Raw genomic sequence first — 51941 nt, forward strand, 5'->3', positions numbered from 1 at the left:
GAGCGACGCCAGCTTTTCGTTGCGCACGATCTGGGATTGCGCCTCTTTCAGGGCCTGGTGGCTGTCTTCCAGTTCGGCGTAGGCCTGGCGCAACTCCGTCAACGGGCGCGCCAATAGGACGAAACCGTTGACGCGCCCCGCTTCGGTCATGCGCGGAAAGATCGCCACGTCAAAAGGGGCTGCGCCGTCGATCCCAGCCATCTGGCCCTCGAACCGCACTGTGGTCCGCGTTAGCCGTGCCTCTTCCAGGGCGGCGTCGGCGGCGGCCCGGTCTTCGGACACGAACAGATCGCAGGCCGCCCGTCCGGCGAGTGTGTCCGGTGACACGCCAAGCAGGTCCGCCGTGGATTGGCTCGCTTGCCGACAGGCGCCGTGGCGATCCAAGACCGCCATGACGTCGCCAATCGACGCTAGGATCGACGCAAGCAGGCGGCGGTGGCTGTCGAGTTCGGCGTTCTGCGCCTCCAGCCGTTCCTGGTAGCCGGTCAATTCGGAATAGGTCTGATCGACGGCGGCCAGAACCTCCGCCCAGGCTTGGGGCGGCATCGCATCGGTGGAGAAGAGCGAGGTCGACATGGGGACAGCCTACGCGACCAAGCGCCGCACGCCAACCGATGCTAAAGGCGCAAGACCGATCACGGTCCCGTGCCCGGGCCTATCGCCCCTGCGCGGGCCTGGATAGACCGAAGCCGATGACCAACGACCGAGGCTTAGCCCCATGCGCGCCGACACTCCGCTCACCCAAGACCTGCTTTTGATTGGTGGAGGGCATGCCCATGCGTTGGTCCTTCGTCGGTGGGGGATGGACCCGCTGCCTGGGGTGCGGCTCACGGTCATAAACCCGGGCGCGACGGCCCCCTATAGCGGGATGCTGCCGGGCCATGTGGCGGGGCACTACAGCCGCGCGGCCTTGGACATCGACCTCGTGAGGTTGGCCCGATTTGCGGGCGCTGCGGTCATCGACGGATACGCCCAGGGGATCGACCCCGAAGCCCGCCTGGTCCATGTGCCGGGACGTGCGCCGATTGCCTATGACGTGGCTTCGCTGGATGTGGGGATCCACGCGGAGATGCCAGAGGTCCCGGGCTTTGCCGACCATGGGACGGCGGCTAAACCGCTGGGACACTTCGCCGACCGCTGGCGCGACTTCCTCGCCCGCGCCTGTGCCGGGGCCGTCGCGCCCGAGGTTGCGGTGATTGGTGGCGGCGTTGCGGGCATTGAACTGGCGCTGGCCATGGCCCATGCGTTGCGCCAAGGCGGGTGTAAGCCCGAGGTCACCGTCGTGGAGGCCGCCGAGGCTCTAACCGGCGTTGGCGACGCCGCCGCAGCGCGTCTGCGGGCCGCGATGGCCAGCTATGGTGTGACCCTTCGCGCGGGTGTTCGCGTGATGCAAGTGGAGGCCGATCACCTGCGCCTGGACGACGGCAGTAGCTTACCCGCACGGTTCACCACAGGGGCGGCGGGTGCGCGGCCCCATGGCTGGCTAGCAGCCTCGGGCTTGCCACAAACCGATGGCTTCGTGCGCGTCGACAGCCGCTTGCGGGTCGAGGGGTTCGATGACCTCTTTGCCGTCGGCGATTGCGCCCATATGACCCATGCCCCGCGCCCCAAGGCGGGGGTCTTTGCCGTGCGCCAAGCGCCCGTCTTGCACGGGAACCTGCGCGCCGCGTTGCGCGGCATGGGCGGGCTGACGCCCTTCGTGCCCCAAAAGCGATATCTGAAACTCATTTCGCTGGGCGGGCAGGAGGCTTTGGCGGAGCGGGGCGGGCTGACCCTGTCGGGACCCTGGCTCTGGCGAGTGAAGGACCGCATCGACCGGGCCTTCATGGATAGCCTCAACGACTTGCGGCCCATGGCGCCTGACCCCCTCCCGCAGGAAAGGGCCCGCGGGGTGCGGGAGTTGTCAGCGCCCCTGTGTTCAGGCTGCGGGGCTAAGGTCGGAGGCCATGCCTTGTCGGATGCTTTGGCCGGGCTGGCGGGCCCCCAGCGTGATGACGTTCTGGCTGGACCGGGCGATGATGCCGCCGTGCTGCGCCATGGAACTGGGCAGCAGGTCCTGACGGTCGACCATCTCAGAGCGACAACCGGCGACATGGATCTGTTTGCCCGAATCGCGACCGTCCATGCCCTGGGCGACGTCTGGGCCATGGGCGCGGCGCCCCAGGCGGCCCTGGCCAGCGTGACCCTGCCGCGCATGTCCGAGCCCCTGCAACGGCGCAGCCTGGACCAGATCCTGACCGCCGTATCGGAGGTCTTGCGCGCAGAAGGGGCCGACCTTGTCGGGGGGCATTCCACCATGGGCGCCGAGATGACCTTGGGCTTGAGCCTGACGGGTTTGACCGAGGGCGAAGGTATCGGGCAGGGGGGCGCCCGACCGGGGGATGCCCTGATCCTCACACGGCCCCTGGGGGCGGGGACGCTTCTGGTGGCGGAAATGGCCGGGCGGGCCTCTGGTGATGATATTCTGTCGATGCTGCATCGGATGGCGCAGCCCCAGGGCGCGGCGGCGCGTCTGTTGGTCGGCGCAGGAGTTCGGGCCATGACCGATGTCACAGGCTTTGGGCTTGCCGGACACCTCATGTCCATGTGCCAAGCCAGCGGCGTTGCTGCCCATGTGGATCTGGCGGCTCTGCCTATCTACGCCGGGGCGGAAGTTGCGCTTGCCGCCGGGCACCTCTCGACCCTCCATGGACCGAACGCGCGTCATGTGCCTTTGGCCACGGAGACCCCAAGGGCCGCGCTGCTACACGACCCACAAACAGCGGGTGGTCTGTTGGCGGCGGTGCCCCAAGCGGCGGTCGCGGACGCTTGTGCGGCCCTGGTGGACGCGGGCCACACGGGCGCGGTTATCGGTGAGATTGTGGCTGGGGCGCCTCGGATCACCCTGTCTTAACGGGACGCCTCTGACGGTCCGGAGGCCTGCAACGCAGTGCTATCCGTGGCGAGGCTCAGGGCTTGATCAGCGGCGCGGGCCAGGTCCTCTGGTCCGAGATCGCCAAGCTGAAGCGTCCCAAGCACGCGCCGATCCGCGCCGGAGGGGCGGGCATAGCGGGGATCATAGTGGTCACGGATCAGCGCCTCGGCCAGGGTGGTGAGCGTACCCGTGCGCGCAAGGTCGTGCCACTCTTCAATTCGGTCTCGCGGATGATAGGGGCGTAGCCTGTCGATCCGGTCGGCCAAAAGCGCCGCATCGGCGGTGAGGTCCGGGTAGGTCGTCAGCAGAAAACGCGCGCGCGCCGCCGCAGGCGCCTTGACCTGGATCACCGGAGCCTCGGACATCGCGCGCCACACCGATGGCGGTACTTTCAGCCGCCCGATGGCGTTGCTCTCGGCCTCCAAAAACACGGGGCGGTCGGGGGACAGATCATGGAGAACGCGGGCCAATCGGCTTTCGAACATCTTTTGGGCAGGCTGCTCTTCGGCCAGCCCCCCGAAATTGGAGCCCCGGTGCCGGGCCAGGTCCTCCAAGTCGACAACCTGACCGCCCGCCTTGGCGATGGCTTGCAAAAGCTGCGTCTTGCCCGTCCCGGTTCCGCCGTCGACCACGATCAGCCGGTGCGGCAGAGCGGCCTCATAGAGCTGGGCATGGACCAAGTGGCGATAGCTGCGGTAGCCCCCCTCAACCACCCGCACCCGCCAGCCAATCTGAGCGAGGATGGTGGCGAAGGACCCAGACCTTTGCCCGCCGCGCCAGCAATAGGCCAGCGGGCGCCAGCCGCCGTCCCGGTCCGCCAGAGCGCCTTCGATATGGTTGGCCGCGTTCCGCGCCACCAGAGCGGCCCCGATCTTGCGGGCCAGGAAACGGCTTTCGCGCACGTAGATCGTGCCGACCCGCGCCCGCTCCGCATCGGATAAGACGGGCAGGTTTATCGCGCCTGGAATGTGATCGACGGCGAACTCCGATGGCGCCCGGACGTCGATGATATCGTCGAAGGGCAAGGTGGCGTCGGGCAACGCGGTGAGGCTGTGGCGCATGGGGTCTCCTCCGAAGCGTGAGGGAACAGGTCAGGCCCTTGGCGTCAACCGATTTGGACCTGTGGGGCCGTCGTGGGCGTGGGAGCATCTCGGTCAGGTACGGAGGCAATGGCCTGTGGAGGATGATCGCTGCGCCGGTGAGGCCACGGTTCGAGAGAGCGGCAATGGACCAACGGGGCGGGTGCGGTTTGGTTTCAGCTATAATCCGGCACAACGTGCGCAAGCGCTGCGGCGAAGCGCGTTCTCGGACAATTCGATCAGTTCTCTGGCGCCTCTGGTCTCGCTGAATTGGTCACTGGGCGTTTTCAACGGCGCATGCTTTGTTGGTGCCAAACAGGCATCGCCGCGCGGAGTGGGCCAATCCTAGCCGACGTCGCGACGTCACTCGGCAAAGTGCCTTTTCGGGCTGCATTTGTATGTAGGAGTAACGGGCCAGGCATCGCTCAACTGGCAGACATCCCATGCGCCGACGCCTAAGCATATCCCAACAGGGTCATTGGTCAGCCATTCTCTGCATCGGGTGCGTGTTAAAGACGGTCCGGTTCCTCTTCGCCTAGTGCTCCAGCACCGGCTATCGGTTGCTTTGCGCGCAAAGCCCGCATCACCCGACTCAGTTCAACGGAGTGGCGCCGATCTAAGGCGCATCCAAGCGCAGCGTTAACCCAATGTCCGAGGCGACCGTTTGGATGGTCCAACCATGGGTCGATAGAAGGGCCCGCACGATGGACAGGCCCATGCCAGTCCCGCCCGCCTCCCGCCGCGTCGTGAAAAAACTATCGAACAGACGGGCCGCATTGCCGGCGCTGACACCCGGACCCGTATCGCTGACCGTGATGCCCTGGGGATCTGCCGAAACCGTGACCGTGGCTGCGCCGGCCTCCGCTGCGTTCGTCAGCAGGTGCCCGAGAACAACCCGAAGCCCGGAGGCGGCGAGCGGCAGCGGCACCTCCACCCCATCAAAGACCGCACCAGGGTGGAGCGCCGCCAAATCGTCCGCGACCTCCGCTAAGCAGGACGACCCGGCGTGCCCGGGCTCCTGCGCGGCGGACATCTGGCGTAACGCTGCCAACTGGGCCTCCATCTGTGTGGTCGCGCCGGTAATCTGTTGTAGGAGCAAGGGGTCCCGGTGCCCCCCGTCCTCCAAAAGCTCTGCCGCGGCGCGGATTGCGGTCACAGGGGTCTTCAGCTCATGGGTGACGTGATCGGTATAGGTTCGGATCGCGGCTTCGCGCCCCTGCAAGGCACGCCCCATCTCAACCACGGACATGGCGAGATCCCGCAACTCTCGGGTGCCGAAATGGCGCGGCGACTGCGCCACCCCGCCTGTGCGCATGGCGCGGGCCTGTTGGGCCAGGGCGTCCACAGGGCGCAGCAGCAGTCTGACCAGCAGCCATCCCAGCAGCGCCGTACAGCCCGTGATCGCCAGGGCGAGCAGGACGGCGGCTTGGCGAAACCCAATCTCCGGCCCCAAATAGCGGAGGGCGACCAAGCCCAGGAACGACACCAGCAGCGTGCCGCCCAGGCCGCCAAAGACCACAAACCAGAGCGACGGGCGCCACTTGCTCATGTGGAGCAGGGGCCGAGGCGGAGGCCGACGCCATGGACCGTCTCGATAGCGTCGTGGCATCCGGCTGTGGCCAGCTTTGCGCGCAGATTGCGCACATGGCTGTCCAGCGTGCGGTCAGAGACCGGGCTGCCCCGACCAAAGACCGCATCCACCAGCGCTGGGCGGGCTTGAACATGGTCGGGGCGCGTCGCCAGTTGCAGCAGGATCGCCATCTCCGTTGCGGTCAACGCCACCGGTGCCCCGTTTAGGGTACAGCCGTGGCGCGCGGGGTCGAGGACCAGGGCCCCCTGCGTGAGGCGGCGTGGCGTGGACGGGCGGCTTCGTTTCAGGATCGCTGCGACGCGAGCGACCAACTCGCGGGGGCTGAAGGGTTTTGTGACATAGTCGTCGGCGCCAAGTTCTAGCCCCACCACGCGGTCGATTTCGTCGTCACGGGCGGTCAGGAACAGGACGGGGACTTCATCCCCTCGGGCGCGGAGCCTGCGACAGACTTCAAAGCCGTCATGTTCCGGCAACCCCACGTCCAGCACGATCAAGTCGGGTGTGTCGCGCGCCGCCCGGTCCAAAGCTTGCTGCCCGTCCGAGGCTGTCACCGTCTGGTGCCCAGCGCGGTCCAAGGCGATGCGCACCAGATCGCGCAGGCGTGGGTCATCATCCACGATCAAGATCTTCATGGCAGTGCGCTTTCCATGCGGTCCAACTTGGCGCGGACGGCGGCTTTGTGAAAGCCCCAGTCGCGCCAGCCTACGATCTCTGGCCCAGGTGTCGGGCAAAGCCCTGGGCTGTCGGCGGCAATGACAGCATGGGCCGTGGGGGGCAGGCCGCAAAGGTAGGCTAGGTCGAGTGGCCCATCGCGGGCCAGGCTATGGCTGGCGATGAACGCGGCCATGTTGATGAGGCTCACCCCATAGAGCGTGGCCACCGCTAAGGCGGCCCCCCGCGCCAACAGCCATCGGGTCGACCGCCGCCGTGCGACTTGCCACAGGGCCAGCAGCAGGCCGCAGGCCACCAATGCCATCCAAACGGCCGCATGGAACCTCAGATAGGTCAGGCCATAGGCCTCGACATAAATCCACAGCCGCAGGACGGAGGAGGCCGTCAGTCCGAGGTTTTGGACAATCCATACGGCCAGCAACCACCGCAAGGTTCGGGCGCTGTCGGTAAAGGGCCGTGCCACCAGCGAAAAAGCGATGGCCAAGAGCGCCGTCGCCAGCAGGGGATAGGCCCCCCGGTGGGCATAGCTGGCATAGGTCATCCCCTCAGGCAGGGCCGCACCGCCCCAAAGGTACGCCAGATCGGTGACGGTTTGCAGAGCCATGACGCCGTTGAACACCACGAGCGCCCGCGCCACGGAGGCCGCGTTAATCCCGGCTGTCGGGTGCGCGGCAGGCTGTTGCTTGCGGTCAGCTAAGGGCACACCGCGCAGTAGGGGCCAGATCATCGTCGCGACGCCGATCCAAAATAGCGCCCGCCAGGCCAGAGTCGCGCTGTCCACCTCCACCCGTGTCGCCAGAATCACCCAATCCCTTAGGACGGGGTTCGCATCCGCCAGGAGGCTCACGAGAACCAGGGCCCCTCCGATTGGAAGCGTCCAGGTGCCGAACCAGGCCGAGGCGGTCCATCCGGTCATCGGACGGCGCAGTCGCGCGCTTGCGGTCACGGCATCCTGAGGAGCGAGGATCAGCATCATGAGCAGCGGACGCAGCCAGGTCTCGGGCCGCCCATGGACCCAGGCGAGCGTAAACAGCAGAGCGGCGCCCAGCAGCGCGAGCGACAGGACTTGGGGGTGGATCACGACTGGCAAACAGCCAACAGCGAGGAGAAGGGCAGGCCCCAGAACTTGGCGCAGAGGACGTGGACGACACCAGAGCGCCGCGGCAAAGATCCCCAGGGCCAGGGGCACGGCGGCCACCCCGAAGGAGTGGTCGAAGAGCAGCCAATCCGCGACTGGCAGCAGCACGACCAGGGCCAGTCCGGCCCGCGTCGCATGCTCTGGAAGGGGTGGGCGAGTGGGGCACTGGTGTCCGTCGGGTGTGGCGTGCATGGGACCTCCGATATCTGATGGACATCGGGTTAGGCCCAGGGCGGCTACGAAAGCCGCCGGACGCTCATGCAGATTATGTGCAGGGTGCCTGCCAGCGTCAGAGGCGGGCTATGGCGCGGGCGTTACAGCCGCGCCGCAAGCCAGCGAAGGGCTGCGAAGTATCCCTCGATCCCGAGGCCCGCGATCACGGCCTCGGCCCGGCCACTGACGTAGGAGTGGTGGCGAAAGGCTTCGCGCTTGTGGATGTTGGAGATGTGCACCTCCACCACGGGACCCTCAAAGGCCGACAATGCGTCCAGGATCGCCACCGAGGTGTGGGAATAGGCGCCCGGGTTGATGATAATGCCGTCCTGCGTGCCCCGTGCCGCCTGGATCCAATCGACCAACTGGCCTTCATGGTTCGATTGCTGAAACGTCAGGTCGGCCAAATCCAAGGCCCGGGCCTGGGCCTCCACATCAGCCAGGGTATCGGCGCCGTAGATATGCGGCTCCCGCTGTCCCAAGAGGTTCAGGTTGGGGCCGTTCAGGATCAAGATTTTGGCCATGGTGCCTCCGCGCATTCTGAGGCGGGGCTATCCCATGGGCGGCGCCGCGCCTAGGGGGCATCGCTGGACTTAAGGATCTGGGAAATGCTTAGGGCCAGAATGCCACATGGCTTGATTGGTCGGGAAGAGTGAGACCATGGTTCTCGATCAGGAGAAGTTCGTGACACCGCAGAGCGCCCATCTTTGCAAGCGACGTGTGCCGACCGCCGACAGCGGGCGGATCGGGGTTCCCGTCTCCGTCGCGCTCATGTGGGCGATGAAGGCACCGCCAGACAGACCGCGTTTCGAGTGTTGACCCGCGGGGGGCTCCCCCGCTTCCAGCCATTGCCCGATCTGGGCTGATGCAAGGCCATCAAACATGACATTTCCCGAAAAGGCCCGAGTGGTCATCATCGGTGGGGGCGCGGTGGGCGTGTCCTCGCTCTATCACCTTGCGCTGGAGGGCTGGACCGACTGCGTCCTGCTGGAGCGTAATGAGTTGACCGCTGGGTCGACGTGGCACGCGGCGGGCAACTGCCCGAACTTCGCGGGCTCCTGGGCGGTGATGAATATCCAGCGCTATTCCATGGCGCTCTACCGCGAGTTGGCGGAGCGCGTGGACTACCCGATGAACTACCACGTCTCGGGGACGATCCGGTATGCCCACAGCCAGGAGCGGATGGAGGAGTTCGAGCACGTCCGCGCCATGGGCGACATCCAGGGGCTCAAGATGACCCGGATGACCCTGGACGAGATGAAGGAAAAGTATCCAATCGGCGAGACCCATGACCTCGTCGGTGGTCTCTGGGATCCGGAAGACGGCGATATCGACCCCGCGCAGTTGACCCAGGCCCTGGCCAAGGGCGCCCGTGATCTGGGGGCGCGCATCATCCGGCATTGCCCGGTGACCGGCGTCACGCGGGACGGCGAGGGCTGGATCGTCCACTCTGAGCAGGGCGACATCGCCTGTGACTATGTTGTGAACGCCGCAGGCTATTACGCTGCGCGCGTGGCCGAGTGGTTCGAACCCTACGGCCGCCCGCCGCTGCCCATGGTCGTCATGTCCCACCAGTACCTGCTGACCGAGCCGATCCCGGAGATTGAGGCCTGGTCCAAGGAACATGGCGGCAAGCTGCCGATGGTGCGGGACCCCGACATTTCCTATTACCTGCGGCAGGAGAAGACGGGTCTGAACCTCGGCCCCTATGAGAGGAACTGTCAGTCGGTCTGGACCAACGGCGACATGCCCGAAGACTTCAGCTTCCAGCTTTGGCAGGAAGACCTGGACCGGATTGAGGATTACATCGCCGACGCCATGGAGCGTGTGCCGTCCCTCGCCACCGCGGGCGTCAGCAGCGTCATCAACGGACCGATCCCCTATTCGCCGGACGGCCTGCCGCTGATCGGGCCGATGCCCGGGGTGAAGAACGCCTTCGACGCCAACGTCTTTACCTTTGGCATCGCCCAGGGCGGCGGCGCGGGGAAGGTGCTGGCCGACTGGATCGTCAAGGGCGCGCCCGACTGGGATTGCTTCGACGTGGACCCGCGTCGCTTCGCGGCCTGGTGCTCGGACCCCGCCTTTTGCAAGGCAAAGGCCGAGGAAGTCTACGGCCACGAATACGGGATGCACTTCCCGCACATGCGCTGGCCCGCAGGCAAAGACATGCTGACCTCGCCCAACCACGAGGCGCTCCAGGCGCAGGGTGCCCAGATGGCCCCCTATGGCGGTTGGGAACGGGCGACGTGGTTCGCCAAGGAGGGCGACGACACCTCGTTCGAGAGCACCCAAACTTGGAAGCGCGAAGGCCCCTGGCACAAGCGGGTCGCCGAAGAGGTGGCCGCCGTGCGCGACGGCACCGGCGTTCTGGATCTGTCGGGCTTCTCCCGTTTCGAACTGTCGGGTGAGGGCGCGGCCGAGTGGCTGTCCGGTCAAATCGCGGGGCGCCTGCCCAAGGTTGGCCGTATGACCCTATGCTATTTCAACGGACCGACGGGCAAGTTCGCGACCGAAATGTCGGTCAGCCGTTGGGACGAGGATCGCTTCACCCTCATCACCGCCGCCGCTGCGCGGGCCCATGACCACGATCTGCTGGCCCATCCTTTGGCCGAGGGGCTGACACTGACCGACACGTCGGAAAGCATGTCTTGCCTGCTGGTCACAGGTCCCACGTCGCGCGACATCCTTGCGCCGCTGACCGAGGGCGATCTGTCGGCCTCCTGGTTGTCGGTCCAGGAAACCACGGTCTGCGGCAAGGAGGTGCGCCTGCAACGGGTCAGCTTTGCCGGGGAACTGGGCTGGGAAGTCCACGGCGCCCGCGACGACATGCCCGCGATCTATGCCGCGCTGATGGAGACGGAGGCGGTGCCCTTCGGGATGTTCGCGCTGGACACGATGCGCATCGAAAAGGGCTATCGTGCCTGGGGGTCGGATCTGTCGCCGGGCTACACGCTCCGCGAGGTTGGGGCCGACCGCTTTATCCGGAAGGACGAGCGGGGCGAAGACCCGGCGCGGTGTCTGCATGTGCTGACGCTGGACGATATGGGATATGACCCGCTGCCCATGTCGCCGATCCGCCAAGATGGCGAGATCGTGGGCGAGATTACCTCGGCGGCCTTTGGGCACCGGGTGGGCAAACCCATCGCCATGGCCATGCTGCCCCGGGGCAGCGAAGGCCAAACCGTCGAAGTCGAAGTCTTCGGCCACAAAGTGACTGCGGCCGTCCATGCGGACGGTGCCCTCTGGGACTCTGAAAACGAACGGATCCGCGCATGACCAAATCCATTCCTCAATCGGCCCGCGTCGTCATCATCGGCGGCGGGGTCATCGGGTGTTCCGTCGCCTATCACCTCACGAAACTCGGCTGGACCGATGTCGTGTTGTTGGAGCGGAAGAAGCTAACCTCTGGCACCACATGGCACGCCGCGGGTCTGATCGCCCAGCTGCGCTCGACCATGGCGGCGACGCGTCTGTCGAAATACTCCGCTGATCTCTATGCCAAGCTTGAGGCGGAGACCGGCGTGTCGACGGGTCTGGCGCAATACGGCTCCGTCTCGGTTGCTTTGACGGAAGCCCGGCAGGAGGAGTTGCTGCGCAACGCTTCCATGGCCCGTGCCTTTGGCGTCGAGGTCGAAGAGCTTTCTCCCAAAGAGGTGAAAGAGAAGTACGAGCACATCAACCTAGATGGCGTCCACGGTGGCGTTTGGCTGCCCGGCGACGGGCAGGGCGATCCGGCGAATATCGCCCTGGCCCTGGCCAAGGGCGCGCGCCAGAACGGCGCCAAGATCATCGAGGGTGCGCGTGTGACGGGCATCGACGTGGATCACCGCACCGCGCGGGGCGTTCGTTGGGAGGCCGACGGCGAGGAAGGTGTGATCACAACCGACCATGTCGTCAATTGCGGCGGCATGTGGGCCCATGAAGTCGGGCAGATGGCGGGTGTCAACGTGCCCCTGCACGCTTGCGAACACTTCTACATTGTCACGGAAAACATCGCGGGGCTGAAGCATATGCCCGTGCTGCGCGTGCCGGACGAATGCGCCTACTACAAGGAAGACGCGGGCAAGATCCTGCTGGGCGCCTTTGAGCCGAAGGCGAAGCCCTGGGCCATGGATGGCATCCCGAAGGACTTCGAATTCGACGAACTGCCGCCCGACTTCGACCATTTCGAGCCGATCTTGGAGCAGGCCATCGAACGGGTGCCCATGCTGGCGGAGGCGGGCATCCACACGTTCTTCAACGGCCCCGAGAGCTTCACGCCAGACGACGCCTATCACCTTGGGCCATCGCCGGAGGTGCCGAACCTGTGGGTGGCCGCTGGATTCAACTCCATCGGCATTCAGTCCGCTGGCGGCGCTGGCATGGCCTTGGCGCAGTGGATGCAGGACGGCGAGATGCCTTTCGACCTGGTCGACGTGGATATTGCCCGCAACCAGACGTTCCAGCGCAATCGTCGCTACCTGAAGGAACGTGCGACCGAGAGCTTGGGCCTGTTGTACCAGGACCACTGGCCCTTCCGTCAGAAGGAAACGGCGCGGGGCATCCGCCGCTCGCCCTTCCACGCGCAGTTGGGCGAATTGGGCGCGGTCTTCGGCGAATTCGCCGGATGGGAGCGGGCCAATTGGTTCGCGTGGCCGGGCGAGCCACGGGAATACCAGTATTCCTGGGGACCCCAGAATTGGTTCGCGAACGCGGCTCATGAGCACACGCGCATCCGCGAAGGCTGCGGCTTCTATGACATGTCGTCCTTCGGCAAGATCAAGATCGACGGGGTCCATGCCGAGGCGTTCCTGAACCGCGTCTGCGGCGGCGACATGGCCGTGCCGCCGGGCAAGATCGTCTATACGCAGATGCTCAACTCGCGCGGCGGGGTAGAGGCGGATGTCACCGTCACGCGCCTGTCGGAGTTCAGCTACCTGATGGTTACGCCGGCTGCGACCTTGGTCAAAGACATGGCCTGGCTGCGCCGCCATGAGGACCCCGAGGATGCGATCTTCATCACCGACATCACGGCGGGCGAGGCGGTTCTGGCCGTCATGGGCCCAAAGGCGCGGGACGTGTTGCAGGCGATCAGCCCGGCGGACTTCTCGAACGAGGCGTTCCCGTTTGGTACGGCCAAGGACATCGATATCGGTCTGGGTTTGGCCCGGGCGCACCGCGTGTCCTACGTCGGCGAGCTCGGGTGGGAGGTCTACATCCCGTCGGACATGGCGGCCCACGTCATGGAGACTCTGATCGAAGCCGAGACCGAAGCGCGGCCCGTGGGTCTCCATACGATGGACAACTGCCGGATCGAGCGCGCCTTCCGCCATATGGGGCACGACATCACGCCAGAGGATCACGTGGTCGAGGCGGGCCTTGGCTTTGCGGTCAAGACCAAGAAGAACGGCGACTTCATTGGGCGAGACGCCGTCCTGCGCAAGCGTGAGGAAGGGCTGCAACGCCGGATGCTTCAGTTCAAGCTGAGCGATCCGGCAGCGATGCTCTACCACAATGAGCCGATCGTCCGCGACGGCAAGATCGTGGGGCACATCGCGTCCGGCGCCTACGGGCATACGCTCGGCGGGGCCATCGGTCTGGGCTATGTGCCCTGCGTTGGTGAAAGCATCGACGACAGCCTGTCCTCGACCTACGAGATCGAGGTGGCCGGTCGCCGGATCGGGGCTGAGGCCTCGTTCAAGCCGATGTACGACCCGAAGGGCGAACGTCTGAAGATGTAAGACAATGGCAGGGGCGCGCAGGACGTGCCCCTGATCTGCGCTGCCGGATAGGACTGGCGGCGCGGTCTACCGGATTTCTACGTGGCGTCTGGACTCTAAGACGACTGAACCGGATGCGCATAATTGTGAGCCTGCGTAGGAGCTTCCGCCATCGGCCATGCTCGCAACCGAGCCGCCGTTCCCGAAAGTAGGTTCGAGAACGACCGAGCCGAAAACTCTTATTCGACTGTAATCGTAATGACCTCGGACATGACTGGGTCGGCATGCACGATATGGTTCAGGTCGCCCAGCACCATCTGCAGCGTGTGCTCGCCGGGTTCGAGGTCAATTGTCGTCTCCGTCTGACCGCCACCAAAGTGGATGTGCTGCTCATCGGCTGGAATACCGAACTCCAGCTCCTCCGCATCCTCGGAGCCGAAAGCCGGGCGGTTCACCAAAAGGTGGTGATGGCCGGTGTTCTCTTTCTCGACGCCCGCCGGGGCGACGCCCATGCCCTTTAGGCCGAACTTGACCAACACCGGCGACGTGACCGTGTCACCGTCCGACAGGTTGATGAAATAGACCTCTGCATCTGCCGGAGCAGGCGTGTCTTGGGCCAGCGCCGGAAGGGCAAAGGAAGCCGCCGCGAGGGTCATCACGAGGAAGTGGTTTTTCATGGAACGTCTCCGTGTCAGAAAGATTACGCCGGTTCTCTTGCCGCCGCATGGGCAGACAACACCGGAGGGGGGACAATTATTCGACATCGCGAACAAGAAAAGTCCCGGGCCGCTGTGCGGGCGGGGCTGCCTGCGGCATATCCACGGCTTTGGCGCTTTGCCCTGTCGTTGACGGGGACGCGGGACGTGGCTGCGGATCTGGCCCAAGCCACGTGCCTCCGTGCCTTGGATAAGGCGGATCGCTTTACGCCAGGGACGCGGCTGGATTCTTGGCTCTACAAAATTGCGCAGCGGATCTGGTTGAACGAGATGCGGTCCAAGGCCGTGCGCGTGGGCGGTGGCCTCGTGCCCGTCGAAGAGATCGAGATTCCGGCCCCGGGTCTGGAGACGGAAACGAATATTCTGGCGCGTGAAGTGTTATCCTTAGTGAACGCCTTGCCCGAAGGTCAGCGGATCGCGGTTCTGCTCGTCTATGTGGAAGGCTTCAGCTATGCCGAGGCGGCGGAGATCCTCGAGATCCCCGTCGGGACCATCATGAGCCGTCTTTCCACAGCCCGCCGAAAGGTCGGGGATGCTGTGGCGGACACAGAAGTGGATCGCACGCGATGACAGCCCACGGGCCATTCAGCGATGAGGATTTGACCCGTTTCCTGGATGGCGAGGCCTCACCCGAGGATATCGCCGCAATCGTCGTGGCGCAGGACACGGACCTGGACCTACGTCGCCGCTTGGATCGTCTGCGGGTCTTGGGTGATATGGCTGCCATGGCGTCTGCGCCGGTCCTTGCATCCGCGCCGTCTGTGCCTGCGGACTTGGTCCAGGGCCGATCTAAGCGGTCCCCTTGGCCGGTGCGGTTGGGTTTGGCCGCCTCCCTTGTTTTGGGCGTTTTGATCGGAGCGTTTGGCGGTGCGCGCCAAGGCCCTGACGATTGGATGGCCTATGTCGCGGCCTACCAAGCGCTCTATACGGAGGAGACTCTGTCGTCCTTGCCTGCCGCCCAGACGGTCACGGACGCGGGCTTGGCCCAGGCGTTGGGGCGTGACCTGCCACCAGTGGATGTGGAGGGCCTCAGCTTTCGTCGGGCGCAACTCCTTGGGTATGAGGGGCAACCCCTAGTTCAGATGGCGTTCCTTACCGAGGGCGGAGCGCCCGTTGCCTTGTGCATTATCGCCTTGCCCAGACAGGACGACAGCCCCCTGCGGATGACGCAACTGGAGGGGATGCAGGCCGCCCATTGGACCGATGGGGGCTATGGCTATCTGCTGATCGGCGGGGATGAGCAGGCAGTGATCCGCACCGCCGCGCTGGATGTGCTGGACGATCTGTAGAGGGCGCGGCTTGCTCGGTTAGCTCTGTCGGCGTGGCCCCGTGGGATGAGGAACGGCGGTGAAGGCGACGCTCAGCGCCGCCGGGTCTTTGTGGCCTAGTCGCTGCGTAGGCCATTGGCGCCGCAAACGCGGGGCCTCTGCCCAAGCTGCCCTGGAATGATCTGCCCGCTGCTTGCGTGTCAGACGTCTTTGGTCGTCGGAGAGACTGACGCCTATGCCGTATGTGGTTCGTCAATGAAGCGACTGACGCCTTGATCGTGGATCACCCTAGAGACTGATGCGCCCACGGCTCGGATGCCCCGGGATGACGATGGGATGCAGCGGGCCGTTCGCACCTTGCGAGACCAGGTGACCGCCTTTGCCTGGGTGATGGGGATCTTCCTAGAGATTGTACCTCTCTCCCATCCCCGGAACAGACTGAGGCTCACCCGACTGCTATTGAACCGACGGCTGGTCGCTTCGATCTATCTGCTTTGGCACCACGGACTGATCCCAATCAAAAAGGGCGCCCCATGGGACGCCCTCCGTTGTCTTGTCGTTGGGGCGGGGATCCCCCGCCACGGCCTTAGCAGCTGTAGTACAGCTGGTACTCGACCGGGTGCGGCGTGTGCTCGTAGGAGTAAACTTCCTCCCACTTGAGCGCCATGTAGCCCTCGATCTGGTCTTTGGTGAACACGTCGCCGGCCAGCAGGAACTCGTGATCCTTCTCCAACTCGTCCAGAGCTTCGCGCAGCGACGCACAGACGGTCGGGATCGCGGCCAGTTCTTCGGCGGGCAGGTCGTAGAGATCCTTGTCCGACGGCTCGCCGGGGTGGATCTTGTTCTTGATGCCGTCGAGGCCAGCCATCAGCAGGGCCGCGAAGCAGAGGTAGGGGTTCGCCGACGGATCGGGGAAGCGGGCCTCGACACGCTTGGCCTTGGGGCTCTCGGTCCACGGAATACGGACACACCCCGAACGGTTGCGGGCCGAGTAAGCGCGCAGAACCGGGGCTTCGAAGCCAGGGATCAGACGCTTGTAGGAGTTGGTCGAGGGGTTCGTGAAGGCGTTCAGGGCCTTCGCGTGCTTCAGGACACCACCGATGAAGTACAGGGCTTCGTCGGACAGATCGGCATACTTGTCCCCGGCGAACAGCGGCTTGCCGTCCTTCCAGATGGACATGTTGACATGCATCCCGGTGCCGTTGTCGCCTGCGATGGGCTTGGGCATGAAGGTCGCCGACTTGCCGTAGGCATGGGCCACGTTGTGGATCACGTACTTGTACTTCTGAAGCTCATCGGCCTGCTTGGTCAGGCTGTCGAAGATCAGGCCCAACTCGTGCTGGCAGGACGCCACCTCGTGGTGGTGCTTGTCGACCTTCATGCCGATGCGCTTCATCGTCGAGAGCATCTCGGAACGCAGGTCTTGGGCCGCGTCGGTCGGGTTCACGGGGAAGTAGCCGCCCTTGACGCCGGGACGGTGGCCCATGTTGCCCATTTCGTAGTCAGCGTCGGTGTTCCAAGCGGCGTCGACGGCGTCGACTTCGTAGCTGACCTTGTTCATCGAGTTCGAGAACTTGACGTCATCGAACAGGAAGAATTCGGCTTCGGGGCCGCAGAAGAACTTGTCACCAATACCCGACGAAATCAGGTAGGCTTCGGCCTTTTCGGCGGTGCCGCGGGGGTCACGCTCGTAGGCTTCGCCCGTGTCGGGTTCCACGATAGAGCAGTGCACGCAGAGGGTCTTTTCGGCGTAGAACGGGTCGATATACGCGCTGTCGGTGTCGGGCATCAGCTTCATGTCGGAGGCTTCGATGCCTTTCCAACCGGCGATGGACGAGCCGTCGAACATGAAGCCTTCCTCCAGGAAGTCTTCGTCAACTTGGTCGGACATCACGGTCACGTGCTGCAACTTGCCGCGCGGGTCGGTGAAGCGGATATCGACGTATTCGATTTCCTCGTCCTTGATCTGCTTGAGGACTGCGTCCTTGCTCATGGGGTTCCCCTCTCTGTGTAAAAAGGCAGGTCGTTGTGGGTGTGGGCGGGTCAGATCGCGTCGTCGCCGGATTCACCGGTCCGAATGCGGATCGCCTGTTCGACGGGGCTGACAAAAATCTTCCCGTCTCCGATTTTGTCAGTTTTCGCAGCGCCAACAATGGCATCGACGGCAGCATCCACCATGTCGTCGGCCAGGACGACCTCGATCTTCACCTTGGGCAGAAAGTCGACCACGTATTCCGCGCCGCGGTATAGTTCGGTGTGGCCCTTCTGGCGCCCGAAGCCTTTGACTTCCGTGACCGAGAGGCCTTGGATGCCAATCTCTTGGAGGGCTTCCTTCACCTCATCGAGCTTGAACGGCTTGATGATGGCTTCAACCTTCTTCATGTTCGGCGTCCTCCCGTAACGTTGCCAGGGGTTCACCATGGGCTGCGCAGGGGGACAATCGCATAGCGGACGGAGGCCCGGTCAGCGCCTGTCCCCGGAGGTGCAGCGGCTAAAATATGATCGACGTGCCAAAAATAAGTGCAGTTCATGAATGGATGCCCGATGACGTGATCTCGCCGTCCCAAATGCGGGCCGTGGAGGCGCAGGCTATCGAGTCGGGGCAGGTGACCGGACTCGGCCTGATGGAAATCGCAGGGCAGGGCGTGGTCGCGGCATGTTGTCACCGCTGGCCTAACTTGGCCGCGCATCCCGCCACCGCCGTGGTCCTATGCGGACCTGGGAACAATGGGGGCGACGGCTTCGTCGTGGCCCGGATCCTGCGAGAACGCGGCTGGTCCGTTGTTGTCGTCCCTGTGGGATGGGATGCGCTGTTGTCCATGGGCGGGCCCCAAGACCTTGGGCACTCCGACGCAGCCGTGAATGCCCGCAGGTGGCGCGACAGTGGCGGGGTTAGTTGTCCGGTTGCCGACGTCTCATTGAGCACCACTGGCGGCCCAGTGCTGTTGGTGGATGCCCTGTTGGGCCTTGGGCAGAACCGACCGGCCGATGCTATCCTCGGCGGCTACAGCGATCTTTGGCGGCGCTACCATGCCGAAGGCTCATGCAACCCCGTTTTGTCCGTGAGCATAGATCAACCGACCGGCTATGACCCGGCGACCGGTGCGGCCTTGGGCACGCTCCGTTTCCAGGCGGATCTTGCGGTGACGTTTCATAGGCCGAAGCCCGTGCATCTGACACTCGCGGCGGATGGCATGCCGGTGCGCGTCGTGGATCTGGGCCTATGACGGCGTGGCGTCCCCCGGCGGAGGCTTTGGCCAAGGGTGCGAGCCAACACAAATACGACCATGGGCACGCGCTTGTTGTGAGCGGACCCTTCGCCCAGACCGGGGCGGCCCGGCTGGCAGCACGCGCAGCGCTTCGGGTGGGCGCCGGGCTGGTGACGCTGGCTGCGCCGGGCGGGGCGATGATGGAATGCGCGACACAACTCACGGCGATCATGTTGCGGCGGTGCGACGACCGTTTGGGCTTAGAGACCCTGTTACAGGATCGGCGGATCAACGCGCTCTGTCTTGGGCCCGCCCTTGGTCTTGATACCAGGGGCGAGGACATCTTGGCCGGGGCTGTGGCCGCCGGTCGGCCCTGTGTTCTGGATGCGGACGCGCTGACGCTTCTGTCCCGGCGCGCCGACCTCTGGCCAGATCTGGGCGCGAAGACGGTGCTCACGCCCCACCACGGGGAGTTCAAGCGCCTGTTCCCCGATTTGTCCGAGGATCTTGAGGCGGACGAAAGCCGGGCGCACGCGACGCAGCGCGCGGCGGAGCGGATGGGGTGTACCGTCCTTTTGAAAGGGTCCCGGACGATTATCGCGAGCCCCGGAAGCGCGCCTCTGGTTCAGTCTGCCGAAGGGGAGACCGCCGCGCCGTGGCTGGCGACAGCGGGCAGTGGAGACGTCCTGGCCGGTCTGATTGCCGGTTTGCTGGCCCGAGGGCAAACGGCGCGCCAGTCTGCGCGGATCGGGGTGTGGCTCCATCAGGCCGCTGGTCATGTGCTCGGACCCGGTCTCATCGCCGAAGACCTGCCGGAGGCGATCCCTGGTGTCCTACGGAGGCTGTTGGAAAAGGGGTAAGCGACCAAGGCCTGCGCAACGGAAGCGCGGAGGTCTGTGCCATATCCGCACCTGTTGTCTCGATATGGTCTAATCCGACCTAACCTCGGTCAATACGCCAAGGTGGTTTTCTCGACCCCACAATAGGCAGACGGCCAATGTCATTCGCTTGCGGAGCACGTAGGTCGGGTCAAAGGCCGGCGGAGACAACCTCCATCCCTTCCACATAGAAAACCACGGGCTGATCGAGGACCAAAGACACGACGCGGCCCCCGGTGCTTGGCGCCAAGCGCGCCACACGTCCGTCTACAAGGCGACCGACTGCGACTCGCGCTTCTCGCGCGCCGAAAAGCTGCTCCGCGCGCCACCCGCGAAGGACGACAGGTTGATCCGGTGGCAGGTCCAAGGGAACACCCGGCTTCTGATCTCCGAAGACACCGATTGGTAAGTGAACCATGGCCGCCCCGGGTCGTATGTCCCCATGCAGGACGCGGCGTACAACCATCATGCCTCGGTCGCGTGTAATGAGCCGAGTCCCGGCCTGAATCGCGCGCAAAGGAACAGCGCCGGAAGCGGTCAGCGTCGTAAATCGGGCGGGTATCGCATGGCGCAGCGTGGCGCCGTCCAGGATAGGGACGCCAACGGCCCCCGGGTCATCGTTCGCGGCGCGCAGTGTGCGATCATCGTCTGGCATGGTCCCTCGCGTGTGTCGGCGAAAGACCTAGCGCCTACGATTTGCAATTCCGTTAATCGTGAAGTGGGCGCATGCCTGCGCTCAGTCTCATCAGATTTCGTCGTCGAGATTGACGACGCCCGTTTCCGTGCGCCCGGTTGGCACATCCATCCCATTCGCCACGATGGTCAGAGGGGCGCCCAGATCGAGGCGCACCACGTCGCAGGTGCCCGTCCGCGCGATTTGTGTCCCGTCCGTCAGACGGTCGGCGGGAACGAGCGCCATGCCCGCATCAAACAGGGCGGCGGCGCGCCAGTCGCGCAGGGTGACGTGTTGGTCGGTGGCCACCGAGATATCCCGGGCCGGTTGTGCGACCCCGAGGCTGTCGGTGCGGATGGTGCAGATCGTCGATTGCTCCATGGTGACAGAGCGAAGCGGCCAAGCGCCCCGTTCGCGCGTCAGGATGCGATCACCGGGTTGAAGGGCCTCGACCGCCATCGGCCCCATGGCCGTTTCAACGATCGTCCCAAGGGCAAGGCCGCCGGTTACCCGATCGTGGGAGGCCGGCGTTACCGCCTGTGCGCCGGTTACGATCAGGTCTTGGGCATTCATGCGAAGCTGGACAGTCATTGCGGCATCCCCTGTGATCTCAGATCCATTCCATTAAGGATGGTTTGATCCCAGAATTGGGCTGAAACGGGGCGTAACCGAGAAACATCCGCGGCCCTTTTCGTTCATTTCGACCGGTGCTAAGGGGAACGCAGTGCGGGTGTGGCGGAATTGGTAGACGCACCAGATTTAGGTTCTGGCGCCGCGAGGCGTGGGGGTTCGAGTCCCTTCACCCGCACCAAAATACCAGATACTCGGCCTTGGGATACTTTGGGAGGTCGGGATGGCGGTGCGAGACACTTTAGTTGATATCTTCATGGCTGGGGTGCGCCGGGCCGATCCTGGGGCCGCCGTAGATCTGGCCCTGCAGGATGCGGCAGCGCCCGACCTGATCGTGTCGCTGGGGAAGGCCTCCGTTGCCATGGCCCGACCCGCAGTGGCGCGGTTTGGCGATGTGCCCTGTCTCGTCGTCACCAATCCCGAAAACGCTGAAGGCGCCGAGGAGGTGTTGCCGGGCGCACGGGTGCTCATTGGCGATCATCCGGTTCCGTCCGAGCGGTCCGCCGCAGCCGGGGCAGCCGTTTTGGATGCGGCAGAGGGGCTGTCTGCCGGTCAGCGGGCGCTTGTACTGGTCTCCGGCGGAGCGTCTGCCTTGGTTGTGGCGCCGGTCGAGGGGGTCAGCACTTCTGACAAGGCGGAGGTGTCGCGGCTGCTTCTGGGGGCCGGTTTGGACATCCAGGCGATGAACCTCGTGCGACAGTCGCTGTCGCGCATCAAAGGCGGCGGTTTGGCCCGCGCGCTGGCACCGGCGTCGGCCGAAGCGCTGATCTTGTCCGATGTGGTGGGAGACGACCTGTCCGCCATTGCTTCGGGTCCTATGGTGCCGCCCTTGGGGTCTCGGTCTGATGCGGTGGCGCTTTTGAAGACGTCGGGTCTATGGGACCAGATCCCCGCATCTTGCCGGGCCGCCTTGGCACAGAATGACCCCGGACCCGTCCCACAGGTGGAAACCCGCTTGGTGGGATCGAATCGTCTGTCGGCCGAGGCGATGCTGGCCGCCGCGCCAGGGGCGGTGCTTGACCCGGTGCCCTTGGAGGGCGACGTGGCCGACGCGGCGCGACATGTGGCCAAAGCGGCTATGGCGGGCCCTGGACTGCACCTTTGGGGTGGTGAGACCACGGTTGTCCTGAAAGGCGAGGGGCGCGGGGGGCGGAACCAGGAACTGGCCCTGCGCGTCGCCTTGGCGCTGTCCGATCTGGACGTGCCCTGGGCCTTTCTGTCCGGTGGCACAGATGGGCGCGATGGCCCGACGGACGCGGCGGGCGCCATCGTTGACCAAGGCACGCTTGGGCGCATCGCAGCGGCTGGGCTGGATGTGCACGATCTGCTTGCTTGCAACGACAGCTATCCAGCCTTGGAGGCCGCTGGCGACCTCTTGAAGATTGGCGGGACGGGCACAAATGTGGCGGACTTGCAGATCTTACAGGTGGGGGACTAAGGCCCTAGCCAAATCGGAGGGGCCATGGTCTTGCGCGGTATTCTTCTTGCGGCCCTGGGGCTTGGCGTGGCCGGGGCCGCCTATGTGCGACTGGCCCCGCTAGACGCGGATGTTTGGCATGTGGCGCCCGATGCCGCTGACCGGAGTGGGAAGCCCAACGATTACCTCGTGGCGCCTGACGGGGATCGTCCCGCGATCTCTGTGGCAGAGGCGCCCGACGCGCTGCTCGCGCGGATCGAAGCGGATCTTATGGCGCAGCCCGGTGTCTCGCGGCTGGCGGAGACGCCGGAACAAGGTCTGAGGACCTATGTCCAACGCACGCGACTGATGGGCTATCCCGATATCATCAACCTGCGCGCCGTGGCCGAGGGCGCTGGCACGCAACTGACGATCTGGAGCCGGTCCCGGTTCGGTTATGCCGATATGGGGGTCAATCGCGCCCGGGTCGAGGCGATGTTGGATCGCCTCGATATCGCTCAGCAATAGACCCGCCGCGCGCTTAGTACGGCATCGGGTGCGCTTTGTGGGCGCCTGCGATTTCGGCCAAGACCTCGTCCGAGAGCGTCATGTCCTGCGCCTTCAACCCATGCTCCAACTGCGCAACGGTGGTTGCACCCAGAATGGCGGAACAGGCAAAGGGGCGGCTTTGCAGCCATGCCAGGGACATATGCACCGGGTCCAACCCATGGCGCGTCGCGATATCCAAATACGCGGTCACCGCCGGATCGACGCGGTCAGACCAACGACCGCCCAGACCGTCGTTGAGGGATTTGCGCGACCCCTCCGGCACGGCGCCGTTCAGATACTTGCCCGTTAGGATCCCCGTGGCCAGCGGCGAAAAGGCGAGCATCGTCACCTGTTCGTGGCACATCATCTCTGTCAGGTCGGTGTCGGCGATCCGGCACATGAGGGAATACTCATTCTGGATGGCGACCGCCCTGGGGCCGTGGCCAGCCTCGGAGAGCCGCAGCCAATGGTCCATGCCCCAAGTGGATTCGTTAGACAGCCCAAAGGCCCGGATCGTCCCCCGTTTCACTTCTTGCTCCAGAGCCTCCAGGCAGGCGGCCATGTTGTCGAGCACTTCGGCCCGGTCCCCGCGCGGCGCGTAGTCCCAATACTGCCGGAATTGAAAGCTGCCCCGGTTTGGCCAATGGAATTGGTAGAGGTCGATGGTCTCCGACTGCAGGCGTTTGAGGCTGCCTTCGATGGCCTGGGGGATGGTCTCGGCGGTGATGGGGGCGCCATCGCGGGCATGGGCGCCTTCGCCGGAATGCTTGGTGGCAATGCGGATCCGCCCGGCGTTTCCTTGGGCGACCCAGCGGCCAATGATCTGCTCGGTCAAGCCGACCGTCTCGGCTCGGACGGGGTTCACGGGGTACATCTCAGCCGTATCCAGCCAGGTCACGCCGGCATCGACTGCCATATCTATTTGCGTGTGGGCGTCGGCCTCAGATGTCTGCGTGCCGAAGGTCATGGTGCCCAGCATGATCTCGGAAATGGTGTCGTCGCGGCCCAAGGGAATGCTGCGCATGGTGGTGTCCTCAGTTGGAAGTCCGCAGGACCGTGCCGCCGTCCACGGGCGGTGTCCAGGCCCTGGGCGGGGGCGTCACAGATCGAGTGTCAGCCAGACGGGCACGTGGTCCGAGGGCTTTTCCCGCCCGCGCATGTCGGCCTGGATCGAGCAATCGGTCATGCAGTCCGCAATGGCCGGAGACAGCAGGAAATGGTCGATCCGAATGCCGTCGTTCCGGTCCCAAGCACCCGCCTGATAGTCCCAAAAGCTGTAGTGCCCCGGTGCGGCTGTCCGGGTGCGAAAGGCCTCGGTCAAGCCGAGGGTCAGCAGACGTCGAAAGGCCGCTCGGGTCTGGGGCAACCCCAGGGCGTCTTTGGTCCATGCCTCGGGCCGCTTGGCGTCGCGCGCATCGGGGATGACGTTAAAGTCCCCGGTCAAAAGGAAGGGCGTTTCCTCGGCCAAGAGAGCGCGGGCCCGGGCCTCCAGCCGGGCCATCCAGGCAAGTTTGTAGTCGTACTTCGGGCCTGGCGCGGGGTTGCCGTTCGGAAGGTACAACCCGCACACGCGCACCGACCCGGTGTCGCCGATGACCGTGCCCTCGATGTAGCGGGCCTGTTCGTCGTCCGCATCGCCCGGAAGACCGATGGTCACATCCTCAAGCGGGCGTTTTGACAGGAGCGCGACGCCGTTGAAGCCCTTTTGCCCGTGGGTATGGAGCGTGTAGCCGGTGCCATCCACAATATCGCGCGGAAAGGCGTCATCGGTCGACTTGATCTCTTGAAGGACGGCCACGTCCGGGGCGTCCTCGGCGCGGAGCCAGTCGTGCACCGTTTGATACCGGGCTTTGATACCGTTGATGTTCCATGTGACGATCTTCATGGGCCCCTCCCGTCTGCCGTGCAGACCTAGGGGAGGAGGCTTGGCTTGTCACCCCGGCAGGGTGGTCTCAGCGGTTGGGTTTGTGGCCTTCGCTGCGGGTACCTGTGGGCGGGACGGGTTCGGGTGGTGGTTCGGCCAGACTCGGCGATGATCTTGGGGTTTGCTGGGGTGTCAGCATATTTTTTGGAACATCGAAGGAGGGCGCGTTAACCTTAATGGGAGATGAACGGTCCGGTGGACGGCTGCCTATCTGGCGTTGATTTGTTTGTCCCGCGGGGATGGCGAGATGTGGCCGCGACGTCCCTTTCCGGTTTGTTGGGGTTGGCTCCGATAATGTTGCGGATCGACGGCTCGTGTTCGAGGGAGCAGCGCCGACTTGTGATGGGAGTTGGTGCAGCGCCCTGTGACGTGTCGGCGGATGTCGGTCACTCAGCGCGCAGACGGTCCGCTCGTTTGCGCACAAGGACCTCACGCAGGTCGTGCATCGCCAGCAGCAGGTCATTGGTGACGGCGTCCAGGTCTTCGTCCGTCGCGCGGGATTGCGCCCAATGGGCCGTTAAGTTGAGGTGATCGACCGCGCGCTGGATGTCGTCGAGCGTCCGGCGGGCAAGGTCGGCGCGGCGTTTCTCCATCCAACGGGCGATGGCGGCCTCGTCGTCGGACGTCAGGGTGCGGTCGCCCTGTGGTTTGACTTGGCCGTTGTTTACATTGACGGTCGCGATCTGCTCCAGGGTGAGGCGTCGCTGGCGATTGGCCGTGTCGACCCGGAAGACGAGCGCGCCGTTGTCTTTGACCCGGAAGAAATAGGGGGGCAGGGCCGCGCTCATGACGGGCAGGCCCCATGGGCTGGCGTCGGGTGTATCCTGCGGGTCATTCGATGATCGCTTCGCCCTGGGCGCGCAGGTGGTCCTCAAACTCGGTGCAGAAGGTCACCGTGCGATCAACTGGATCGTAGAACGCGTTGGCCTCGCCACAGGCCGTGAGGCGCACGGTCAGACTGTCCGAGAGGGTCAGCATGTCGTTGAGCGCGGCGACCTCGTCCGACAGGACTGTTCCCGCCAGCCCGTCGCTTGGGCCTTCGTAGCGCAGACTGCCCCCCGGACCCCGGTCCATCACGGTGTCGAGCACGCCCCCCCAGGCCTCCCACGCCTGATCGAATTCTTCTGGGCAGTACTCTGCCCGTTCAGCAGGCAGGCCCATGTCGTCCGCATAGGTGGTGCGATTGTCGGGGTCGGCCCCGTAGTAGAGGCAAACGGTGTTGTAGAACCGTTGCTCATCGGGGCCGTGGACGTCCCACCACGCCACGTCGTCGCCATCGTCAGCGCGGTCCTGTGCCTCGGCATCGAAGCCCAGGGCGTGGTCATAGGCCAGTTGCAAGGCGTAGTCCGGCTCCCACAGGGCTTCGGTCAAGACGACCGAGAAGACGTCGGCGGCATCCTCTTCCTGGCCGAAGATCGGGATCTCTTCGATATGGATCAGGGCATGGCCCATCTCGTGGTAGAAAATGCCCAGGACATTGCCTTCGACAAAGGCGTCGATGCTTTCGTCGCGAGATTGGGCGGCGACCGGGGAGGCCAGGGACAGTGCGAGAACCGTTGCTGTGAGGAGGCGCGACGGAGTGCCCAGATGGATATTTGGCACGTGCGCGCGCCTGCCCGGTGCCATGACCGGTTTTCGCGGGCAGGAGGTTAAGCGGTTGTCGTTGGCCACTGTGGGGTCAACATAGGCCGACCTGGAAGGCGCCATACGCAGGACGATGCCCTTACGGACAGTGGCAGTTTTCGCGCCCGAAACCTCTTCCGAAATCCGCCGCGCGTGGTGTGTTGCAACATAGGACGTGGCGGCAGCGCAGCCCCCCGGTGCCGGGGCACGCTGGGAGGTCTGCGCCGCGCGCCTCAAGACAGGCCCTCGCAGAACCGCTTGATGCGGGCACAGGCCTCGGTCAACGCTTCGTCCGATGTCGCATAGGATACCCGGAAGTGGGGCGACAGGCCGAAGGCGGCACCGAAGACGACGGCGACGCCCTCTTCCTCCAGCAGCGCGGAGGCGAAAGCTTCGTCGTCGGTGATCTCCGCCCCGCCCTTGGAGGTTTTACCGATGCAGCCCGCGACCGATGGGTAGACGTAAAAGGCTCCCTCGGGCGTGGGGCAGGTGATGCCGGGGCAAGCGTTCAGCCCTTCGACGACCAAGTCACGCCGCCCTTTGAACAGCGCTTGGTTGGGGCGAATGAAGTTCTGTGTGCCCTCCAGGGCTTCGACCGCGGCCCATTGGGAGATGGAGCACGGGTTTGACGTGGACTGTGACTGCACCTTGCGCATGGCCGCGATGAGGTGTTCGGGCCCCGCTGCATATCCGATGCGCCAGCCGGTCATGGAGTAGGCCTTGGAGACACCGTTCATCGTCAGGGTCCGGTCGTAGAGTTCCGGCTCTACCTGAGCAGGTGTGGCAAAGACGAAGTTGTCGAACACCAGGTGCTCATACATGTCGTCGGTCAGGATCCAGACATGGGGATGGCGCAGCAGGACGTCCGTGAGGCCCTTCAGTTCATCCGCCGAATAGGCCGCGCCTGTTGGGTTGGACGGCGAGTTGAAGATCAGCCACTTGGTCTTGGGCGTGATGGCCGCTTCGAGGGCCTCGGGCGTCATTTTGAAGTTGGTTTCGATCCCGGCTTCGACGGTCACAGGCTCTCCACCTGCCAGCAGGACCATGTCGGGGTAGCTGACCCAATAGGGGGCCGGGATGATGACCTCATCACCAGGGTTCAGGGTGGCCACGAAGGCATTGTAGAGGACTTGCTTGCCGCCACCCGAGACGGTGACCTGGGCGGGCGTGTAGTCCAGCCCGTTGTCGCGCTTGAACTTGGCACAGATGGCTTGCTTCAACTCGGGGATGCCGTCGACGGCTGTGTACTTGGTCTTGCCCTCGGCAATGGCACGGGCGCCGGCCTCTTTGATGTTCTCGGGCGTGTCGAAGTCAGGCTCCCCCGCGCCGAGGCCGATGACATCGCGTCCTTCGGCCTTCAACTCGCGCGCCTTGTTGGTCACCGCGATGGTTGGCGACGGTTTGACGCGGGCAAGGGTGTCGGACAGGAAGGCCATTGGGTCGTCTCCGGTTTGCAGCGGCGGTCGCCCCGTCCTAAGTTGCCTGCGACCTGCAAGCAAGGAGGGGACCGCATGGCGGAGGATCTCGACAGCACCGATTGGTATGATCCGGCGGCGACAACCTTCGGTGATCGATTGACCGGCGCGCGCGAGGCGGCGGGTCTGGGGCAGCCCGAGTTGGCGCGGCGCCTGGGTGTGAAAGTCAAGACGCTCCGCGCGTGGGAAGGGGACCAGTCGGAGCCGCGGGCCAACCGTCTGTCCATTCTCTGCGGGATTTTGAACGTGTCATTGGTGTGGTTGCTGACGGGGCAGGGCGCCGGGTCTGTCGATCCGGTGGAAGACGCCGATGGCGATCTCTTGGCGGAGGTCGAAGCGCTGCGACGGGCAACGACGGAGTTGAGCGACCGCCTCGGCATACTGGAAGGACGCCTGCGGGCGCGATTGGAGAGCATGTGATGATCGACCCAACTGACGCGCGGCGTAAGCGGCTGGCTATTCGCGCCTGGCGGCGCGGCATCAAGGAAATGGACCTGATCTTGGGCGGCTATGCCGACAGCGAGCTGGCGACCATGGATGAGGAGCAATTGGCCCTGTTTGAGGCCGTTCTGGGCGAGAACGACCACGATCTCTTCCAGTGGGTGACGGGGCAATCGGAAGCACCGCCGCGCTTCGCGCCCCTCATGGCAGAACTGTCGCGCCGCGCAGCCGTGGCCCGTTAGGCGGCACCGCGTCTGGGACTGGATATTGTGTAAAGGTCGTCGGACCTTAACGATATATTCGGATTTTCGGGTCAAAAGCGTCTCAACCGAGAGCTAATGACCCAGGACGCCGCCCATGAGCCGCCTTGAAAAGTTTCAGCCGCGCCAAATGCCGGATTTCATGTCTGGCTACCTTGATGCCTTAACGCTTGTGGAGCGATTGCACCGTCTCTTGCTCGACGTCATCAAGGACGAGTTCGAGCGGCTCAACATTCTTGAGATCAACGCGGTGCAGGGCCTGCTGCTGTTTAACATCGGCGACAACGAGGTCACCGCAGGGGAATTGAAAACCCGCGGATACTATCAGGGCTCCAACGTCAGCTATAATCTCAAGAAGCTGGTCGAAATGGGGTACATGCACCACCAGCGGTGTGAGATTGACCGCCGCGCTGTCCGTGTGCGCCTGACGGAGAAGGGGCGGGTGGTGCGCGATGCGGTCGAAAGCCTGTTTGCGCGACATGCCGATGGCATTCGACACACGGGCGTCTTGTCGGACTCGGGCCTGATCGAGATCGTAAGTACACTGCGGCGCGTCGAGCGGTATTGGGCAGATCAAATCCGGTACATCTACTAACGGATGCAGCGCGGCCTTGTGCGGCCGCACCCTGTAGGACTGATGTGGAGAGACGCCGGAGCTTGCTGTCCAGGGGTCTCCATGGCATGAGCCGATTGCCGACGGTCGCCCGCGCAAGGGCAAAGCGCATTCCCATTATTGATCTGGTCCATCGCAGCCCCGTGCTCTGTCCGAAAGGCCCGTGAGTCTCCCCCTTCTGCGTCGCGCTCTCGACCAATGCGGCCTTGACCCGCAGAGATGCTTGAATCCGCTTGCACCGCCTCGGCCCCCTCCCTAGACAGACGCCGACTGAACACCCGCCGATTTCCGGCGGGATTTTTGCATATGGGATCCTCTGCTGGGTCCCGGCACACGACGAAGGACAAGACAGATGCAGGTGACCGAGACCCTGAACGACGGCCTCAAGCGCGGCTATACCATCACGGTCCCCGCCGCCGAGCTGGACGCCAAAGTCAACGAGAAGCTGGCCGAGGCCCAGCCCGAAGTCGAGATGAAGGGCTTCCGTAAGGGCAAGGTGCCGATGGCGCTTCTCAAGAAGCAGTTTGGTCAGCGCTTGATGGGCGAAGCGATGCAAGAGGCTATCGACGGCGCCATGTCCAAGCACTTTGAGGACTCGGGCGATCGCCCCGCGTTGCAGCCCAAGGTCGAGATGACCAATGAGGACTGGAAAGAGGGCGACGATATCGAAGTCGCCATGTCCTACGAAGCGCTGCCCACTGTCCCGGACGTAGACTTCTCCGGCGTGAAGATCGAGCGCCCGACGGTTGAGCCCGCCGAAGCGGATATCACCGAGGCGCTGGAGAGCCTGGCGAAGAACGCCCAAACCTTCGCGGCGAAGGACGGTGCAGCCGAGGACGGTGACCAGGTGGTCATCGATTTCTTGGGTAAAGTCGACGGCGAAGCCTTCGAGGGCGGCGCAGCCGAGGATTACCCGCTGGTCCTGGGCTCCAACAGCTTCATCCCCGGGTTCGAAGAGCAATTGGTCGGCACGTCCGCCGGTGACGAGAAGAACGTCGAGGTCTCCTTCCCGGAGGAATACCAGGCCGAGCACTTGGCCGGTAAGGCCGCCGTATTCGAGTGCAAGATCAAAGAGGTGAAGGCCCCCGCCGCCGCCCAGATCGACGATGAGATGGCCAAGCAATTCGGGGCCGAAAGCCTGGATGCGCTGAAGACCCAGATCACCGACCGTTTGGGCGCCGAGTACCAGGGTGCCGCCCGTCAGATCATCAAGCGGCAGCTGTTGGATCAACTGGATGAGTTGGTCTCTTTCGATCTGCCGCCCAGCTTGGTCGATGCCGAGGCCCAGCAGATCGCACACCAGTTGTGGCACGAGGAAAACCCCGACGTCAAAGGCCACGACCACCCCGAGATCACGCCGACGGACGAACACACGACGCTGGCCACCCGCCGCGTCCGCCTGGGCCTTTTGCTGGCCGAACTGGGCCAAAAGGAAGAGGTCGAGGTGACCGACGCCGAGATGACCCAGGCGATCATGAACCAAGCGCGCCAGTACCCGGGCCAAGAGCGGGAGTTCTTCCAGTTCATCCAGCAGAACCAGCAAGCTCAGCAGCAGCTGCGCGCGCCTCTGTTCGAGGACAAGGTGATCGACGTCATCCTGGAAAAGGCCGAAGTGACCGACAAGCCGATCACCAAGGAAGAGCTTCAGGCGGAGATCGAGAAGCTCGAAGACATGTGAGGTCAGCCAAAGGTTGATCTAAAGGGGGCGCCTGTTCGGGCGCCCTTTTCTATGGGGAACCGAGGTAAGCCCGGTCCGCGTTTGTTGCCCAAAGGCCATAGCACGGGCATTTTACAGGCTCAGACCTCCCCGGACGGGCATCGGCTTCTCATGTATTGGGCATGATTACAGATCTGTTTTCGTTGGACTTCGCGCCATTTTCGGTGGCGCTGGTCATTTTGTTCGGCCTTTTGGCGCTGGAACTGGTCGCGCTGGTTTTCGGGGGATCCCTGGTGACGGACATGGACGGGCCGGAGATCGGCCTGGACATCCCGGACCTGGAGTTGCCCGAGATCGAAGCGCTGGACGCGGGCGCCCTGGATGTTGCCAGTCTTGAGGTGCCTGATGTTGAGGCCACTGCGCCCGTGCCCCTCGGCCTGACCGGTTTGGGGCGTGTGCCCTTTCTGATCTGGTTCGTCGCGGCTTTGATGGGGTTTGGCGCCACGGGGCTGTTGGTGCAAACGCTCGGTCCTTTGCCCCTTGTGCTTGCGGTGCCCTTGGCCGGTGCCGCTGGGCTTGGCACGGCGCGGGGCCTGTCCGGCGTGTTTGTTCGGCTGCTGCCGCAGGTCGAAACCTCGGTTCAGTCCGTGCGGCAATTGGCGCGACGCCGGGGCGTGGTTACGCAAGGGACCGCGCGCCGCGGGCGTCCGACGGAAATCCGCGTGACGGATCGCTTTGGCAACACTCACTATATCCGGGCGGAGCCGTTTCGCGATGAAGATCACATCAAACGGGGACAAACCGTTCTAACCATTTGGGACCGTCGCGCGGGTGAGTTGCGGGTCGTAGCCCTCGATTAAGGGAGAGATTATATGGAAACCATTCTCATACCGGCTGTTGCTGTTCTTCTTGGCCTCATCGTTATCGGTCTGGTCATCGCGCGGCTCTACCGTCGGACGAGCCGAGAGGTGAGCCTTGTGCGCACCGGTGCCGGTGGCAAACTGGTCGTGGTCGACGGCGGCTGCATCGTGCTGCCGTTGTTCCACGAGATCGCCAAGGTCAACATGAAGACCCTGCGTCTGGAGGTCAGCCGGACGGGCGAAGGGGCATTGATCACCAAAGACCGGATGCGTGTGGATGTGGGCGTGGAGTTCTATGTCTCCGTCGCACCAACCGAAGAGGGCATTAGCCGCGCGGCGCAAACCCTGGGCGACCGGACGTTCTATGTGGATCAGTTGCGCGACATGATCGAGGGCAAGCTGATCGACGGTCTGCGCGCCGTGGCCGCCCAGATGACAATGGATGAGCTGCACGAGAACCGCTCGGACTTTGTTCAGGAGGTTCAGAACGCCGTGACCGAGGACTTGCTGAAGAACGGTCTGGGGTTGGAATCGGTATCGCTGACCGCGCTGGACCAAACGCCGTTCGAGGCCTTGGATGAGAACAACGCCTTCAACGCGGTGGGTATGCGCAAGCTGGCCGAGGTGATCGCGACGTCCAAAAAGGACCGCGCCAAGATTGACGCCGAAGCCGAAGTTTCGGTCAAGCAATCGGCCTTGGAGGCCGCCAAGCGGAGCCTTGAGATCGAGCGCGACGAGAAGGCCGCCCAAATCGCTCAGGTGCAGGAGTTGCAAACATTGGAGGCCGCCCAGGAGGCCGAATTGGCGCGGCGTCGCGAAGACTCCATGCGCGAAAAGGAAGCCGCGCGGGTTGTGCGGGAACAGGCCATCCGCGCCGCTGAGATTGACCGGGACCGGGCCTTGGAAGTGGCGGAGCAAGAGCGGCAGATCACCGTGAACCAGAAGTCCGAAGAAGAGAGCCGCGCCAGGGCCTCGGCGGATGCGGCACGGGCCGAGGCGGAGAAGGCCCGCGAACAGATTGAAACGGCGCGTGCGACAGAACAGGCGGAACGCCAAAAGCGGATCGCCATTATCGAAGCGCAGCGGGAGGCCGAGCGCGAAGCGGTCCGCGTCAAACTGGCCGCCACTGCCGAGAAAGAGGCCGCTGAGGATCGGGCCGAAGCCCGCCGCGAGGCCGCGCGCGGGGCCGCCGATGCGCTGCGTGAAGAGGCCCGGGCCGAGGCGGATGCCGTCGTCTCCCGTGCGGAAGCCAAGCGGGCAGATATGTTGGCCGAAGCCGAAGGTCGCGAAAAGATCGTCGCCGCCGAAAACGCCTTGTCCGATGCCCTGATCGAAATGAAGCTGCAGATCGCGCGCCTCGAAGCGATGCCCGGCATTGTCGAACAGATGGTGAAACCGGCGGAGAAAATCGACTCGATCCGCATTCACCAGGTCGGTGGCTTGGGCCAGGGCAATCCCGGCGCCACCGCGACGTCGGCGGATGGCAAGCCTGTGGTCAATCAAGCGATGGACTCAATCCTTGGCATGGCGGTTCAGATGCCTGCGCTCAAGAAGCTGGGCGAAGAGTTGGGTCTGTCCATGGAAAAGGGCCTTGGGGGCTTGGATCTGGACGGCAAGGTGACGGAAGCCGCCGTGGAGAGCGACGCACCGCCTAAGCCTTCGAAGCCTTTGGATGCTGCCGAATAGGGACGCGGCGAGTATTCGAAACGAAGCGCCCCGGTGTCATGCTGGGGCGCTTTGCGTATCGGGTCGGGTTGCTTGCGGATTTTGCATCCGCGCGGGGCCTCTTATTCAGCGTCACTCATCCGGTGAAATGCGCCAGACGCCGCCATCGGAAAAGTCTGTCAGGACGAGAAAGCTGCCGTCTGGTTGCACCTCGACGTCCCGGATACGACCGAGGTCCATCAGCATCCGTTCCTCCTCGACCACGAGACCGTCGCGCAAGGACAGGCGCACAACCCCGCCAGGGTTGAGCGATCCAATCAGCAGGTCGCCGTTCCAGTCGCCGAAGGTCTCGCCCGAGTGGAACGCCATACCGCCTGGCGCGATCACCGGGTCCCAGAAGTAGACCGGCTGTTCCATGCCCGGGGCCGCCGCACGCTGACTGATTGCGGTTCCGTTGTAGTTCTCCCCATAGGAGATGACGGGCCAGCCATAGTTCAACCCCGCTTCTGGCCGGTTGAGTTCATCGCCCCCGCGCGGCCCGTGTTCGATGGTCCATAGGGTCCCGTCCGGGCCGACCGTGGCGCCCTGAATGTTGCGGTGACCATAGGACCAGATCGTGTCCACAGCTTCCGCGTCGCCAAGAAAGGGATTGTCCTCGGGCACGGCGCCCTGATCCGTGACGCGGATGACTTTGCCGTAGGTTTTGTCGAGGTCTTGGGCAAAGACCCGTTCGGATCTGGAGGAATGCTCACCGGTCGTGATTGCCACCGTACCATCGGGTAGAAAGACAATCCGACTTCCGAAATGCATGGGGGTAGGAGACGGGGGATCTTGCACGAAGATGTCCGTCACGGCGCTGACGGAGGTCATGTCGTTGGCTAGGACCATGCGCGCCGCCGCTGTGGCGCTTTGGTTTCCGATGGGCTTTGCGTAGGTGACGTAGATCACGCGGCTATCTGCGAAATCAGGCGCCAGGGCCACGTCCAGCAGACCCCCTTGGCGGGCGGCCACGACCTCCGGCACGCCAGCGATAGGGGCCGACAGCGTACCGTCCGGCGCCAAATGGCGCAGCCGTCCCGGCCGTTCGGTCACCAGCCAGCCACCACTGGGCAGCGTGGCAATGCCCCAAGGGTGCTCCAGCCCAGTCGCCAACGGTTCCGCAGCCAGGGCAGGGGCCGTCTCGATCAGGGGCGCGCGGAACTGTTCCGGGAAGGCGGGCGGAAAGTCCGTATTCCGTCTGCCCCATTCGAAAGACTGAGCGGTTACGGGCAGGGGCAAGGTCGTGGCGACCACTAGGGCGCAGAAAAGCGGGGTGCGCATCGGGCAGGCTCCGTCTGTGGCAAACGTATCCATCAGGTAGGAGGCTTGGCGCCGATGTCATCTCACCCTGCGGTGAGGCGGCGCCTTTACCTCTGGCATCGGCTGCCGCACAACGTGGCCAACCCATTGGGTGCGCAGGAGGCTCCATGTCCAACCCTCTCTTTGATGGCCTGTTTGGGCGCCATGCGGAAAACGACGCGCCGTTTCTGATCACGTCCTCGGCCCAGACCCTAAGCTATCGCGCCTTCGTCGCCCGCTCCGCACGGTTTGCCCATGCATTGAAAGGCCTCGGCGTGACACCTGGCGACCGGGTTGCTGCGCAGATAGAGAAATCGCCCGACGCGCTCGTCCTCTACGCGGCTTGCGCGCGGCTGGGGGCCGTCTTCCTGCCACTGAATACGGCTTACACAGCGGCAGAGGTTGCCTACTTCGTCGAGGATTCAGGGGCGCGAGTATTCGTGTGCGATCCGGCCAAGGTGGAGGCTCTGCAACCGGTGGCGGACCAGGCCGGGGCGCAGCTGGCCACGCTGGGTGCGGGCGGCGATGGAACATTGGCCGATCTGGCAGAGGCAGCCAGTGAGACCTTTGAAACCGTGCCGAGGCGGGGTGAGGATTTGGCGGCGTTCCTCTATACCTCCGGCACGACGGGGCGGTCCAAGGGGGCGATGCTGACCCAGGACAACCTGTTGTCGAACGCGAAGACCTTGGCCGAGGCCTGGCGGTTTACGGCGGAGGACGTCCTGCTGCATGCGCTGCCGATCTTTCACACGCACGGGCTGTTCGTGGCCACCAACGTCGTCTTGCTGACGGGTGGGGCCATGCTGTTCCTGCCGAAATTCGACTTGGAGGACGTTCTGACGGGGCTGCCCCAGGCCACCACCATGATGGGGGTGCCCACGTTCTACACGCGCCTCCTGGATGACGACCGTTTCACGGGTGACCGGGTTGCCCATATGCGCCTGTTCACGTCCGGCTCCGCCCCCATGCTCGCGGACACCCATCGGGCCTTTACCGCGCGCACGGGACACCGGATCCTAGAACGCTACGGGATGACCGAGACGAATATGACCACGTCGAACCCTTATGAGGGGGATCGGCGTCCGGGCACGGTGGGGCTGCCTTTGCCCGGCGTCGAGGTCCGTATCCTGGCGGACGGGGCGGAGGTTTCGCCTGGCGAGACGGGCATGATCGAAGTGCGCGGACCAAATGTCTTCCAGGGATATTGGAACATGCCAGAGAAAACCGCCGAAGAGTTGCGCCCGGACGGATGGTTCATCACCGGCGATTTGGGCACATGGTCGGATGATGGCTATGTGACGATCGTCGGGCGGGCCAAGGACCTGATCATATCGGGCGGGTTCAACATCTACCCAAAAGAGTTGGAACAGGTTTTGGACGCCCAGCCGGGCGTTTTGGAGTCCGCCGTCATCGGCGTCCCGCACCCAGATTTCGGGGAAACGCCCCTGGCTGTTTTGGTGCCGGAGGCCGGGGCAACGCTTGATCGGCAGGCGATTGCCGAGGCGGTGGGGACGGCGCTGGCACGGTTCAAACATCCATCCCGGTATGAGGTGATCGACGCCCTTCCGCGCAATACCATGGGCAAGGTCCAGAAAGCCGTGCTCCGCGACCTTTATGGGGCGGCGAAAACGTGAAGGTGTGAGGGGGCGTCGCCCCCGCCCTGCGGGCCCCCCGCATATTTGTGGAACATCGAAGGGCAGGCCGCCGCATTAACCTTAACGCGGCGCCACATTCCATCACGGGTCTGCAAATACTCCGGCGTAACGCCGCAGTTAGAGCGTCATGCGGAATTGGAGGAAGCCCTCGTCAGATGTTCCAGCTTCTTCCAGGGTGACGCCTGGGACACCGTCCGCATAGGTCGCGCCGCCGGGGCCGGTTTCAAAAATCGCAGTCGTCCCCTCCATGGGTTTGAAGGACCAATTGCCGTCGGCGCTGGGGCTGATGGTGCCTTGGTCAATGATGTAGCGGACGATGACGTCGCGGTTGGTGTCCGGTGCTTCCAGGATGATGGTCGAGCCGTCTGCCCCGGGGAAGGACCCGCCGCCAGAGGCGCGGTAGTTGTTGGTCGCGATTATGAACTCGGCATCCATGTCCAGGGGCGCACCGTCATAGCTGAGGTCGACGATCCGGTTCGCATTTGGGTTGATCACAGCGCCATCGCGGTCAAAGCGGGAGGGTTGGCTGAGATCGATCTGGTAGGTCACGCCGTCCATGACATCGAAGTTGTAGGACGGGAACTCCGGGTTGAGGAGCGGCGCGTCCGTGGCGCCCGCCTCGACCTGGTTGAACATCCCGGCGGAGCGTTCGAGCCAGTCTTTGACCTGCTGGCCGGTGACGCGGACAGCCCGCACGGTGTTGGGATAGAGGTAGAGGTCCGCTACGTTGCGGATGGCCACGTCGCCTGCGGCCACATCCGTATAGTACTCCGGCCCGCCGCGACCGCCGGCCTTGAAGGGGGCCGCCGCCGATAGGATCGGCAGGCCCGCGTGTTCGGTGCCCGCAAGCAATTGTTCGACGTACCATTTCTGCGCGATGGAGACGATCTGGACCGAGGGGTCATCGGCCACCAGCGCAAAGTAGGAATGCAAAGGCGCGTCGGTCTTGCCCACGGCGCGGCGCACATAGGCGAGGGCTGCGTCATGGTCGGCCTGGGTCGCATCGAGCACCGTTTGCGCGCTCTCGACTTGAGGCTGCCAGGAGCGGTCCTCTTGCCGGATCGCGATGGGACGAACCTCAGACGTGGAGGCGGTCACCTTCCAGCTGCGGCCATCCTTTTCCAGCATCAGGTCGATCAGACCCATGTGGCTGCCCCAAAAGCCCGGCATGACGGCGGGTTTGCCATGGATCGTGCCCGCTTCGGCATCGACCCCCGCAATGCCCGCATAGGCATCGCTGGGGAAGGTGCGGTGGTGGTGACCCGTCAGCACGGCGTCGATCCCCGGGATCGCGGCCAGGGGGACGGAGGCGTTCTCCATCATCTCTTCAGGCTGAGCCGCGCCAATGCCGGAGTGGGATAGGGCGACGATGATATCCGCGCCCTCTTCCTTCATTTGCGGCACATAGGCCTCAGCGGCGGCGAGGATGTCGCGGACCTGAACGTTGCCTTCCAGATGACGACGGTCCCACTGCATGATTTGGGGGGGCGTAAAGCCGATGATCCCTACTTTGATCGGGTGGGTTTCGCCCGCGCCGTCGGTGACCTGCGTGTCAAGAATGGCGTAGGGCGGAACGAGTGTCTTGTCTTCGCGTGGGGTCGTGCCGAGTTCTGTGGCCACGTTGGCCAACACCACGGGGAAATCAGCCCGGGCCAGCGCTTTCATCAGGAAGTCCAGCCCATAGTTGAACTCGTGGTTCCCAATGGTGGCCCCGTCAAAGCCCACGGCGTTCATGGCGGCGATAATCGGGTGGAGGTCGCCGTCCTTGAGACCGCGCTCATAGGCCATGTAGTCGCCCAGCGGGTTGCCCTGCAGAAAGTCGCCATTGTCGAGGACGAGGCTGTTGCCCGCTTCGGCCCGGACCTGTTCGATCAGGCTTGCTGTGCGCGCCAGGCCCACGGTGTCGACCGCGCGGTCGCCGTAGTAGTCGTAGGGCCAGACGTGGACGTGTAGATCCGTCGTCTCGGCGATGCGCAGATGGGCCTGCCCAGCCTTTGCCTTGGCGGCGAAGGGGTGGACCACCAAAAGGCCAGCGGCCCCGGCGGTGGTGGACAGAAAACGACGGCGGGTAAAATCAGTCATGGCGCTGGCTCCGAAGCAAATCAGTGATCGTCATTCATCAGCCAAATGTAACAGAGGCGAGATGCTTGCCGATTTGATTTTGGATGTTCGGAGAAGACACGGCAAGGCGTGCGCAAAAATCCGCCGCGCCATGCCCTCTGTGCTCTCGCCGCTGCAGTTGAGGCTGGCGACGCGAATTGCGCGCCGCCAGCCATCTGCGGTCTAAGCGGCTGTCTGCGTGGCGTGTGGGGCTGGGCCTTCGACGATGCCCTTGTCGAAAAGCCGACCGATTGACCCTCCGGGCAGGCCCAAGACCTCTGCGAGGATTTCCTCAGTATGGGCGCCTAAGACGGGGGCGGACCCTGGGTGACAAGTGGCTTGGGCGCTGAAGGTCGCGGGATGTCGCGGTGTGAGGAACGTGCCCACCCCGGGATGGCTGACCTGCGCAAACATGGGGTTGTCCGTGGTGAGGTCTGGGTCCTGGGCCATGGCCTCTCGCACGGTTCGGAACTCCGACCAGGTCAGGCCGCGCGCGTTGAAGTCCGCCTCGAAATCCGCAACGCGTCTGGCGGCGAACCAGGGGGCCAGGACCTCGGTAATCGCAGCGCGGTGCCGCCAACGGTGCCCTTCCAGGTCTAGCGAGACGCCGAGACGCGCTTCGAGCGCCGCCATTGCGTCGCTGAGACCCGTCCCTGCGATCAGACCCCGCCATTGCCGGTGGGTTAAGCCGATCACCATCACACGCCGACCATCGGCGCAGAGGAAGTCCTGCCCATAGGCGCCATAGAGCGCGTTGCCCGCTTTGCCCCGGTCCTGTGCGTTGAGAGAGGCGTCCGCGATCATGCCCAGATGACCGAGCGTGGCGGCGGCGACGTCCTTGAGCGCCAGTTCGACCTCTTGCCCGCCATGGCCCCGCAGGCGGTGTCGCTCAGCGGCCAAAAGAGCCGAAACGCACATATTCCCGGCGATGAGATCCCAGGCCGGAAGGGCATGGGCAACGGGGTCGGCATGGTCCTCCGGTCCGGTCATGTGGGGCACGCCGAGCGCTGGATTCACGGTGTAATCCACCTGCGGTCGCCCGTGCCGGTCCCCCGTCAGGGTGACCATGACCAAGTCTTCGCGGTGCCGGCGCAGGGTCTCGTAGTCCATCCAACCTCTGACCCGCAGATTGGTCAGGAATAGACCGGCGTCTGGTCCGGGGGCCGTGATGATCTCTGTGATCAGTTCACGGCCCTCGGACGATTTCATGTCGACGGCGATGGACTTCTTGCCCTTGTTCATCCCCGCCCAAAACAGACTTTGACCATTGGGGGCGAGCGGCCATCGACCGGCGTCTAGGCCTCCGCCGATGCGATCAAAGCGGATCACTTCGGCCCCCATCTGCGCCAGCGTCATGCCAGCGAGGGGCACGGCGACGAAGGCGGACCCTTCAACGACGCGCATACCGGACAGGACGCTCATTGGGTTTCTTCCCAGACGGCCTGGGCTTGCATGCATTGATGCCCGTCCTGGCCCGTCCACAACCGCAGACCTTCGTCGTCCGCCTCCATTGCGATGTCACATTGCGTGCCGGCGAACATGGGGTGGACACTGCGATAGTCGAAAAACAGTGGTGTCCGTCCCTTGGCTCGGGTGGCAGCCCGAAGCAGCAGCGTGGCCTGCAGGGGACCGTGAACCACGAGGTCGGGATAATGCTCTACCTGCTGCGCATAGCTACGGTCGTAGTGAATGCGGTGGGCGTTGAAGGTCACCGCCGAATACCGAAAGAGGAGCGTCTCGGTCGGATCCACGTGTTCGGATGGGGCCGCTGGAAGGGGCTGGACCTTAGGCGGACGATAGCTGTCCGGGATTTCCAGATAGACGATGTCCTGGCGCTCTTCGATGGCGAGGCCCCGGCTGCCATGGATCTCATGGTCCAGGGTCACCAGGACCATCGGGCCGCTCCGACCTATCTTTTCGACGACCGAGCGCACCTTGGACCGGCGGTGCAAAGGCTCCCCGACTTGGATGGCGCGATGGAACGTCAGGGCGCCCGAGGCCCACATGCGACGGGGAAGCGGCACGGGTGGGAGCAGGTGCTGACCTTGGGGGTGACCATCGCGGCCAAGCATTTCTTGCGGCGCCGCATTCGGAAAGGCGCACCAGTGCCAGAGGCCGGGCACCGTATCGCCCCGACGCGGCGCGGGACCGTCCCCCAGAAATGCGTGGATTTGAGCGGCCTGGTGGTCGGTCACACAACCGTCAGAAATCGCTTCCCGACCGGCCCAAGCGTCAACATTCACCTTGTCCATGATCTTGTCCTCCTGGGCGCCACACGACCCGAGGAAGATGAAAAAATCAAACAAAATAAATGATTTAGCGGAATACCGTCGTATGCAGAACGCAGGCTTTCGCAGGTGCGGCATTTGAATTTGCGACGTTTTCGGAATCGATTCTGCGTCTGCACGCGCGACATTTTTCGCGTCACGTCGCCACGGAAATGTCCCATCTCTCTGGCACGGCCCATGCGAATCACCTGCCATTGGCCGCAGGTCCGACCGCTCTGGCGGACCGAAATGCCGGGGGGCAGAAGCGCCAGGATCTACGCAAAAGGCCGCCCCGGGGGGCGGCCTCGTGTACTCGTTACTGAAAAAGAAACCCTTAGTTGGGCTGGTCGTCCGCACCATTGCCTTCGGGCGTGGCAACGGGGCCGCCATCGTCGTCGAAATCATCGGCGGCGCCGCCGATGTCGTCGAACAACTCGTTGATCTCGAACTCAGCGGCGGCTTCTTCTTCCGCGGCCAGTTCCTGGATCGATTTACCAGCGGCCTGAAGCTCGGCTTCTTCGGTCGAACGAGCAACGTTCAACTCGATTTCGACCTCGACTTCGGGGTGCAGTTTCACGGTCACCTTGTGCAGGCCCAATTCCTTGATGGGCGCTTGCAGGGCCACCTGACCACGGGCGACGGTGAACCCACCTTCGGTGGCGGCTTCGGCCGCGTCACGGGTGGTGACCGAGCCGTAAAGGTAACCCGCGTCGGAGGCTTGGCGGATCACGACGAACTGTTCGCCATCCAGCTTGGCGCCCAGCGCCTCGGCCTCTTTCTTGGTTTCCAGATTGTCGGCTTCCAGCTGTGCCTTGCGGCTTTCGAAAGCAGCGACATTGGCCTCAGAGGCCGTCAGCGCTTTGCCCTGGGGCAGCAGAAAGTTGCGGGCGTAGCCGGGCTTGACGTCGACCAGGTCGCCCATCTGGCCCAGCTTGGCCACGCGTTCCAGAAGGATCAGTTGCATGATGCTTTCTCCTTACTTCACGGCGTAGGGCAGCAGGGCGAGGAACCGAGCACGCTTGATCGCACGGGCGAGCTTGCGCTGGTTCTTGGCCGAGACAGCGGTGATACGGGCAGGGACGATCTTGCCGCGCTCGCTGATGTAGCGCTGCAGCAGACGGGTGTCCTTGTAATCGATCTTGGGGGCGTTGGGGCCCTCGAACGGATCGGTCTTACGGCGACGGAAAAACGGTTTGGCAGCCATGTCTGTCTCTCCTTATCGGCGTTCACGGCGCTCGGAGCGCTCGTCGCGTTTCTGCATCTGGATCGACGGACCCTCAACGTGGGCATCGACCTTCACGGTCAGGACGCGCATCACGTCATCGTGCAGACGGGCCAGACGCTCCATTTCCTGCACGGCGGCCGACGGGGCGTCGGTGCGCAGGAAGGCGTAGTGGCCCTTGCGGTTCTTGTTGATCTTGTAGGCCATGGTCTTCACGCCCCAGTACTCGCTATCGACGACGGTGCCGCCGTTGTCCGCGAGGACGGTGCTGAAGTGTTCGACAAGGCCTTCGGCTTGCGCGTTGGACAGGTCCTGACGCGCGATCATCACATGCTCATAGAGCGGCATGGTCACTCCTGTTTTTGTAACGCGTGTTTCATAGCCCGGCTTATGGCCCGCCAACCGGACACGAGAGACCACGCGGGCATCGTCGTACGGCGGGATGACGGGCGTATAGCGACGTGAGCGGGACGCGCAAGACCCGACGTTGACGGTGGTCCGATGCTGGCGCACGGTGAGGCATCGCCGTTGCTTTTTTGTATTTTAGGGAATTTTATGGCCGACTTTACCGTGACGCGGTTGGACGATGCGACAGATGCCACCTTGCCTGGCCTCACCCTGCGCCAAGCGATCCTCGCGGCCAATGCGACCCCTGGGCTGGACGACGTGGTCTTTGCCAGCGATCTGGAAGGGGAGATCGACCTGACGGACGGTGCGCTTCGCCTCCAGGACGGAACGCGTGTGACGGGCCCTTTTGGGTCGGATGGCACGCCTTTGATCGTCGTGGATGCCCAGGGCAACAGCCGCGTGCTGGACGTCAGCGATGAGGGCAGTGTGACGGACCTGTCGCTGCGTGGCGGTCGCGCGGACGAGGGCGGCGGCATTCTTGTGCGCGAGGGGGCGGATCTGACGCTGACGAACGTGCACGTATTCGACAATGCGGCGACGTTCTTCGGTGGCGGTCTCTTCGTGGAAGAGACTGCGCGCCTCACCATGACCGGGTCCCGCGTTTTCGACAACGAGACGACGGCGTTTGGGTTCACGCCCGGCGGCGGTGGTCTGTTCGCAAGTCCGAGGTCGGTTGTCAGACTGTCCGATAGCAGCTTTGTCGAGAACCAGGGCAACGACGGCGGCGGCATTCGGTTTCTAAGCGCGGATGTCACAATCGTGCGGTCAGAGTTTGTGAACAACTACGGGCCCCTTGGTGCCCAGGTGTCTGGCGGCGACGGTGGGCGTCTGCGGGTCACAGAAACGCTGGTGTCTGGGGGCAGCAGCTATGCGTTCACAGGGCCGTTCTTCGGTCCGATGGATGTGGAGATCCGCTTGCCGCGCCGCACAGAGGAAGAGTTTGCCGTCTTCGCCGGGGAGGATGCTGACCGGTTCGTGCTCAGCCCCGACAGCGATGCGGATCTTTTTTATGTTTCGGGCGGGGGCCAGGACACCGTTATCGCGGGCCGGGGCGATGATCGCATCTTCGGTGAGCAGGGCGGCACCGCCGACGATCGCTTTTTCGGTCGGTCCGGTCGCGACGAACTATCTGGCGATGATGGGAATGACTTTTTGAACGGGGGGCAGGGGGCCGACACCCTGCGCGGCGACGCAGGGAACGACACGTTGATCGGCGGCAATGACGGGGGCGATGTCCTGATCGGCGGGGACGGCGCGGACGTCTTCGCGTTCTTAGGGTCCCACAGGGCGGAGCAGGGCGCGACCATCGAAGATTTTGGAACTGGCGACGTGATCGCTTTGGATGATCGCCTGTTTATCGGGACAGCTTTAGCACGGGTTGCCGACGAGAGTTTTGATCCCAGGTCCGTTACCGAAGCTATGGTGCAGACTGCCCTGTCGTCCGGCGTCATGGAGTACGACGCCGCGACGGGCAGTCTTGCCATCAATCGCCCGCTGGAGGCGGGGCAGGACGCAAGCCGGATCGAGTTGCTGCGTATCACCCCTGATACGGCCTTGGCAGCGGATGATTTTGTGATTTTCTAATCGACTGATCCCGGCGAGACGGACCTTGCGCCAGCCAGGGGGCCGGGTGTTGTGCAAATCGCCTGGGCACCCCACGGGAACGTGATGCCCTGGTGCGCAGGCGCACGGGGTCTGTGTGCCTGCGACGCTTTGTCTTTGCGAGCCGTCGCCTCATATCTTTGGATGTAAGAGCCGCCGATCACACCCAACAGGAGTTTCCCATGATCCGCACTGCTGCCGCTGCCTTCGCCGCGCTCACGCTGGCCACACCCGTCTTGGCCGATGCCGAGGCCTATGTCCTCGACGCCAGCCACAGCCAAATCATCTTCAGCTATGATCACTTGGGCTTTTCAACGACCTACGGCATGTTCTCGGGCTTTGAGGGGACGATTAACTTCGACGCCGACGCGCCCGAAAACTCGTCCGTCTCCGTCGAGATGCCGCTGAGCATGATGTTCACGGGCTGGGAACAGCGAGACGCGCATTTCCAGTCGCCTGACTTCTTGGACGCCGCCGCCAATCAGTTGGTGAGCTTCACCTCCACCGCGATAGAAGTCACGGGGGAAGATACGGCGCTGATTACGGGCGATCTGACCCTGGGTGGGGTCACCCAATCCATCGTGTTGGACGCCAAACTCAACCAAGCCGCCGACCACCCGATGCAGAACAAGCCCTGGCTTGGCTTTGACGCGACCACGACCCTCCTGCGGTCGGACTTTGATGCGGGCAACTTCGCGCCCTTCGTCTCCGACGAGGTGGAGGTGACCATTTCGATTGAGGCGCTGAAGGCCGACGCCTAAGGTCAGACGACACGTTTCACACCGAGGGCCGTCCAGGATTGGGCGGCCCTTTTTGTCTGCGCGCCTTGATTTCGAGCGGTTGAACAGGCACGTTCGGCACACCAGAGGAGAGATTTTAGATGGATCAGAGCCACCGGTAATCCGGTTCCGACGCTTTAGCAGGCGACACGCGCAGCCCGCGCGCCGCTCGACGTGATCCATAGACCTCCAAAGGACATTCCATGCCCAGATTGACTGGTAAGACGGCCCTCGTGACAGGGGCGGCCCGCGGGATTGGTGCTGCCATCGCCAAGGCCTTCGTTGCCGAAGGCGCCCAAGTCATCGTGACCGACAAAGACGACGAAGCTGGCCGGGCGACGGCCCAGGATATAGCTGCGCGCTTTCTGCATCTCGATGTCTCCAGCGAGGCCGATTGGCAGGCCATCGCGGAGGCGGTGCCCAGGCTCGACATTCTCGTGAACAACGCAGGCATCACCGGCTTTGAGGGAGAGGACGGGCCGCCCCCCGCCCATGACCCGGAACACGCCACGCTGGCCGATTGGCGCGCGGTCCATGCCACGAATTCCGACGGGACCTTCCTTGGCTGTCGCTATGCCATTGGAGCCATGCGAGAGACCGGTGCGGGGTCGATCATCAATATCTCCTCCCGTTCCGGCATGGTGGGGATCCCTATGGCCGCCGCCTATGCCGCATCGAAGGCGGCGATCCGCAACCATACCAAGACTGTCGCGCTCTATTGTGCGGGGCAGGGCCTGGCCATCCGCTGCAACTCCATCCACCCGGCGGCCATCATGACCCCTATGTGGGAGCCGATGCTGGGCGATGGGCCAGACCGGGAGGCACGCGCAGCCGCCTTTGTTGCGGATACGCCAATGCAGCGGTTTGGTCAGCCGGAGGAAGTGGCCGCCCTGGCCGTCATGCTCGCCTCGGACGAGGCGGCCTACGTGACCGGGACGGAACTCACGATTGACGGCGGTATCCTTGCCGGATCAGCCGCAACGCCCGGCTAGAACGTTTGGGCCGCCCCTGAGGCGGCCCGCACCCGCCTCAAAAGAAGGCCTGCAACCCCGTCTGCGCCCGCCCCAGGATCAGGGCATGGACATCATGCGTGCCCTCGTAAGTGTTCACCGTCTCCAGGTTCATCATGTGACGGATCACGCCATAATCCTCCGAGATCCCGTTCCCGCCGTGCATATCCCGCGCCAGGCGCGCGATGTCCAAAGCCTTGCCGCAATTGTTGCGCTTCAGGATGGAGATCATTTCCGGCGCCGCGCGCCCCTGATCCATCAGACGACCGACACGCAAGACGCCCTGCAACCCTAGGGCAATCTCTGTCTGCATGTCGGCCAGCTTTTTCTGGAACAACTGCGTCTGCGCCAGTGGTTTGCCGAATTGCTTGCGATCCATCCCATACTGACGCGCCGCGTGCCAACAGGCCTCGGCCGCGCCCATGACGCCCCAACCGATGCCGTAACGCGCCCGATTCAAACAGCCGAAAGGTCCCTTGAGGCCCTGCACGCCGGGCAACAGCGCCTCCTCGCTTACCTCGACCCCATCCATGACAATCTCGCCAGTAGTCGAGGCGCGCAGACTTTGCTTGCCGGTGATCTTGGGCGCGCTCAGCCCCGCCATCCCTTTTTCCAGGATAAACCCACGGATCTTCCCGCCGTGGGCCTCTGACTTGGCCCAAACGACGAAGACATCGGCGAAGGGCGCATTGGAGATCCACATCTTCGATCCGACCAGGCGATAACCATTCGTCGTCTTCTCGGCGCGCGTCTTCATACCGGCTGGGTCGGATCCGGCATCCGGTTCGGTCAAGCCGAAGCAGCCGATCAACGTGCCCGCCGCCAATCCCGGCAGGTATTTCTGGCGCTGGGCGTCTGATCCATAGGCATGGATGGGGTACATCACCAAAGAGGATTGCACCGACATCATCGACCGATACCCGCTGTCGATGCGTTCAATCTCCCGCGCTACCAACCCATAGGTGACATAGCTGCCGCCCAGACCGCCGTATTCCTCCGGGATTGTGATCCCCAGCAATCCGGCGGCGCCCATCTTGGCAAAGATCTCGGGGTTGGCCGTCTCGTTGGCGTAGGCGTCGCGGACGAGGGGCGCGAGGACATCGCCCGCAAAGGCCGCCGCACCGTCCCGCAAAAGCCGTTCGTCTTCCCCAAGCTGGTCTTCGAGCAGAAAGGGATCGGCCCAATCGAAGGCGGCAAGATCTGGGCCGAAACCCGTGGCGGCGATATCCTTCATCGTGTCCTCCGGCACATGTGATCCGTCAGGGGTAAGACTTAAGTCGGGCTTAGGCAACGCGACTGGCTGTCCTGCGGTTGACGGCGCCCGGTGGGCCATGCCCCATGGCGCCATGACCTCTATCGACGACCTTCAGGCCCAGCTGGCCGATCAGAATTACGTCTGCGGCAGGGCGCTTGCCACTGTCGCCTTCCTCGCACTGACCCTGCAGCGGCCGCTGTTTTTGGAGGGGGAGGCCGGGACCGGCAAGACCGAGATCGCCAAGGCCATCGCCGCGGCCTTGGGGCGCAGGTTGATCCGGTTGCAGTGTTATGAGGGTCTCGATGCGGCCTCTGCGGTCTACGAATGGAACTTTGCCGCCCAAATGATCGCCATCCGCAAGGCTGAGGCCCTTGGGGGCGAGCCGCCCGATCTCTTCTCCGACGACTTCCTCATCACCCGCCCTCTGCTGGAGGCGATGCGCCCCGACCCGGCGGGCCCCCCGGTCCTCTTGATCGATGAAATCGACCGGACAGACGCGCCCTTCGAAGCGTTTCTGCTGGAAGCCCTGTCGGACTACCAGGTCACCATTCCAGAAACCGGCACGGTCAAGGCCCCGGCACCGCCCATTGTGATCCTGACCTCCAACCGCACGCGCGAGGTCCATGACGCTCTGAAACGCCGGTGCCTCTATCACTGGGTCGACTACCCCGACCACGCCCGTGAGATGGAGATCCTCTCGGCCCGCGCCCCCGAAGCGGCCCGAGCCCTCAGCGCTGAGGTCGTGGCCTTTGTCCAAGCCCTGCGCGGTGAGGATCTGTTCAAAAAGCCGGGCGTCGCGGAAACCATCGACTGGGCGAAATGCCTGCTGGCGCTCGACATCATTGACCTGTCGCCCGAGGTGATCTCCGACACGCTCGGCGCCCTGCTGAAATACCAAGACGACATCCAAAAGGTCGAAGGCGCCGAGGCGAAACGTATTCTCGATGAGGTCCGGGCGGAAATGGCGTGATGCGCATCTCTTTCTTCTCGGCTCAAATATCTCTGGGGGGTCTGGGGGGCTAGCCCCCCAGCCTTGGCCCATGCAGCTGCCCTCCCTCGACCTTCCCGACGATCCCAAACTGGCGGGTAATATCGCCCACTTCGCCGCTGCGCTGCGTCGAGCCGGTGTGCCAGCAGGGCCCGACCGCCTTATTCTCGCGATCCGCGCGGTGACGGCGGCGGGTTTCACCGACAAAGACGATTTCTTCCATACCTTGGAGGCCGTCTTCGTGCAGCGGCCCGAACACCGGGCCACGTTCGCGCAGCTCTTCCGTCTGTATTGGCGCGACCCCCGGTATTTGGAGCACATGATGGGCATGCTCAGTCCCATGGTGTCGGGCGTGCAAGATGACCACGCGGCCAAGCCCGCCGAAAAGCGCGCCGCCCAAGCCCTGCTCAATCAGTTGGATCTGCCTGAGACCGACGTAGAGGACGGGCAAGAGCTGGACATCGACGCCTCGGCCACGGCGTCCGGGCAGGAGCGGTTGAAGACCCTGGATTTTGAACAAATGTCCGGCGCGGAAATGGCCGAGGCGCTGAAGATGCTGGCGACCCTACAGCTGCCGGTGCCCCCCTTGCCCAGTCGTCGGCGGAGCCCTGCCACCCAAGGCAAGGTGGATCGTCGCGCGACCCTGCGGGCGGCCCTACGGCGCGGTGATTTGGCCACCTTGCGCCACAGCGCACCGCGCACGCGCTGGCCCAATCTGGTGGCGCTCTGCGATATCTCGGGGTCCATGTCGTCCTACAGCCGCGCGCTTTTGCATTTTCTGCACGCGGTCTCCAACCGCCAGGGGCAGGGCTGGGCCGAGGTCCATGGCTTCACCTTCGGGACCCGGCTGACGAACATCACGCGGCATTTGCGCACCCGCGATGTGGATGCCGCCCTCGCCGCCGCCGGGGCCGAGGCCCAGGACTGGGAGGGGGGCACCCGCATTGGTGAAGCGCTCCACGCGTTCAACCGTGACTGGTCCCGGCGCGTCTTGGGGCAGGGGGCCATCGTTTTGCTGGTGACCGATGGGTTGGATCGCGGCGAGGCGGACCAACTGGCCTTTGAGGCCCGGCGATTGCATCTGACGGCGCGCCGGGTGATCTGGCTCAACCCGTTGCTTCGGTGGGACGGCTTCGCGCCGAAGGCGGCGGGCATCCGTGCGTTGCTGCCACACGTTGACAGCCTCCGGCCAGGCCATTCCATTGCCTCGCTGGAGGGGCTGGCCGACATGCTGAGCCGCCCAGACGACCCAGGCGCCTTAGCGCGGTTGAGGGGCTAAAGCGCAGATTCCGGGTCGGCGGAAGCTCGGCGCCTCGGCACGGTGAAGGGGTCACCGCAAGAAGGACGATCCCATGCACTTCCTCCCCTATGACCCCGACTTTGTCCGCCAGATGCGGGCGGGCGGCCCGGACGCCAATGGCCAAGTTGCGGAACGTGCCATCAGCGACGGGTAAGGGAAGCCATGTCGGTCTTGCCTGTGCAACATCGAGGCGGGCGAGGGCATGCTGATCCTCGCCGCGCGGCCCTTTCCGGCGCTTCAACCTTACGCGGAACTCGGGCCGATCTTCCTCCATCAGAAGGCTTGCAAAGCGTGGGAGGGACCAGGCCGTCCGCCAATCCTGCGGACGTCACCCGACTACCTGGTCAAAGGCTATACCTCCGACCATCGGATCCGGTACGGCACCGGTGATATCGTTGCATCCGGCGACTTGGACCATGCCATCGCAGATCGCTTGGCCCGTCCGGATATCGCCTTCGTCGATGTGCGGTCCGCACGCAACAATTGCTTTCTGACACGGGTGCGCGCTGAAATCTTGACGGCATGAAGCATGGGCATCCTGGCTCGGGACCATCCGAATGATGGGGTTTCCTGGCCAGTGTCCCACGCGCGACGGGCGGCCTGCGGACAATCACCTGCCGCGCCCTGCGACCTAGGTCGCGTCGGCCCTCTGCCGATCAGCCTTGCGACCGCGGGCGGGCTTGTCCATCCTGTCGTCTGCGGACCAGCGAGCGAACGGGAGGCGCGCGATGACCCCATTAGACGACGCGCCCCGCGCGGCGCTGGAGTGGCACCGGCAAGGCAAGGGCGCGGCCCTGGCGACCGTGATCCAGACCTGGGGCAGTGCGCCGCGTCCCTTGGGCGCGCAACTGGCGATTTCCCAGGATGCCGATCTGGTTGGGTCTGTCTCCGGTGGCTGCGTCGAGGGCGCGGTGGTGGCCGAGGCCCTTGACGCGATGCCCGCAGCCGGGGGCGACGGACAGCACCGCATTCTGGAGTACGGCGTCAGCGACGATGAGGCCTTCGCCGTCGGCTTAGCCTGCGGTGGAACCATCCGCATCTTACTAGAGCCCGTCGGTGGGACCTTGCCCGAGGCTTTGCTGGCCGATCTGGTGGAACGGCGCGCCCGGTCGCAGCCGGTGGGGCAGGCCGTGAACCTGACCACAGGCGCCACGGCCTTGCGGGGCGAAGCGGCGGTTGCGGACCGGCTCCGGACCGATCGCAGCGGTTTGGATGAGGACGGCGAGACCTTCGTGACGCTGCATGCGCCGCCCTTGCGCCTGGCGGTTGTGGGCGGCGTCCACATCGCCCAGGCGTTGGTGCCCATGGCGCGCATAGCAGGCTATGCGCCCACGGTGATCGACCCGCGCGAGGCCTTTGCCGCGCCCGCGCGCTTTCCGGACACGCCACTGGTCCATGATTGGCCTGACGAAGCGATGTCAGCCTTTGCCCCCGATGCCCGAACGGCGGTGGTTCTCCTGACCCATGATCCCAAGCTGGATGATCCGGCCCTGATCGAGGCACTGCGGTCGCCTGCGTTTTACGTCGGCGCGCTCGGCTCCACGCGGACGCATGCCAAGCGCGTCGCGCGTCTGCAGGCGGCCAGGCTGACGGAAGCTGAGATCGCGCGGATCGACGCGCCAATCGGTCTCGACATCGGATCAAAGACGCCGGGCGAAATCGCCGTGGCGATCCTTGCGGCCATGACCGCCGCGCTGCGGCAGGGGTAGGCGCCTTGCGCTTCGGAGAGGTGCCCCTGGCCGCCGCTGAGGGGGCGATCCTCGCCCATTCGGTGGTGATCCCGGGTGGTCGTCTGCGCAAAGGCGCAGTTCTGAGTGCCCAAGACCTGGAGCATCTGGCCGCTGCCGGTGTCGACCGGATCACCGTCGCCCAATTGCAGCCTGGGGATGTGCCAGAGAATGCCGCCGCCGCCCGCCTGGCCCAGGCGCTCTGCGGCCAAGGGCTAGAGGTGCGAGAAGCCTTCACGGGCCGCGCAAACCTCCATGCGACTGGCCCAGGGGTGTTGCGCGTGGATCCTGATGCCATCGCAGCCGTGAACGCTGTCGACCCCATGATCACCGTGGCCACCCTGCCGGAATGGCAGCGCATGGAACCGGGCACCATGGCCGCGACGATCAAGATCATTTCCTATGCCGTGCCAGAGACCGCGTTGGCCCGCGCCTGCGAGGCTGCGACCGGCGCCTTGGCCAGGGCGGCGCCGACAGTCTCCCAGGCCGATTTGATCGTGACCACCCTAGACGGCGCGCCCACGGGGGCCGAGGCGATAATCGCCCGGCTTCAGCGTTTTGGCGTGGCCTGCACGGTGCAGGAAGTCCCGCACCGGACCGAAGCTCTGTCCCAGGCCCTTGCCCGCGCCCAGGCCCCGCTGCGGCTGATACTGACCGCGTCGGCGACGTCGGACCCGCTCGATGTGGGGCCCGCCGCTCTGACAGAGGCTGGCGGGCGCCTGACGCGCTTTGGAATGCCTGTGGATCCGGGCAATCTGTTGTTTCTGGGCGATCTTTCCGATGCCTGTGTGGTCGGCTTGCCGGGCTGTGCGCGATCTCCTGCGTTGAACGGCGCGGATTGGGTGCTGGAGCGGGTGATCTGCGGCGTGCCGGTCACGGACGCGGATATCGCGGGCATGGGCGTTGGGGGGTTGCTCAAGGAGATTCCGACCCGGCCCCAGCCCCGCGAACGTCGTCGTTGACCCTGCATCCTGCCTATTGCTGCAACCGTGCGTCGGACCCGCGACCAAAGGAGTAGTTCTCAGGTCCAGGTCCCTGTGCTTGTCTGCTGTCAACGAACAGGGAGGAGTTGGCAGAGATGTCGGAGCTTAAGCTTACGGTGAATGGAGTTGAGCGTTTTGGCTTGTCGGAGGGTCGGACGTTATTG

The 51941-nt window shown here is 64.3% G+C and carries 49 protein-coding genes, 1 tRNA gene and 1 pseudogene (1 of these 51 only partly in view); 26 read left to right on the forward strand and 25 right to left on the reverse strand.

Features of this window, described 5'->3' with window-relative positions; translation table 11 throughout:
- Positions 1-576, reverse strand: partial view of a sensor histidine kinase gene (locus K5R33_RS17445; RefSeq protein ID WP_220750367.1) — the 5' portion only. The gene continues 738 nt to the left of window position 1, outside the view; only the first 576 of its 1314 coding nucleotides appear in the window; its start codon is at positions 574-576; the stop codon falls past the left edge of the window.
- Positions 577-718: 142 nt separating this feature from the next.
- On the opposite strand from K5R33_RS17445, the gene K5R33_RS17450 reads away from it, so the two are divergent.
- Entirely contained in the window at positions 719-2893 is a 2175-nt protein-coding gene (locus K5R33_RS17450) for a selenide, water dikinase SelD (RefSeq protein ID WP_220750368.1), read from the forward strand.
- Here the strand turns inward: K5R33_RS17450 and mnmH are convergent.
- The 6 genes from mnmH to K5R33_RS17480 form a co-directional block, all read right to left on the reverse strand.
- The gene (gene mnmH / locus K5R33_RS17455) at positions 2890-3975 is read right to left on the reverse strand and encodes a tRNA 2-selenouridine(34) synthase MnmH (RefSeq protein ID WP_220750369.1); all 1086 of its coding nucleotides are present in this window, start codon (positions 3973-3975) and stop codon (positions 2890-2892) included. The genes K5R33_RS17450 and mnmH overlap by 4 nt on opposite strands.
- Positions 3976-4609: 634 nt before the next feature.
- The gene (locus tag K5R33_RS17460) at positions 4610-5542 is read right to left on the reverse strand and encodes a sensor histidine kinase (protein WP_220750370.1); all 933 of its coding nucleotides are present in this window, start codon (positions 5540-5542) and stop codon (positions 4610-4612) included.
- Complete coding sequence (locus K5R33_RS17465) at positions 5539-6216, reverse strand: response regulator transcription factor (RefSeq protein WP_220750371.1); 678 nt, start codon at positions 6214-6216, stop codon at positions 5539-5541. The genes K5R33_RS17460 and K5R33_RS17465 overlap by 4 nt, the downstream gene beginning before the upstream one ends.
- Entirely contained in the window at positions 6213-7586 is a 1374-nt protein-coding gene (locus tag K5R33_RS17470) for a DUF4153 domain-containing protein (protein ID WP_220750372.1), read from the reverse strand. The genes K5R33_RS17465 and K5R33_RS17470 overlap by 4 nt, the downstream gene beginning before the upstream one ends.
- 122 nt (positions 7587-7708) lie before the next feature.
- Positions 7709-8131, reverse strand: coding sequence for a type II 3-dehydroquinate dehydratase (gene aroQ, locus K5R33_RS17475; RefSeq protein WP_220750373.1), 423 nt, complete (start codon positions 8129-8131; stop codon positions 7709-7711).
- A gap of 147 nt (positions 8132-8278) precedes the next feature.
- A complete protein-coding gene (locus K5R33_RS17480) occupies positions 8279-8491 on the reverse strand; it encodes a hypothetical protein (protein ID WP_220750374.1) in 213 nt (70 codons plus the stop codon).
- On the opposite strand from K5R33_RS17480, the gene K5R33_RS17485 reads away from it, so the two are divergent.
- Positions 8490-10883, forward strand: a complete 2394-nt coding sequence (locus K5R33_RS17485) for a GcvT family protein (RefSeq protein WP_220750375.1) — start codon at positions 8490-8492, stop codon at positions 10881-10883. The genes K5R33_RS17480 and K5R33_RS17485 overlap by 2 nt on opposite strands.
- Entirely contained in the window at positions 10880-13327 is a 2448-nt protein-coding gene (locus tag K5R33_RS17490) for a GcvT family protein (RefSeq protein WP_220750376.1), read from the forward strand. The genes K5R33_RS17485 and K5R33_RS17490 overlap by 4 nt, the downstream gene beginning before the upstream one ends.
- 218 nt (positions 13328-13545) lie before the next feature.
- Here K5R33_RS17490 and K5R33_RS17495 read toward each other — a convergent pair whose 3' ends face one another.
- Complete coding sequence (locus K5R33_RS17495; RefSeq protein ID WP_220750377.1) at positions 13546-13983, reverse strand: DUF4399 domain-containing protein; 438 nt, start codon at positions 13981-13983, stop codon at positions 13546-13548.
- A gap of 114 nt (positions 13984-14097) precedes the next feature.
- Between K5R33_RS17495 and K5R33_RS17500 the strand changes: the two genes are divergently transcribed.
- The 3 genes from K5R33_RS17500 (at position 14098) to K5R33_RS19245 (ending at position 15950) form a co-directional block, all read left to right on the forward strand.
- Positions 14098-14592 (forward strand): RNA polymerase sigma factor, encoded by a 495-nt coding sequence (locus tag K5R33_RS17500; protein ID WP_255576501.1) that lies wholly within the window; start codon positions 14098-14100, stop codon positions 14590-14592.
- Positions 14589-15311: a hypothetical protein gene (locus K5R33_RS17505; RefSeq protein ID WP_220750378.1), complete on the forward strand. Its 723-nt coding sequence runs from the start codon at positions 14589-14591 to the stop codon at positions 15309-15311. Before K5R33_RS17500 ends, K5R33_RS17505 begins: the two co-directional genes overlap by 4 nt.
- A 294-nt stretch (positions 15312-15605) precedes the next feature.
- Positions 15606-15950: a hypothetical protein gene (locus K5R33_RS19245; RefSeq protein WP_373314190.1), complete on the forward strand. Its 345-nt coding sequence runs from the start codon at positions 15606-15608 to the stop codon at positions 15948-15950.
- On the opposite strand, the gene glnA is transcribed toward K5R33_RS19245, so the two are convergent.
- A complete protein-coding gene (gene glnA, locus K5R33_RS17510; RefSeq protein ID WP_220750379.1) occupies positions 15877-17283 on the reverse strand; it encodes a type I glutamate--ammonia ligase in 1407 nt (468 codons plus the stop codon). The two genes, K5R33_RS19245 and glnA, sit on opposite strands and share 74 nt — an antisense overlap.
- A gap of 50 nt (positions 17284-17333) precedes the next feature.
- Positions 17334-17672, reverse strand: a complete 339-nt coding sequence (locus tag K5R33_RS17515; protein WP_220750380.1) for a P-II family nitrogen regulator — start codon at positions 17670-17672, stop codon at positions 17334-17336.
- A gap of 116 nt (positions 17673-17788) precedes the next feature.
- On the opposite strand from K5R33_RS17515, the gene K5R33_RS19195 reads away from it, so the two are divergent.
- Positions 17789-18517, forward strand: a complete 729-nt coding sequence (locus K5R33_RS19195; RefSeq protein WP_308443252.1) for an NAD(P)H-hydrate epimerase — start codon at positions 17789-17791, stop codon at positions 18515-18517.
- Complete coding sequence (locus tag K5R33_RS19200; protein ID WP_220750381.1) at positions 18514-19359, forward strand: NAD(P)H-hydrate dehydratase; 846 nt, start codon at positions 18514-18516, stop codon at positions 19357-19359. The genes K5R33_RS19195 and K5R33_RS19200 overlap by 4 nt, the downstream gene beginning before the upstream one ends.
- Before the next feature lie 169 nt (positions 19360-19528).
- On the opposite strand, the gene K5R33_RS17530 is transcribed toward K5R33_RS19200, so the two are convergent.
- Both K5R33_RS17530 and K5R33_RS17535 read right to left on the reverse strand, forming a co-directional pair.
- Positions 19529-20032, reverse strand: coding sequence for a Hint domain-containing protein (locus K5R33_RS17530; RefSeq protein ID WP_220750382.1), 504 nt, complete (start codon positions 20030-20032; stop codon positions 19529-19531).
- Between the two features lie 90 nt (positions 20033-20122).
- A complete protein-coding gene (locus K5R33_RS17535; protein WP_220750383.1) occupies positions 20123-20641 on the reverse strand; it encodes a Hint domain-containing protein in 519 nt (172 codons plus the stop codon).
- Between the two features lie 135 nt (positions 20642-20776).
- Here K5R33_RS17535 and K5R33_RS17540 point away from each other — a divergent pair.
- From K5R33_RS17540 to K5R33_RS17550, 3 genes are all read left to right on the forward strand, one after another.
- Positions 20777-20861, forward strand: a tRNA-Leu gene (locus tag K5R33_RS17540).
- 42 nt (positions 20862-20903) lie between these two features.
- Positions 20904-22118, forward strand: a complete 1215-nt coding sequence (locus tag K5R33_RS17545; RefSeq protein WP_220750384.1) for a glycerate kinase type-2 family protein — start codon at positions 20904-20906, stop codon at positions 22116-22118.
- 24 nt (positions 22119-22142) lie between these two features.
- A complete protein-coding gene (locus K5R33_RS17550; RefSeq protein WP_220750385.1) occupies positions 22143-22604 on the forward strand; it encodes a DUF1499 domain-containing protein in 462 nt (153 codons plus the stop codon).
- Between the two features lie 13 nt (positions 22605-22617).
- Here K5R33_RS17550 and K5R33_RS17555 read toward each other — a convergent pair whose 3' ends face one another.
- The 5 genes from K5R33_RS17555 to K5R33_RS17575 all read right to left on the reverse strand — a co-directional run bounded on the left by K5R33_RS17555 (position 22618) and on the right by K5R33_RS17575 (position 27608).
- Positions 22618-23649 carry an aldo/keto reductase gene (locus K5R33_RS17555; protein ID WP_220750386.1) on the reverse strand — a complete coding sequence of 344 codons (1032 nt, stop codon included), beginning with the start codon at positions 23647-23649 and terminating at the stop codon, positions 22618-22620.
- Positions 23650-23724: 75 nt separating this feature from the next.
- Positions 23725-24510 carry an exodeoxyribonuclease III gene (gene xth / locus K5R33_RS17560; protein WP_220750387.1) on the reverse strand — a complete coding sequence of 262 codons (786 nt, stop codon included), beginning with the start codon at positions 24508-24510 and terminating at the stop codon, positions 23725-23727.
- A 425-nt stretch (positions 24511-24935) separates the two neighbouring features.
- A complete protein-coding gene (locus K5R33_RS17565) occupies positions 24936-25337 on the reverse strand; it encodes a hypothetical protein (RefSeq protein WP_220750388.1) in 402 nt (133 codons plus the stop codon).
- A gap of 43 nt (positions 25338-25380) precedes the next feature.
- Positions 25381-26151: a DUF4344 domain-containing metallopeptidase gene (locus tag K5R33_RS17570; protein ID WP_220750389.1), complete on the reverse strand. Its 771-nt coding sequence runs from the start codon at positions 26149-26151 to the stop codon at positions 25381-25383.
- A 254-nt stretch (positions 26152-26405) separates the two neighbouring features.
- Positions 26406-27608 (reverse strand): pyridoxal phosphate-dependent aminotransferase, encoded by a 1203-nt coding sequence (locus tag K5R33_RS17575; protein ID WP_220750390.1) that lies wholly within the window; start codon positions 27606-27608, stop codon positions 26406-26408.
- A 75-nt stretch (positions 27609-27683) separates the two neighbouring features.
- Here K5R33_RS17575 and K5R33_RS17580 point away from each other — a divergent pair, with 75 nt between their 5' ends.
- The 6 genes from K5R33_RS17580 (at position 27684) to K5R33_RS17605 (ending at position 33164) form a co-directional block, all read left to right on the forward strand.
- Entirely contained in the window at positions 27684-28067 is a 384-nt protein-coding gene (locus K5R33_RS17580) for a helix-turn-helix domain-containing protein (protein WP_220750391.1), read from the forward strand.
- A complete protein-coding gene (locus tag K5R33_RS17585; RefSeq protein ID WP_220750392.1) occupies positions 28067-28330 on the forward strand; it encodes a succinate dehydrogenase assembly factor 2 in 264 nt (87 codons plus the stop codon). Before K5R33_RS17580 ends, K5R33_RS17585 begins: the two co-directional genes overlap by 1 nt.
- Before the next feature lie 115 nt (positions 28331-28445).
- Positions 28446-28943, forward strand: a complete 498-nt coding sequence (locus K5R33_RS17590) for a MarR family winged helix-turn-helix transcriptional regulator (protein ID WP_220750393.1) — start codon at positions 28446-28448, stop codon at positions 28941-28943.
- Positions 28944-29313: 370 nt separating this feature from the next.
- Positions 29314-30639, forward strand: coding sequence for a trigger factor (gene tig / locus K5R33_RS17595; RefSeq protein ID WP_220750394.1), 1326 nt, complete (start codon positions 29314-29316; stop codon positions 30637-30639).
- A gap of 161 nt (positions 30640-30800) precedes the next feature.
- Complete coding sequence (locus tag K5R33_RS17600) at positions 30801-31478, forward strand: OB-fold-containig protein (RefSeq protein ID WP_220750395.1); 678 nt, start codon at positions 30801-30803, stop codon at positions 31476-31478.
- 12 nt (positions 31479-31490) lie between these two features.
- On the forward strand, positions 31491-33164 hold the full coding sequence (locus K5R33_RS17605; protein ID WP_220750396.1) for a flotillin family protein: 1674 nt from the start codon (positions 31491-31493) through the stop codon (positions 33162-33164).
- Positions 33165-33275: 111 nt separating this feature from the next.
- Here the strand turns inward: K5R33_RS17605 and K5R33_RS17610 are convergent, their stop codons facing one another.
- Positions 33276-34463, reverse strand: coding sequence for a PQQ-dependent sugar dehydrogenase (locus K5R33_RS17610; protein WP_220750397.1), 1188 nt, complete (start codon positions 34461-34463; stop codon positions 33276-33278).
- Positions 34464-34609: 146 nt separating this feature from the next.
- On the opposite strand from K5R33_RS17610, the gene K5R33_RS17615 reads away from it, so the two are divergent.
- Positions 34610-36115 (forward strand): malonate--CoA ligase, encoded by a 1506-nt coding sequence (locus K5R33_RS17615; RefSeq protein ID WP_220750398.1) that lies wholly within the window; start codon positions 34610-34612, stop codon positions 36113-36115.
- 138 nt (positions 36116-36253) lie between these two features.
- Here the strand turns inward: K5R33_RS17615 and K5R33_RS17620 are convergent, their stop codons facing one another.
- From K5R33_RS17620 to rpsF, 6 genes are all read right to left on the reverse strand, one after another.
- Entirely contained in the window at positions 36254-38218 is a 1965-nt protein-coding gene (locus K5R33_RS17620; RefSeq protein ID WP_220750399.1) for a bifunctional 2',3'-cyclic-nucleotide 2'-phosphodiesterase/3'-nucleotidase, read from the reverse strand.
- Between the two features lie 201 nt (positions 38219-38419).
- Complete coding sequence (locus K5R33_RS17625; protein ID WP_255576502.1) at positions 38420-39658, reverse strand: CoA transferase; 1239 nt, start codon at positions 39656-39658, stop codon at positions 38420-38422.
- A complete protein-coding gene (locus tag K5R33_RS17630) occupies positions 39655-40488 on the reverse strand; it encodes an HTD2 family dehydratase (RefSeq protein WP_220750400.1) in 834 nt (277 codons plus the stop codon). The genes K5R33_RS17625 and K5R33_RS17630 overlap by 4 nt, the downstream gene beginning before the upstream one ends.
- Positions 40489-40837: 349 nt before the next feature.
- Positions 40838-41467: a 50S ribosomal protein L9 gene (gene rplI, locus K5R33_RS17635; protein ID WP_220750401.1), complete on the reverse strand. Its 630-nt coding sequence runs from the start codon at positions 41465-41467 to the stop codon at positions 40838-40840.
- Between the two features lie 12 nt (positions 41468-41479).
- Entirely contained in the window at positions 41480-41707 is a 228-nt protein-coding gene (gene rpsR, locus K5R33_RS17640) for a 30S ribosomal protein S18 (RefSeq protein WP_220750402.1), read from the reverse strand.
- 12 nt (positions 41708-41719) lie between these two features.
- Positions 41720-42073 (reverse strand): 30S ribosomal protein S6, encoded by a 354-nt coding sequence (rpsF, locus tag K5R33_RS17645; protein ID WP_220750403.1) that lies wholly within the window; start codon positions 42071-42073, stop codon positions 41720-41722.
- A 207-nt stretch (positions 42074-42280) separates the two neighbouring features.
- On the opposite strand from rpsF, the gene K5R33_RS17650 reads away from it, so the two are divergent.
- The 3 genes from K5R33_RS17650 (at position 42281) to K5R33_RS17660 (ending at position 45506) form a co-directional block, all read left to right on the forward strand.
- Positions 42281-43717, forward strand: coding sequence for a right-handed parallel beta-helix repeat-containing protein (locus K5R33_RS17650; protein WP_255576503.1), 1437 nt, complete (start codon positions 42281-42283; stop codon positions 43715-43717).
- A 200-nt stretch (positions 43718-43917) separates the two neighbouring features.
- On the forward strand, positions 43918-44496 hold the full coding sequence (locus tag K5R33_RS17655) for a YceI family protein (RefSeq protein ID WP_220750404.1): 579 nt from the start codon (positions 43918-43920) through the stop codon (positions 44494-44496).
- Between the two features lie 221 nt (positions 44497-44717).
- Positions 44718-45506 (forward strand): SDR family oxidoreductase, encoded by a 789-nt coding sequence (locus K5R33_RS17660; RefSeq protein WP_220750405.1) that lies wholly within the window; start codon positions 44718-44720, stop codon positions 45504-45506.
- A gap of 37 nt (positions 45507-45543) precedes the next feature.
- Here the strand turns inward: K5R33_RS17660 and K5R33_RS17665 are convergent, their stop codons facing one another.
- Positions 45544-46758 carry an acyl-CoA dehydrogenase gene (locus K5R33_RS17665; protein ID WP_220750406.1) on the reverse strand — a complete coding sequence of 405 codons (1215 nt, stop codon included), beginning with the start codon at positions 46756-46758 and terminating at the stop codon, positions 45544-45546.
- A gap of 112 nt (positions 46759-46870) precedes the next feature.
- On the opposite strand from K5R33_RS17665, the gene K5R33_RS17670 reads away from it, so the two are divergent.
- The 5 genes and pseudogenes from K5R33_RS17670 (at position 46871) to K5R33_RS17690 (ending at position 51756) form a co-directional block, all read left to right on the forward strand.
- Positions 46871-47749 (forward strand): AAA family ATPase, encoded by an 879-nt coding sequence (locus K5R33_RS17670; RefSeq protein ID WP_220750407.1) that lies wholly within the window; start codon positions 46871-46873, stop codon positions 47747-47749.
- A 70-nt stretch (positions 47750-47819) separates the two neighbouring features.
- Positions 47820-49046: a vWA domain-containing protein gene (locus K5R33_RS17675; RefSeq protein WP_220750408.1), complete on the forward strand. Its 1227-nt coding sequence runs from the start codon at positions 47820-47822 to the stop codon at positions 49044-49046.
- A gap of 187 nt (positions 49047-49233) precedes the next feature.
- A pseudogene (locus K5R33_RS17680) lies at positions 49234-49593 on the forward strand (DUF1203 domain-containing protein); the annotation flags it as partial.
- 202 nt (positions 49594-49795) lie between these two features.
- Positions 49796-50776: an XdhC family protein gene (locus K5R33_RS17685; RefSeq protein ID WP_220750409.1), complete on the forward strand. Its 981-nt coding sequence runs from the start codon at positions 49796-49798 to the stop codon at positions 50774-50776.
- A gap of 5 nt (positions 50777-50781) precedes the next feature.
- Positions 50782-51756, forward strand: a complete 975-nt coding sequence (locus tag K5R33_RS17690) for a molybdopterin-binding protein (RefSeq protein ID WP_220750410.1) — start codon at positions 50782-50784, stop codon at positions 51754-51756.
- The last annotated feature ends 185 nt before the right edge of the window (positions 51757-51941 follow it).

Source organism: Jannaschia pagri, from assembly GCF_019655435.1.
Classification (GTDB): Bacteria; Pseudomonadota; Alphaproteobacteria; order Rhodobacterales; family Rhodobacteraceae; genus Jannaschia; species Jannaschia pagri.

Bases quoted from the DNA above. Each gene is read 5' to 3' on its own strand.
- K5R33_RS17505 (WP_220750378.1), top strand. From the start codon at position 14,589: ATGACAGCCCACGGGCCATTCAGCGATGAGGATTTGACCCGTTTCCTG.
- K5R33_RS17485 (WP_220750375.1), top strand. From the start codon at position 8,490: ATGACATTTCCCGAAAAGGCCCGAGTGGTCATCATCGGTGGGGGCGCG.
- xth (WP_220750387.1), bottom strand. From the start codon at position 24,510: ATGAAGATCGTCACATGGAACATCAACGGTATCAAAGCCCGGTATCAA.
- K5R33_RS17585 (WP_220750392.1), top strand. From the start codon at position 28,067: ATGATCGACCCAACTGACGCGCGGCGTAAGCGGCTGGCTATTCGCGCC.
- K5R33_RS19200 (WP_220750381.1), top strand. From the start codon at position 18,514: ATGACGGCGTGGCGTCCCCCGGCGGAGGCTTTGGCCAAGGGTGCGAGC.
- K5R33_RS17660 (WP_220750405.1), top strand. From the start codon at position 44,718: ATGCCCAGATTGACTGGTAAGACGGCCCTCGTGACAGGGGCGGCCCGC.
- K5R33_RS17625 (WP_255576502.1), bottom strand. From the start codon at position 39,658: ATGAGCGTCCTGTCCGGTATGCGCGTCGTTGAAGGGTCCGCCTTCGTC.
- K5R33_RS19195 (WP_308443252.1), top strand. From the start codon at position 17,789: ATGATCGACGTGCCAAAAATAAGTGCAGTTCATGAATGGATGCCCGAT.
- K5R33_RS17535 (WP_220750383.1), bottom strand. From the start codon at position 20,641: ATGACTGTCCAGCTTCGCATGAATGCCCAAGACCTGATCGTAACCGGC.
- K5R33_RS17470 (WP_220750372.1), bottom strand. From the start codon at position 7,586: ATGCACGCCACACCCGACGGACACCAGTGCCCCACTCGCCCACCCCTT.
- K5R33_RS17600 (WP_220750395.1), top strand. From the start codon at position 30,801: ATGATTACAGATCTGTTTTCGTTGGACTTCGCGCCATTTTCGGTGGCG.
- rpsR (WP_220750402.1), bottom strand. From the start codon at position 41,707: ATGGCTGCCAAACCGTTTTTCCGTCGCCGTAAGACCGATCCGTTCGAG.
- K5R33_RS17610 (WP_220750397.1), bottom strand. From the start codon at position 34,463: ATGCGCACCCCGCTTTTCTGCGCCCTAGTGGTCGCCACGACCTTGCCC.
- K5R33_RS17590 (WP_220750393.1), top strand. From the start codon at position 28,446: ATGAGCCGCCTTGAAAAGTTTCAGCCGCGCCAAATGCCGGATTTCATG.
- aroQ (WP_220750373.1), bottom strand. From the start codon at position 8,131: ATGGCCAAAATCTTGATCCTGAACGGCCCCAACCTGAACCTCTTGGGA.
- glnA (WP_220750379.1), bottom strand. From the start codon at position 17,283: ATGAGCAAGGACGCAGTCCTCAAGCAGATCAAGGACGAGGAAATCGAA.
- K5R33_RS17650 (WP_255576503.1), top strand. From the start codon at position 42,281: ATGGCCGACTTTACCGTGACGCGGTTGGACGATGCGACAGATGCCACC.
- K5R33_RS17495 (WP_220750377.1), bottom strand. From the start codon at position 13,983: ATGAAAAACCACTTCCTCGTGATGACCCTCGCGGCGGCTTCCTTTGCC.
- K5R33_RS17665 (WP_220750406.1), bottom strand. From the start codon at position 46,758: ATGAAGGATATCGCCGCCACGGGTTTCGGCCCAGATCTTGCCGCCTTC.
- K5R33_RS17545 (WP_220750384.1), top strand. From the start codon at position 20,904: ATGGCGGTGCGAGACACTTTAGTTGATATCTTCATGGCTGGGGTGCGC.
- K5R33_RS17655 (WP_220750404.1), top strand. From the start codon at position 43,918: ATGATCCGCACTGCTGCCGCTGCCTTCGCCGCGCTCACGCTGGCCACA.
- K5R33_RS17550 (WP_220750385.1), top strand. From the start codon at position 22,143: ATGGTCTTGCGCGGTATTCTTCTTGCGGCCCTGGGGCTTGGCGTGGCC.
- K5R33_RS17630 (WP_220750400.1), bottom strand. From the start codon at position 40,488: ATGGACAAGGTGAATGTTGACGCTTGGGCCGGTCGGGAAGCGATTTCT.
- K5R33_RS17575 (WP_220750390.1), bottom strand. From the start codon at position 27,608: ATGGCCTTCCTGTCCGACACCCTTGCCCGCGTCAAACCGTCGCCAACC.
- rplI (WP_220750401.1), bottom strand. From the start codon at position 41,467: ATGCAACTGATCCTTCTGGAACGCGTGGCCAAGCTGGGCCAGATGGGC.
- K5R33_RS17580 (WP_220750391.1), top strand. From the start codon at position 27,684: ATGGCGGAGGATCTCGACAGCACCGATTGGTATGATCCGGCGGCGACA.
- tig (WP_220750394.1), top strand. From the start codon at position 29,314: ATGCAGGTGACCGAGACCCTGAACGACGGCCTCAAGCGCGGCTATACC.
- K5R33_RS17620 (WP_220750399.1), bottom strand. From the start codon at position 38,218: ATGACTGATTTTACCCGCCGTCGTTTTCTGTCCACCACCGCCGGGGCC.
- K5R33_RS17530 (WP_220750382.1), bottom strand. From the start codon at position 20,032: ATGCCAGACGATGATCGCACACTGCGCGCCGCGAACGATGACCCGGGG.
- rpsF (WP_220750403.1), bottom strand. From the start codon at position 42,073: ATGCCGCTCTATGAGCATGTGATGATCGCGCGTCAGGACCTGTCCAAC.
- K5R33_RS17565 (WP_220750388.1), bottom strand. From the start codon at position 25,337: ATGAGCGCGGCCCTGCCCCCCTATTTCTTCCGGGTCAAAGACAACGGC.
- K5R33_RS17555 (WP_220750386.1), bottom strand. From the start codon at position 23,649: ATGCGCAGCATTCCCTTGGGCCGCGACGACACCATTTCCGAGATCATG.
- K5R33_RS17465 (WP_220750371.1), bottom strand. From the start codon at position 6,216: ATGAAGATCTTGATCGTGGATGATGACCCACGCCTGCGCGATCTGGTG.
- K5R33_RS17685 (WP_220750409.1), top strand. From the start codon at position 49,796: ATGACCCCATTAGACGACGCGCCCCGCGCGGCGCTGGAGTGGCACCGG.
- K5R33_RS17670 (WP_220750407.1), top strand. From the start codon at position 46,871: ATGACCTCTATCGACGACCTTCAGGCCCAGCTGGCCGATCAGAATTAC.
- K5R33_RS19245 (WP_373314190.1), top strand. From the start codon at position 15,606: ATGCCCCGGGATGACGATGGGATGCAGCGGGCCGTTCGCACCTTGCGA.
- mnmH (WP_220750369.1), bottom strand. From the start codon at position 3,975: ATGCGCCACAGCCTCACCGCGTTGCCCGACGCCACCTTGCCCTTCGAC.
- K5R33_RS17675 (WP_220750408.1), top strand. From the start codon at position 47,820: ATGCAGCTGCCCTCCCTCGACCTTCCCGACGATCCCAAACTGGCGGGT.
- K5R33_RS17515 (WP_220750380.1), bottom strand. From the start codon at position 17,672: ATGAAGAAGGTTGAAGCCATCATCAAGCCGTTCAAGCTCGATGAGGTG.
- K5R33_RS17450 (WP_220750368.1), top strand. From the start codon at position 719: ATGCGCGCCGACACTCCGCTCACCCAAGACCTGCTTTTGATTGGTGGA.
- K5R33_RS17605 (WP_220750396.1), top strand. From the start codon at position 31,491: ATGGAAACCATTCTCATACCGGCTGTTGCTGTTCTTCTTGGCCTCATC.
- K5R33_RS17480 (WP_220750374.1), bottom strand. From the start codon at position 8,491: ATGTTTGATGGCCTTGCATCAGCCCAGATCGGGCAATGGCTGGAAGCG.
- K5R33_RS17615 (WP_220750398.1), top strand. From the start codon at position 34,610: ATGTCCAACCCTCTCTTTGATGGCCTGTTTGGGCGCCATGCGGAAAAC.
- K5R33_RS17460 (WP_220750370.1), bottom strand. From the start codon at position 5,542: ATGAGCAAGTGGCGCCCGTCGCTCTGGTTTGTGGTCTTTGGCGGCCTG.
- K5R33_RS17490 (WP_220750376.1), top strand. From the start codon at position 10,880: ATGACCAAATCCATTCCTCAATCGGCCCGCGTCGTCATCATCGGCGGC.